Annotated in this window: 51 protein-coding genes and 1 pseudogene; 26 read left to right on the top strand and 26 right to left on the bottom strand. The window is 62.8% G+C overall.

Translation table 11 applies throughout. The features are described 5' to 3' along the window. Positions 1 to 86, bottom strand: a pseudogene (locus DIE03_RS35570) (3-hydroxybutyrate dehydrogenase); the annotation flags it as partial. A gap of 52 nt (positions 87 to 138) precedes the next feature. After that, a complete protein-coding gene (locus DIE03_RS35565) occupies positions 139 to 879 on the bottom strand; it encodes an acetoacetate decarboxylase (protein WP_124456771.1) in 741 nt (246 codons plus the stop codon). Between the two features lie 425 nt (positions 880 to 1,304). On the opposite strand from DIE03_RS35565, the gene DIE03_RS35555 reads away from it, so the two are divergent. Further along, positions 1,305 to 1,886: an undecaprenyl-diphosphatase gene (locus tag DIE03_RS35555; RefSeq protein WP_124456770.1), complete on the top strand. Its 582-nt coding sequence runs from the start codon at positions 1,305 to 1,307 to the stop codon at positions 1,884 to 1,886. Positions 1,887 to 1,912: 26 nt separating this feature from the next. On the opposite strand, the gene DIE03_RS35550 is transcribed toward DIE03_RS35555, so the two are convergent. The 3 genes from DIE03_RS35550 to DIE03_RS35540 all read right to left on the bottom strand — a co-directional run bounded on the left by DIE03_RS35550 (position 1,913) and on the right by DIE03_RS35540 (position 3,889). Continuing rightward, positions 1,913 to 2,137 (bottom strand): hypothetical protein, encoded by a 225-nt coding sequence (locus DIE03_RS35550; RefSeq protein ID WP_124456769.1) that lies wholly within the window; start codon positions 2,135 to 2,137, stop codon positions 1,913 to 1,915. Between the two features lie 181 nt (positions 2,138 to 2,318). Next, positions 2,319 to 3,140: a siderophore-interacting protein gene (locus DIE03_RS35545; RefSeq protein WP_124456768.1), complete on the bottom strand. Its 822-nt coding sequence runs from the start codon at positions 3,138 to 3,140 to the stop codon at positions 2,319 to 2,321. A 38-nt stretch (positions 3,141 to 3,178) separates the two neighbouring features. Next, positions 3,179 to 3,889, bottom strand: a complete 711-nt coding sequence (locus DIE03_RS35540) for a PadR family transcriptional regulator (RefSeq protein ID WP_124456767.1) — start codon at positions 3,887 to 3,889, stop codon at positions 3,179 to 3,181. A 289-nt stretch (positions 3,890 to 4,178) separates the two neighbouring features. Here DIE03_RS35540 and DIE03_RS35535 point away from each other — a divergent pair, with 289 nt between their 5' ends. Beyond that, positions 4,179 to 4,382 carry a hypothetical protein gene (locus tag DIE03_RS35535; RefSeq protein ID WP_124456766.1) on the top strand — a complete coding sequence of 68 codons (204 nt, stop codon included), beginning with the start codon at positions 4,179 to 4,181 and terminating at the stop codon, positions 4,380 to 4,382. 13 nt (positions 4,383 to 4,395) lie between these two features. Beyond that, positions 4,396 to 4,884: a hypothetical protein gene (locus tag DIE03_RS35530; RefSeq protein WP_124456765.1), complete on the top strand. Its 489-nt coding sequence runs from the start codon at positions 4,396 to 4,398 to the stop codon at positions 4,882 to 4,884. A gap of 48 nt (positions 4,885 to 4,932) precedes the next feature. On the opposite strand, the gene DIE03_RS35525 is transcribed toward DIE03_RS35530, so the two are convergent. The 6 genes from DIE03_RS35525 to DIE03_RS35500 all read right to left on the bottom strand — a co-directional run bounded on the left by DIE03_RS35525 (position 4,933) and on the right by DIE03_RS35500 (position 10,634). Continuing rightward, complete coding sequence (locus DIE03_RS35525) at positions 4,933 to 5,472, bottom strand: cytochrome b (RefSeq protein ID WP_124456764.1); 540 nt, start codon at positions 5,470 to 5,472, stop codon at positions 4,933 to 4,935. A gap of 208 nt (positions 5,473 to 5,680) precedes the next feature. Continuing rightward, positions 5,681 to 6,775 carry a porin gene (locus DIE03_RS35520; RefSeq protein ID WP_124456763.1) on the bottom strand — a complete coding sequence of 365 codons (1,095 nt, stop codon included), beginning with the start codon at positions 6,773 to 6,775 and terminating at the stop codon, positions 5,681 to 5,683. Positions 6,776 to 6,951: 176 nt separating this feature from the next. Beyond that, entirely contained in the window at positions 6,952 to 7,674 is a 723-nt protein-coding gene (locus DIE03_RS35515; RefSeq protein WP_124456762.1) for an SDR family NAD(P)-dependent oxidoreductase, read from the bottom strand. Continuing rightward, entirely contained in the window at positions 7,652 to 8,773 is a 1,122-nt protein-coding gene (locus DIE03_RS35510; RefSeq protein WP_124456761.1) for a 2,3-butanediol dehydrogenase, read from the bottom strand. Before DIE03_RS35510 ends, DIE03_RS35515 begins: the two co-directional genes overlap by 23 nt. Before the next feature lies 1 nt (position 8,774). Beyond that, a complete protein-coding gene (locus DIE03_RS35505; protein ID WP_124456760.1) occupies positions 8,775 to 10,082 on the bottom strand; it encodes an MFS transporter in 1,308 nt (435 codons plus the stop codon). 18 nt (positions 10,083 to 10,100) lie between these two features. Continuing rightward, positions 10,101 to 10,634 carry a 2,4'-dihydroxyacetophenone dioxygenase family protein gene (locus DIE03_RS35500; RefSeq protein ID WP_124456759.1) on the bottom strand — a complete coding sequence of 178 codons (534 nt, stop codon included), beginning with the start codon at positions 10,632 to 10,634 and terminating at the stop codon, positions 10,101 to 10,103. A 176-nt stretch (positions 10,635 to 10,810) separates the two neighbouring features. Here DIE03_RS35500 and DIE03_RS35495 point away from each other — a divergent pair, with 176 nt between their 5' ends. Further along, the gene (locus tag DIE03_RS35495) at positions 10,811 to 11,791 is read left to right on the top strand and encodes a helix-turn-helix domain-containing protein (protein WP_124456758.1); all 981 of its coding nucleotides are present in this window, start codon (positions 10,811 to 10,813) and stop codon (positions 11,789 to 11,791) included. Positions 11,792 to 11,877: 86 nt separating this feature from the next. Here the strand turns inward: DIE03_RS35495 and DIE03_RS35490 are convergent, their stop codons facing one another. The 6 genes from DIE03_RS35490 to DIE03_RS35470 all read right to left on the bottom strand — a co-directional run bounded on the left by DIE03_RS35490 (position 11,878) and on the right by DIE03_RS35470 (position 17,656). Continuing rightward, positions 11,878 to 13,443: a GMC family oxidoreductase gene (locus DIE03_RS35490; RefSeq protein ID WP_124456757.1), complete on the bottom strand. Its 1,566-nt coding sequence runs from the start codon at positions 13,441 to 13,443 to the stop codon at positions 11,878 to 11,880. 149 nt (positions 13,444 to 13,592) lie between these two features. Next, entirely contained in the window at positions 13,593 to 14,561 is a 969-nt protein-coding gene (locus DIE03_RS35485) for a helix-turn-helix domain-containing protein (protein WP_124456756.1), read from the bottom strand. Between the two features lie 142 nt (positions 14,562 to 14,703). Further along, a complete protein-coding gene (locus tag DIE03_RS38925) occupies positions 14,704 to 15,276 on the bottom strand; it encodes a hypothetical protein (protein WP_260435002.1) in 573 nt (190 codons plus the stop codon). Positions 15,277 to 15,354: 78 nt separating this feature from the next. Then, positions 15,355 to 15,552 carry a hypothetical protein gene (locus DIE03_RS38920; protein WP_260435001.1) on the bottom strand — a complete coding sequence of 66 codons (198 nt, stop codon included), beginning with the start codon at positions 15,550 to 15,552 and terminating at the stop codon, positions 15,355 to 15,357. Between the two features lie 182 nt (positions 15,553 to 15,734). Beyond that, positions 15,735 to 16,682: an aldo/keto reductase gene (locus DIE03_RS35475; protein ID WP_124456755.1), complete on the bottom strand. Its 948-nt coding sequence runs from the start codon at positions 16,680 to 16,682 to the stop codon at positions 15,735 to 15,737. A 353-nt stretch (positions 16,683 to 17,035) separates the two neighbouring features. Then, on the bottom strand, positions 17,036 to 17,656 hold the full coding sequence (locus tag DIE03_RS35470; RefSeq protein WP_124456754.1) for a LysE/ArgO family amino acid transporter: 621 nt from the start codon (positions 17,654 to 17,656) through the stop codon (positions 17,036 to 17,038). 110 nt (positions 17,657 to 17,766) lie between these two features. Between DIE03_RS35470 and DIE03_RS35465 the strand changes: the two genes are divergently transcribed. Continuing rightward, positions 17,767 to 18,660 carry a LysR family transcriptional regulator ArgP gene (locus tag DIE03_RS35465; protein ID WP_085038216.1) on the top strand — a complete coding sequence of 298 codons (894 nt, stop codon included), beginning with the start codon at positions 17,767 to 17,769 and terminating at the stop codon, positions 18,658 to 18,660. 48 nt (positions 18,661 to 18,708) lie between these two features. Here the strand turns inward: DIE03_RS35465 and fnr are convergent, their stop codons facing one another. The 3 genes from fnr to DIE03_RS35450 form a co-directional block, all read right to left on the bottom strand. Beyond that, complete coding sequence (gene fnr / locus DIE03_RS35460) at positions 18,709 to 19,455, bottom strand: fumarate/nitrate reduction transcriptional regulator Fnr (protein WP_124456753.1); 747 nt, start codon at positions 19,453 to 19,455, stop codon at positions 18,709 to 18,711. 102 nt (positions 19,456 to 19,557) lie between these two features. Next, complete coding sequence (locus DIE03_RS35455) at positions 19,558 to 20,025, bottom strand: universal stress protein (protein WP_124456752.1); 468 nt, start codon at positions 20,023 to 20,025, stop codon at positions 19,558 to 19,560. A 454-nt stretch (positions 20,026 to 20,479) separates the two neighbouring features. Then, on the bottom strand, positions 20,480 to 20,887 hold the full coding sequence (locus DIE03_RS35450; RefSeq protein WP_124456751.1) for a DUF3005 domain-containing protein: 408 nt from the start codon (positions 20,885 to 20,887) through the stop codon (positions 20,480 to 20,482). Between the two features lie 281 nt (positions 20,888 to 21,168). On the opposite strand from DIE03_RS35450, the gene DIE03_RS35445 reads away from it, so the two are divergent. Together DIE03_RS35445 and epsC are read left to right on the top strand one after the other, a co-directional pair. Further along, the gene (locus DIE03_RS35445; RefSeq protein WP_034189753.1) at positions 21,169 to 21,402 is read left to right on the top strand and encodes a hypothetical protein; all 234 of its coding nucleotides are present in this window, start codon (positions 21,169 to 21,171) and stop codon (positions 21,400 to 21,402) included. A gap of 137 nt (positions 21,403 to 21,539) precedes the next feature. After that, complete coding sequence (gene epsC / locus DIE03_RS35440; RefSeq protein WP_124456750.1) at positions 21,540 to 22,460, top strand: serine O-acetyltransferase EpsC; 921 nt, start codon at positions 21,540 to 21,542, stop codon at positions 22,458 to 22,460. A gap of 49 nt (positions 22,461 to 22,509) precedes the next feature. Here the strand turns inward: epsC and DIE03_RS35435 are convergent, their stop codons facing one another. From DIE03_RS35435 to DIE03_RS35425, 3 genes are all read right to left on the bottom strand, one after another. Next, entirely contained in the window at positions 22,510 to 23,313 is an 804-nt protein-coding gene (locus tag DIE03_RS35435; RefSeq protein WP_124456749.1) for an SDR family oxidoreductase, read from the bottom strand. Next, on the bottom strand, positions 23,313 to 23,948 hold the full coding sequence (gene folE / locus DIE03_RS35430) for a GTP cyclohydrolase I FolE (RefSeq protein WP_124456748.1): 636 nt from the start codon (positions 23,946 to 23,948) through the stop codon (positions 23,313 to 23,315). Before folE ends, DIE03_RS35435 begins: the two co-directional genes overlap by 1 nt. Positions 23,949 to 24,044: 96 nt before the next feature. Continuing rightward, complete coding sequence (locus DIE03_RS35425) at positions 24,045 to 24,971, bottom strand: LysR family transcriptional regulator (RefSeq protein WP_124456747.1); 927 nt, start codon at positions 24,969 to 24,971, stop codon at positions 24,045 to 24,047. A gap of 116 nt (positions 24,972 to 25,087) precedes the next feature. On the opposite strand from DIE03_RS35425, the gene pobA reads away from it, so the two are divergent. The 7 genes from pobA (at position 25,088) to DIE03_RS35390 (ending at position 32,055) form a co-directional block, all read left to right on the top strand. Continuing rightward, a complete protein-coding gene (pobA, locus tag DIE03_RS35420; RefSeq protein WP_124456746.1) occupies positions 25,088 to 26,320 on the top strand; it encodes a 4-hydroxybenzoate 3-monooxygenase in 1,233 nt (410 codons plus the stop codon). 144 nt (positions 26,321 to 26,464) lie between these two features. After that, positions 26,465 to 27,181: a 3-oxoacid CoA-transferase subunit A gene (locus DIE03_RS35415; RefSeq protein ID WP_124456745.1), complete on the top strand. Its 717-nt coding sequence runs from the start codon at positions 26,465 to 26,467 to the stop codon at positions 27,179 to 27,181. A 19-nt stretch (positions 27,182 to 27,200) separates the two neighbouring features. Beyond that, positions 27,201 to 27,857: a CoA transferase subunit B gene (locus DIE03_RS35410; RefSeq protein ID WP_124456744.1), complete on the top strand. Its 657-nt coding sequence runs from the start codon at positions 27,201 to 27,203 to the stop codon at positions 27,855 to 27,857. Between the two features lie 88 nt (positions 27,858 to 27,945). Beyond that, the gene (locus DIE03_RS35405) at positions 27,946 to 29,319 is read left to right on the top strand and encodes a 3-carboxy-cis,cis-muconate cycloisomerase (protein ID WP_124456743.1); all 1,374 of its coding nucleotides are present in this window, start codon (positions 27,946 to 27,948) and stop codon (positions 29,317 to 29,319) included. After that, a complete protein-coding gene (pcaD, locus tag DIE03_RS35400; RefSeq protein ID WP_124456742.1) occupies positions 29,319 to 30,104 on the top strand; it encodes a 3-oxoadipate enol-lactonase in 786 nt (261 codons plus the stop codon). Before DIE03_RS35405 ends, pcaD begins: the two co-directional genes overlap by 1 nt. Before the next feature lie 10 nt (positions 30,105 to 30,114). Further along, positions 30,115 to 30,501, top strand: coding sequence for a 4-carboxymuconolactone decarboxylase (pcaC, locus tag DIE03_RS35395; RefSeq protein WP_006480129.1), 387 nt, complete (start codon positions 30,115 to 30,117; stop codon positions 30,499 to 30,501). Between the two features lie 195 nt (positions 30,502 to 30,696). Continuing rightward, the gene (locus DIE03_RS35390) at positions 30,697 to 32,055 is read left to right on the top strand and encodes an MFS transporter (protein ID WP_124456741.1); all 1,359 of its coding nucleotides are present in this window, start codon (positions 30,697 to 30,699) and stop codon (positions 32,053 to 32,055) included. Between the two features lie 57 nt (positions 32,056 to 32,112). On the opposite strand, the gene DIE03_RS35385 is transcribed toward DIE03_RS35390, so the two are convergent. Both DIE03_RS35385 and DIE03_RS35380 read right to left on the bottom strand, forming a co-directional pair. Next, the gene (locus DIE03_RS35385; RefSeq protein WP_124456740.1) at positions 32,113 to 32,361 is read right to left on the bottom strand and encodes a hypothetical protein; all 249 of its coding nucleotides are present in this window, start codon (positions 32,359 to 32,361) and stop codon (positions 32,113 to 32,115) included. 110 nt (positions 32,362 to 32,471) lie between these two features. After that, a complete protein-coding gene (locus DIE03_RS35380; RefSeq protein ID WP_124456739.1) occupies positions 32,472 to 33,089 on the bottom strand; it encodes a LysE family translocator in 618 nt (205 codons plus the stop codon). A 600-nt stretch (positions 33,090 to 33,689) separates the two neighbouring features. On the opposite strand from DIE03_RS35380, the gene DIE03_RS35375 reads away from it, so the two are divergent. From DIE03_RS35375 to DIE03_RS35350, 6 genes are all read left to right on the top strand, one after another. Further along, positions 33,690 to 34,388 carry a DNA adenine methylase gene (locus DIE03_RS35375; protein WP_124456738.1) on the top strand — a complete coding sequence of 233 codons (699 nt, stop codon included), beginning with the start codon at positions 33,690 to 33,692 and terminating at the stop codon, positions 34,386 to 34,388. Between the two features lie 14 nt (positions 34,389 to 34,402). Then, positions 34,403 to 35,434, top strand: coding sequence for a DNA adenine methylase (locus DIE03_RS35370; RefSeq protein ID WP_185658297.1), 1,032 nt, complete (start codon positions 34,403 to 34,405; stop codon positions 35,432 to 35,434). 40 nt (positions 35,435 to 35,474) lie between these two features. Beyond that, positions 35,475 to 36,329, top strand: a complete 855-nt coding sequence (locus DIE03_RS35365) for an HAD hydrolase family protein (RefSeq protein ID WP_185658296.1) — start codon at positions 35,475 to 35,477, stop codon at positions 36,327 to 36,329. Beyond that, positions 36,322 to 38,883: a diguanylate cyclase gene (locus DIE03_RS35360; RefSeq protein ID WP_185658295.1), complete on the top strand. Its 2,562-nt coding sequence runs from the start codon at positions 36,322 to 36,324 to the stop codon at positions 38,881 to 38,883. The genes DIE03_RS35365 and DIE03_RS35360 overlap by 8 nt, the downstream gene beginning before the upstream one ends. Next, the gene (locus tag DIE03_RS35355) at positions 38,876 to 39,622 is read left to right on the top strand and encodes a class I SAM-dependent methyltransferase (RefSeq protein ID WP_185658294.1); all 747 of its coding nucleotides are present in this window, start codon (positions 38,876 to 38,878) and stop codon (positions 39,620 to 39,622) included. The genes DIE03_RS35360 and DIE03_RS35355 overlap by 8 nt, the downstream gene beginning before the upstream one ends. 113 nt (positions 39,623 to 39,735) lie before the next feature. After that, positions 39,736 to 41,346, top strand: coding sequence for a DNA adenine methylase (locus DIE03_RS35350; RefSeq protein WP_185658293.1), 1,611 nt, complete (start codon positions 39,736 to 39,738; stop codon positions 41,344 to 41,346). 215 nt (positions 41,347 to 41,561) lie between these two features. Here the strand turns inward: DIE03_RS35350 and DIE03_RS35345 are convergent, their stop codons facing one another. Beyond that, positions 41,562 to 44,912 (bottom strand): DEAD/DEAH box helicase, encoded by a 3,351-nt coding sequence (locus DIE03_RS35345; protein WP_124456732.1) that lies wholly within the window; start codon positions 44,910 to 44,912, stop codon positions 41,562 to 41,564. A 683-nt stretch (positions 44,913 to 45,595) separates the two neighbouring features. Here DIE03_RS35345 and DIE03_RS35340 point away from each other — a divergent pair. The 6 genes from DIE03_RS35340 to DIE03_RS39120 all read left to right on the top strand — a co-directional run bounded on the left by DIE03_RS35340 (position 45,596) and on the right by DIE03_RS39120 (position 51,773). Next, positions 45,596 to 45,952 carry a helix-turn-helix domain-containing protein gene (locus DIE03_RS35340; protein ID WP_124456731.1) on the top strand — a complete coding sequence of 119 codons (357 nt, stop codon included), beginning with the start codon at positions 45,596 to 45,598 and terminating at the stop codon, positions 45,950 to 45,952. A gap of 285 nt (positions 45,953 to 46,237) precedes the next feature. Then, positions 46,238 to 46,873, top strand: a complete 636-nt coding sequence (locus DIE03_RS38915; protein WP_260435000.1) for a hypothetical protein — start codon at positions 46,238 to 46,240, stop codon at positions 46,871 to 46,873. Further along, a complete protein-coding gene (locus DIE03_RS35330) occupies positions 46,854 to 48,803 on the top strand; it encodes a Mu transposase C-terminal domain-containing protein (RefSeq protein WP_124456730.1) in 1,950 nt (649 codons plus the stop codon). The genes DIE03_RS38915 and DIE03_RS35330 overlap by 20 nt, the downstream gene beginning before the upstream one ends. 10 nt (positions 48,804 to 48,813) lie before the next feature. Beyond that, the gene (locus tag DIE03_RS35325; protein WP_124456729.1) at positions 48,814 to 49,722 is read left to right on the top strand and encodes a TniB family NTP-binding protein; all 909 of its coding nucleotides are present in this window, start codon (positions 48,814 to 48,816) and stop codon (positions 49,720 to 49,722) included. Next, positions 49,719 to 50,687, top strand: a complete 969-nt coding sequence (locus tag DIE03_RS35320) for a TniQ family protein (RefSeq protein WP_124456728.1) — start codon at positions 49,719 to 49,721, stop codon at positions 50,685 to 50,687. The genes DIE03_RS35325 and DIE03_RS35320 overlap by 4 nt, the downstream gene beginning before the upstream one ends. A gap of 399 nt (positions 50,688 to 51,086) precedes the next feature. Continuing rightward, complete coding sequence (locus DIE03_RS39120; RefSeq protein WP_124456726.1) at positions 51,087 to 51,773, top strand: TniQ family protein; 687 nt, start codon at positions 51,087 to 51,089, stop codon at positions 51,771 to 51,773. Positions 51,774 to 51,839: the final 66 nt, after the last annotated feature.

Here is a 51,839-nt window from a genome sequence, read left to right as displayed (position 1 = left end):
GCCTTGGCGAGCTCGAGTGCGATTTCCTTGCCGATGCCGCTCGCGGCGCCCGTGACGACTGCGGTCTTGCCATTCAGGTTGCTCATGTTCGAATTCCCGTGGTGAAAGGATTGACAGGGAGAAAGGACAGCGGACGTGTTATTGAGCCAGATAATCGTAGACGACTTCGCCGAGGCCCAGCGTCAAATCTGCGACCAGGTGCCGGGCTTCGACGATTTCGAGCACGGGCAGGTCGGCCACCGGCGCCAGTGCGTGCGGCGCCAGTTCGAGCGACGCCGGGCCCGTCCACGCGCCCTTCATCTTGATGTCCTGCATGTAATAGCGCACCAGTTCGCACACGCGCGCGGTGCCGTCGACGTGCGGGATGATCTTCAGCAGGAAATTGGGGCCGGCGAGACGCTTCGTCTGCTCGTCGATGTCGAGCTCCTTGTGCTTGTAGCCCATCGTGCCGGTGGCGACGCGCACCTTGCCGTAGTCGAGCGTGCCGAGGATGTGATCGGTGTTCACGTGCAGCGTGGGCGACGCGAGCTTCTTCGGGAAGCCCCACAGCTCGCGGCCGCCGGCGATCGGCGGGTGATCGTCGAGATACATCGCGAGCGTATAGCCGCCCGGCTGGCCGTTGTATTCGACGGGGATGACCTGGCCGCTTTCGGTGTAGTCGCCGAAGCCGGTCGAATCGGCCATGCGAATGAATTCGTAATGCACGAGCGGCTCGGTGACCTGCAGCGGCTCGGGGACAATTTCACGGAGACGATCCGGATCGGTGCGATACGTGATGATCAGAAACTCACGATCGACGAAACGGTACGGGCCCATCGGGAAGGCAGGGCTGGTCAACGGCATCGCAAACGCTTTCGATCGGACATCGCTGGCTTTCATGCGGACTCCTTGTTGTTGATCGCTTCGTGGATGAGTGCTCGTAATCGTATGCCTGTGCGTTGCCGTTGTGCGATGCCGCATATGGAATTAATTGTTGCCGATTTCGAATAATTTGCGGCGTAAATATTGAGATGAACGATGCAAACGGCACGGAGGGCGCCCGGCGGCCCGATGGTCGCACGCGTCGATGACGCCACGATGTGAAAAAGGTGAGTCTTTACGGGAGACAGTCGCGCGGGAATATGACAATTGTGTGAACTTGTGTTGCAGTGCAGGCTCTAAGTGCGTTCGCCGCAGCGGGCTTCGCCGGCCGCGGCGGCGGCTGCCACCGCCGTATTAAGCATCGCTTAAGCGGGCGCGCCCTAGCATCGTTCGTATCAGGCCGGGCAACCGGTCGATTTTTTACGCCCCACGCAACCGGATTCATGCAGAACCTCAATCTCACCCTCTTTTCCGCCATCAACGCCGGGGTTGCGCCGCAGCCGGGCGTCGCCCGACTCGCCATCTTCGCCGCCGACTGGCTCGTCTATGCACTGCCGGCGATGCTGCTGCTGACCTGGATCTTCGGTGCGCGCCCGACACGACGCCAGGCGATCGAAGCCGGCGTCGGCGTATGCGTGGCGCTCGTGCTCGCGCAAGTGATCGGGCATTTCTGGTTCTCGCCGCGGCCGTTCATGGCCGGCGTCGGCACGCAACTGATTCCGCACGCGCCGGACAGCTCGTTTCCGAGCGATCACATGACGTTCGCGTGGAGCATGGCGGTCGGCCTGATGCTCGGCGGCACGACTCGCGTGACCGGGTTCGTGATGGCCGCGCTGGCCGTGGCGATTGCGTGGGGGCGCATCTATGCGGGCGTGCACTGGCCGTTCGACATGGCGGGCGGCGTGCTGGTCGGCACGGCCGGCGCGCTGGCCGCGCACCTGTACGGGCAACGCGTGATCGTGCTGCTCGAACGGATCGGCGATTCGGTGCACGCGGTCGTGATGGGGCGCCGGCACGCGCCCTGAGTGAAAGGCAATCGGGCAGGACGCCGTCAGCCGGGTGTCTTGGCCGATTCGGCCGATGCGGACGGGCCGCCGCCCGCATCGTGCAGTTCAGCCGTATCGGTCGGGTGCTGAGCGGCATCGCGATCGAGGGCGCTTTCCTTCAGGATCGCGCACATCGCGACGAACAGTGCGAGTACCACCGCGGCGAGGCCGCAATAGCCGACGATCTTCAGGTTGCGAAGGAAAGGCGAAGCGTGGCTTTCTTTTGTCATGACCGGGCGCTCCTGGGCGGGCTGCGGCGGCTGTCGCCCGACAGCGGCGTCGCACACACAGATATATACCAGCCGCGATGCCGATGCCAAGCCCGCTGGTGCGCGGACGCCACGATTGTGTCATCCGCCGGTCGACCGGGCGCCCGTTGCCGGGCACGCCTATATCGGGCGTCCGTATCCGTCAGTCTTCCAGCGTTTCGTGCACGGCCGCCGCGCCGCGCTTCCAGTAGGCCGCCGCGCGGATGCGCGATTTGTCGACGCCGCGCTCGCCGGTCAGGTGCTGGCGGACCGCACGCATCGACAGCGCTTCGCCGGCCGCCCACACGTAGCCGTCGCCGGACGGCGGCAACGGCAGGTCGCGGACGGCATTCAGCAGCGCATCGCCCTCTGCCGCGTCGGCTTCGGCGCGGAAGCGCCAGACTTCATGCACGTCGGCGCGCGTGTCGAACGCGATCTGCGCGGCACGATCGGCCACTTCCAGCACGACGGCCGCACGCGCACCGGCCGGCAACTCCTCGAGACGCCGCGCGACGGCCGGTAGCGCCGTATCGTCGCCGATCAGCAGATGCCAGTCGAAACCGGTCGGGACGACGAACGAACCGCGCGGGCCGCCGATGCCGAGCCATTGGCCGACCCGTGCCTGTGCCGCCCACTGCGACGCGGGGCCCGGATGGTTCAGCACGAATTCCAGATCGAGTTCGCAGGCGGCGCGGTCGAAGCGGCGCGGCGTGAAGTCGCGCGCGACCGGCTTCGGCTCGCCTTCCGGAAACTCGGGGCCGTTCGCGCCGAGCGTCGGCATCGCGGGCCGTTCGGTGCCGGGCGGCGGGAAAAACACCTTCACGTGATCGTCGAACGACGCGGATTCGAAATCCGCGAGATCGGGGCCGCCGAGCGTGACGCGCAGCAGGTGCGGTGTCACGGCATGCACACGCAGGACCTGCAGCAGGCGGAACTTGAGGGTATGGCGCACGCGGGTCACGGTGCGCTCGGATGTGTTCTGCATCGATCCGTTCTCCTTGAGGTTTGACGGGGCCGCGCGAATCACGCGCCGGAGCCGCCTTCGATTTCGGCCGTCGCGCGGCGCATGATGGCCGCGATGCGGCGTTGTTCGTCGGCATCGGCGGCGCTCTTGTGCAGCAGCGCGCGCTTGAGCGCGACGCGCGCCTCGACGAACTCCGGCAGCCAGCCGGCCTGCGATTCGTCCGGTGCTTCGTTGCCTGCCGATTCCCCGGCGAACGCGCGGCGCATGAACTCCATCTTGCGGGCGAGGTGCGTGAGGCGGGCGAACAGCGTGTCGACGCGTTCGCGCTGCGCATCGAGATGCGCGCGGCCGGCGTCGGTCAGCGCATAGCGCTTGCGGTTGCCTTCCGCCTGCGACGCGACGAAGCCGACTTCTTCCAGATACGTGAGTGCCGGATACACCATGCCGGGGCTCGGGCTGTAGAAACCGTTCGAACGCGTGTCGAGCGCCTTGATCAGCTCGTAGCCGTGGCTCGGCTGCTCGGCGACCAGCGCGAGCAGCAGCAACTGGAGATCGTCGGAGCTGAACTGGCGGCCGCGCGGCATGCCGTCGTCGCCGAAATCGCCAAAGCCGCCGCGCCCGCCCCGGCCGCCGAACGGGCCGCCACCGAACATGTCGTGGCCGCGACGGTGGCGGCCGATCGCGTGCCAGAGACCGGCGAACCAGTCGGGGCGGGCATGCGCACCATGACCGTCGCAACGGTCATGGCCGCGGAAGTGATTGTGTCGCATGATCCTGTCCTATATGTCGAAAAACATATCTAAAGATATATATCGAAAGATAGGGCGTCAAGGGGATTTATTTGGGGTTGGATGGGGGTGGGATGGGCGATGCCGTGCATCGCGCGATGACCTCGCGCGTCGCAGCCCATGTCAACAATGGTCAATTTCCCTGCCGGCGTGTTGTGGTCCGCGCACGCAGTGGCGACAATCGGCCCGCTCGCCCGGGCGAGCGCGCTTCAGAGGCGGTTCGAAAAGCCGCTGGACGCGGCTCTCGTTTTTCGCGCCTTGGAAAATTCGAATGACGTTCATCCTGCCGCACAATCCCCGCCAAGACCGGCGTCAACGCGCCGATGCGCTGCTTCTCGAAGCGACGACGGATGACGGATTCGTCCGCGAATCGCTGCGTATCGTCGCCGAGGCCCGGCAACGCATCGAGGATTCGCGCGGATTGACAACCGATGCTGAACGGCTTGACATGCACGATGTCGCCGATATCGCGTAAGAGGTCACCGACCATGGGATCCAAAGCCGCGCGCCGTACATGGAAGGTCGCACTGGCGCTGGTCGCGCTGACGGGCGTCGCATTGTTCGCGCTCGGCGCGCGCATTCATTTCGGCTACTACGCCGACAACCGGCAGGCCGCGCTTCGGGCGGAAGCGTTGGCCGTGCAACGCTTCAACACGCAGGCGTTCGACGCGATCTACGACGATGCGGCTGACGCGATGCACGCCACCGTGTCACGAACGCAGGCTGTCGACGCGATGCGTGCGACGCTGAAAGCGTACGGGACCATCGTCGAGGACAACGAAGGCGCGACGACCTGCTTCCCGGATCAGGTCCGCATGGTGCGCTGGCTGAAGTCGTCGAACGGCATCGACCTGACGCAGATAAGCCTGTGGTCGACACCGGGCGGCGAGGCGAAACTGGTGATGATGCGGATTTCGCCTGGGCATGCGAGCTTCGACCCCGAGATCGTCCGCCGGAATCGCTGCGGTTCGCGGTGAGTGGCCGATGAAGGACGCGCCGCGTACCGGCGCGTGTTCCCGTTTCCTTCAGATCCCCATCCGTTCCGCCACGCCGTCGCGATCGACGAACTTGTGCTTCACTGCGGCGCCGACGTGCAGGGCCAGCAGCAGGCCGAGCGTCAGCACCAGCGCGCGATGCAGCGTATCCGTCAGGAGTCGCAACGGTTCGTCGCGACCGACGAGCACCGGCAGTTCCGTGAGGCCGAAGAAGCTGACCGCGTGTGCGCCTGCGAGGCGATGCACGTAGCCGGTCAGCGGCACGAGAAACAGCAGCAGGTACAGCACGCCGTGCAACGCGCCGGCGATCCGCGCCTGCCAGGCCGGAACGCTGTCCGGCAGCGGCGGCGGCGTGTGCGTCGCGCGCCAGACGAGGCGCGGCACGGTCAGCATGAAGATCAGGCTGCCGATCGACGCGTGATAGAACAGGATGCCGTTGAACTGCGACGAGTTGTGCGGATACGTATCCATGTAGAGCCCAATCGACAGGTTCAACAGGATCAGGATCGCGATCGACCAATGCATGGCGATCGCGAAGCGTGCGTAGGCGGTGTGGTTGGGCTGTGACATGAGCGATCTCGCTGATTCGGGTGGGGTGCCGCGCACCCGCGCGTCCGGTGCGGCGAACGGCGTGGCGACACCTGATGTACCGGTGCCGCGCCGGATTTATTCCCGATGCATGCGCCGCTTCGACGATCTCGCGAAGGCGCTGCGCCGCGTCCCGCGTATCGACGCCGGCATCGGCCGCGATACCGCGGCCGGCGCCTGTTTTTCGCCGTCAGAACCGCGTACTGAACCCGATCCGCGCAATCGACTGCAGTGCGCCGCTCGATGCACCGTTCGCGTCCATCACGCCGTTGATCTGCGCGTTGCTGCCGTGGCCGGTGCGCTGATGCACGCCGGCGACGTACACCATCGTGCGTTTCGACAGCCAGTACTCGACTGCGGCCAGGAATTGATGCGCATGCGCGTTGTCGAGCGCGTCATTACCCAACATGTACGTGTAGCTCGCGCCGATTACCCATACCGGCGACGGCCGCCACGTCGCACCGGCTTCGGCCGACCACGCACCCGCGCCGTTCCGCGCGTTGCGTACGGTCGTGAAAAGCGCCTTCCCCGTGACCGTGCCGACCGTGTAGTGCACGCCCGCGCCCCAGTTGCGCACGCTGGTCGGCGGCAATCCGCCGGCCGCGCCGTATTTCTGGTTCGTATAGGCCGCGCCTGCGCCGAACGGGCCGTTGTCGTAGCTCGCGCCGACGCTGACCGTGTTGTTCGCGCCGACCGACCCGGCGACGTTGCCGAAGCCGTACAGCGCGCCGAAGGTGAGGCCCGACAGCGACGGGCTCGTGTACTTGACCGAATTCGCGACGCGATTGCTGCCGGCGACGCGGTCCCAGTCGAATGCGCCGGTCGGGTTGTTCGGCAGCGCGAGCTTGTCGAACGGCCCGTTGCGAAAGCCGTACAGGCCGACGAGATCCTGTGCGATCTCGTTGCCGCTCGCGGCCAGCGAATCGACCATGAACTCGTACTGGTTGCCGAGCGTCAGCGTGCCGTACCGGTCGTTCTGCAGCCCGACGTAGGCCGTGCGCGCGAACAACCCGCCGCCGATGATCGAGCCGTTGCCGAGCGAGTACTGGTTCACGAGCCGGAAGATCGCGCGCGTGCCCGCGCCGAGATCTTCCTTGGCCTCGAAGCCGAGCAGGTTCGGAAAGAAGATGTTGTCGTCGAATTTCGCGGCGCCGTGGCCGCTCTGGTTGCTGACATAGCTGATGCCGGCATCCATCAGCCCGAACATCGTCACGCTGCTCTGTGCAAACGCCGCAGCCGGAATCGTGCAGGCCGCCGCAAGTACCAGTAGGGTCTTTTTCGTCATCTCCAAAGTGCTCCTCACATGTTTCCGATCGGATCGGATATTTTTGATTGGACTACTGATTGATATGAATAAATCAGAACCGGGGAATCGTGGTTCAGGGGCAGCAGAAAGGGACCGGGCCGCGCAACGGGCATCGGCGGGTGTCGTGAACCTGCCGATGCCGTGCGCGCCGTGGGCTAGACCGTCGAGTACCCGCCGTCCACCGGCACGACCGCGCCCGTCACGAACGACGCGCCGGGCGAGCACAGGAACAGGATCACGTCCGCGACCTCGTCGGCCGAGCCCCAGCGCCCGAGCGGCGTGCGATCGAGGATGCGGCGCGACGCCAGCGCGTCGGCCATCAGCCCGGTACTGAGCGGCGTGTCGATCCAGCCGGGCGCGACCGCGTTCACGCGGATGCCGCGATCGGCCCATGCCTGTGCGAGCGAGCGCGTGAGCTGCGCGATGCCGCCCTTGCTCGCGCTGTAGGCGGGCCGGTCCTTGCTGCCGAAGTACGTGTACATCGACGCGACATTGACGATGCTGCCGCCGTGTGCCGACAGCGCCGGCCGTGCGGCATCGGACGCGCGCATCACCGACGTCAGGTTCACGTTCAGCACGAGCTCGAACTGGTCCATCCGGTATTCGTCCGCGTGCCGGCTGATGCCGACGCCGTTGACGAGCACGTCGAGCCGCGGCAGCGCCGCGATCGTGCGCGTCAGCGCGTCGCTGTCGGTCACGTCGAGCTCCACGCAGCGGATGCCCGCATGTACGGGCGCGTGTGGGCCGGCGGCGTCGAGCCCGAGCGCGACGACCGACGCGCCCGCTTCCGCGAACCGCAGCGCGGTGCGCGCGCCGATGCCCGACGTGCCGCCCGTCACGACGACGGACTTGCGTTCAAACGCCCACTGACGACTCATGCTCGACACTCCCGGTGGTTGGTGCGCGACGGGCCGGCCGCTGCGCGGGTGAAACGAGGATCTTGATCTGCGTGCGGTCGGCGAGCAGCGCGTCGAAGCCGTCGGCGACGGCGTCTTCAAGCGACACGGTGCGCGTGACGATCGACGTGAGGTCGAGCGCGCCCGACGCGACGATCCGCAGCAGGTCTTCGTAGGCATGCCGGTAGCCGACGCTCGCCGTGAACGTCAGCTCGTCGTTGACCGCGCGAAACGCATCGAAGCCCGCATGCGGCATCAGGCCGACCATCACGAGGCGGCCGCCCTTGCGCAGTGCCCGCATCGCCGATTCGAACGTGGCCTGCAATCCGGCCGCTTCGAAGCTCGTATCGACGCCGAGCCCGCCCGTGGCCGCGCGAATTGCGTCCTGCAACGTGGACGCATCGAGCCCGCGCGCGTCGAACGCGTGCGTCGCGCCGAAACGCGTGGCCGCCGCGAGCCGTTCGGGTGATACGTCGACCGCTACGATCGTCGTCGCGCCCTGCAGTTTCGCGAGCATGATCAGCAGTAGACCGATCGGGCCGAGCCCGAACACCGCACAGGTCTCGCCGAGCCGCAGTTCGCCGCGCCGCAGCGCGTGCAGCGCGACGGCGGCCGGCTCCATCACCGCGGCCTGTTCGAGGCTTACGCCGTCGGGCAGGCGATGCAGCATGTAGGCCGGCACGACCGCGAAGTCGGCCATCCCGCCGTCGCCCATCAGCCCGGCGAAGCCCATCGACACGCACAGGTTGTACGACCCGGCGCGGCAGTATGCGCACTGGCTGCAGCGGTATTCGGGCTCGACCGCGACGCGGTCGCCCGCGCGCAGCGCCGTCACGCCTTCGCCGACTTCGACGACGGTGCCGCAGAATTCGTGGCCGAGCGTCAGCGGAGCGGTGCGGCGCGACAGCGGGTGCGGCGTGTCGACCGGAATCGCATGCGGGCCGTCCGCATATTCATGCAGGTCGCTGCCGCAGATCCCGCAATACGCGACGGCGATGCGCACGTCGCCGGGGCCGACGCGCGGCGTGTCGATTTCGACAAGACGGACGTCGCGCGGGCCATGCCATTGAAGTGCCCGCATGTCAGCGTCCTCCGAGGTTTTGCGTATCGAGGCGGCCGGCGGCAGCACCGGCGAGCGCGCGCTTGCGCAGCACGGCGGGCGCGGTTTCGACGAGGCCGAACGACAGCACGCACGCGAGGATCGCGCCGGCGGTCGACGTCCACATCGCGAACTGCAGGCCGTACTTGTCGGCCGCGAAGCCGGCGACGGTCGGCGCGACGAAGCCGCCGATCAGCTCGCCCGCGCCCATGATCAGCCCGAGCGCGCTGGCGATCGCGCGCGGCGGCACGGTTTCGGCCGGGATCGTCGCCATGAACAGCGTGAAGCAGCCGAGTCCCGTGTAGGTGGCGAACACGAGCGCGCCGAGTGCCCAGACCGAGCCGACGTGGATCAGCACGACCGGGCACGCGGCCGCGATCAGCGCGAACACGATCATCGTCGGCTTGCGGCCGATCCGGTCGGAGATCGCCGGCACCGCGAAGCCCCAGAACACCCACGCGGCACCGAGGCAGGTCATCACGACGCCCATGCCGGACGGCGACAGGTGACGGCTTTCCACGAGGAACACCGGCGCGAACGAGATGATCACGACGAACCACGTGAGGAAGAAGCAACTGATCAGCACGCACAGCAGGATGTTGCGTTCCTTCAGCAGCGCCCAGCGGTTGACCTCGGCGCCGCCGCTTGCGGCCGGTACCGCGGCGGTATCGGCCTGCGCGTGCCGCACGCCGCCGGGCGGCACTTCGCGCACCCAGCGCCAGATGCAGAACGCGATCAGAAAGCCCGGGATGCACGAGACGTAGAACGCCTCGCGCCAGCCGTACGTGGTCGCGATGCCGATCACGACCGGCGGCCCGATCATCGCGCCGAGCAGGCCGGCGGCCGAGCCTTGCAGCAGGCCCATGTTCAATCCGCGACGGCTCGGTGTCGAGCTTTCGACCATCAGCGATTGCGACAGCGGCAGCACGGGGCCTTCGGCGATGCCCATCAGCGCGCGGAATGCGATCAGGCTCGCGAAGCCGCCGACGAGCCCGGACAATGCCGAGCACACGGAAAACCCGAGCACGGCCGCGATCAGCAGCGGCTTGCGCGTGCCGCGCGCATCGGACCATGCGCCGGTCGCAGCACCCGACAGCGCCCACGTGAGCGCGAGCGCGGACGACACCATGCCGAGCTGCGTGTTCGTCAGGTGCAGCTCGGCCGACATGAACGGGAACAGGAACGACAGCGCGAGGCGGTCGAAGAACACGAAGCCGAACGTCATGAACAGGATCAGCAGCAGCCTGTTCTCGTACGTCCAGGCGGATCCGGATGAGGAGGGGGATGTCATGGGAGGCCTCGCCGTGCGTCAGCGGAACAGCTTCTCGATCGCTTGCGCGCCGAGGCCGACCTTCTCGTAATGCGCCTTGCACATCGCGATGTACGAGTGCACGTCGAAGTAGCCGTCGGGGTTGCCTGCTTCGTCGAGCCAGATCAGCGGCCCCTTGACGATGAAGAACGCGCGCATCGGCTCGGGATGATCGAACGCGACCAGCGTGTGGCCTTCGCCGGGCGTCTCGTACACGAAATCGCCGCGCGTCGCGGTCCATTCATGCTCCAGGTAGCCCCATTTTCCCGACAGCGTGTACGCGAACACCTCGTGCGGGTGATAGTGCCGGTTCACGAGCCCGGCTTCCTTCGCCATCAGGATGTCGCACCACTTGTTCTGCGACGGCGAGATCCACAGCGGTCGAGACGAAACCGTTTCGGTGAACGGAACGTAATAGCGCTCGTCGTCGGTGGCCGCGTTCGGGATGTACGCTTCGGGCAGCGCATCGGGCTTGAACGGATTGGCAATCGCCGGGATGTCTTGCCAGAATTCGGATACGGCTTTGTCGACCACGGCTTGTCTCCTTGTGTGGGTTGTCGTGGGCTCGACTTTAGCCAGCCGGTGGGCGCCGCTCTTGACTGGGCTGGACGAATTGCTTGACCGCGCCGGACATTGCACCGCACCAAAATCCAGATGAACCATCCCCCAATCCGTGCCGCTCCGCACGACAGGCGCCCGCAGGAGGTGACGTGACGAATTCGACCGTTCTTTCATGCACGCGAGGCTCGACGGCCGACGTGCCGGCGCGCGACAGGATGGCGTACTGGGATGCGTTCAATGCGGCGACGCTGGTCGGGCTGCGCTGCTCGTCGCTGTCGCCGGCCGGGCTCGAGGTCGAGAAGACCGACATCGCGCTGCCGGGCCTCGGCATCGCCGACATCAGCGGCCAGGATCACGTGATCGAACGCGGCCCCGCACTGGTGCGCCAGCTGCCGAAGGAGTCGCTGTTTGCGTGCCAGATCGTGAGCGGGCGCGCGTATTTCATCCAGCGCGACCGGTGCCTGCTCGCGGAGGCCGGCGATGTGGTCGTCTACGACACGCGCGTGCCTTATCTGTTCGGATTCCTGACGCCGATGCGGCAGCTGCTGATCGACATTCCGGTCACGTCGTTCGACGACCGGCTCGATGCGGAGCTGGCTGCGCTGCCGCTGCGGATCGCGCCGAAGCCGGGCGCGGGCGCGATGCTCGGCGCGACGTTGCGCGCGAGCGTCGAGCGGTTCATGAAGGATCCGGTCGAGCGCGACGCCGCGCGGTTTGCCGAACACACGCGCACGCTGATCGCGGAACTCATCGACACGGAAGTGAACGGCGCGGGTGCGTCGCGCGCGTCGCTGTCGTACCTGCTGACCGCGAAGCAGTACATTGCGACGCATCTCGGCGAGCCGGAGCTCGCGCCGCAGGCCGTCGCCAATGCGGTCGGGCTGTCGCTGCGGCATCTGGGCCGGCTCTTCGCGGCCGAAGGCGAGTCGATCACGCAGCACATCTGGTCGGAGCGGCTGTCGCATGCGCATCGCGAGCTGACCGATGCGCGGCTGCGCAAGACGAGCATCGGCGAGATCGCGTTTCGCTGGGGGTTCTCGAGCCAGGCGCACTTCAGCCGCGCGATTCGTGAGCGCTACGGTGCGTCGCCGATGGCGCTGCGCGATGCGGCGCGTGTGGGCGGGAGCTGACGCAGGTTTTCCGATGGTTCGGCGGCGCGTGTGTCACGCGCCGTTTTCGTTTCCATGGCGCGCCAGGCCGTAATACGTGCGCCGCGTCACTCCGCCAGCATGAACTCCGCGCAGCGCTCCGCGATCATGATCGTCGGCGCGTTCGTGTTGCCGGACACGATGCGCGGCATTACCGATGCGTCGCAGATCCGCAATCCGTCGACGCCTTGCACGTCGAGGCGCGGCGTGACGACTGCTTCCGCATCGTTGCCCATGCGGCACGTGCCGGCCGGGTGATAGACGGTTTTCGCGCGGTGCCGCACGTAATCGGCGAGTGTCGCGTCGGTCAACGTCTCCGCTTCGCGGACGATGCGCGCGAGCGATGGCGCGCGGATGATCTGCCGCGCGAGCGCGACGCCGCGCACGAGGCCGTCGACGTCGGCCGGATCGGACAGCGCGCCGCTGTCGAACAGGATCGGCGCGGCCGGATCCTTGCCGCGCAGTTGCACGGAGCCGCGTGAGCGCGGCCTGAGCAGGCACGGGTTGATCGACAGGCCGTGGCCGGGCAGCGGCGCGCGATCGACGTCGCCGACGAGCGTCGGCAGCACGTGGAACTGGATGTCCGGGCGGCCGCTGCCCGTTGTATCGACGAACGCGCCCGATTCGACGACGTTCGACGTCAGCAGGCCCGTGCGGCACAGCATCCACTGCAGCCCGTGCCGCAGCGCCTTCAGCCCGCGATCCTCACCGAGCAGGCTGACCGGCGCGTGGCTGCGGCCGTAGATCGATACCTCGAGATGGTCCTGGTAGTTCGCGCCGACTTCACGGCTGTCGTGCAGCACGTCGATGCCGTGCGCATGCAGGTGCGCGCCCGGCCCGATGCCCGACAGCATCAGCAGCTTCGGCGTGCTCAGCGCGCCGGCCGCGAGCACGACGTCACCGCGCGCGGCGGCCGACCCCGTTGCGCCGCTTTCGCTGCGCCAGTCGACGCCCGTTGCACGCCGCCCGTCGAACCGGATGCGCGTCACGCGGCAGCCGGTCAGCACGCGCAGGTTCGGATGGGCAATCGCGTCGGCCAGATAGGTGGCTGCGGTGCTGCCGCGCTGCCCGTCGAAGATCGTCGTGTGATAGAAGCCGACGCCGTGCTGCGCGGCGCCGTTGAAGTCGTCGTTGTACGCGATGCCGGCTTCCTGCGCGGCCTTCACGAACGCGAGGCTCAGCGGATGCCGGAAGCGCGTGTCGCCGACCTTCAACGGCCCGTCGGTGCCGTGGAACGGCTCGGACAGCCGCAGGTGCGATTCGGCGCGCTTGAACACCGGCAGCACGTCGTCCCAGCCCCAGCCCGTGCAGCCGAGCGCGGCCCAGTCGTCATAGTCGTCGCGCGTGCCGCGCACGTACAGCATCGCGTTGACCGAACTGCCGCCGCCGAGCGTGCGGCCCTGCGGCACGTAGGTCTTGCGGCCCGCCGCACCGGGCTGCGGCTCGCTCTCGAACGTGACCGTGCGCTGCGTGCCGAGCACCCGGATGAACGTCGCCGGAATCCGGACGAACAGGCTGTCGTCCTTCGGACCGTCCTCGAGCAGCAGTACACGCCTGCCGGCTTTCACCAGCCGATGTGCGACCGTACAGCCGGCCGAACCGCCACCGACGACGATATGGTCGTACGTCTCCATCCCGCTTCTCCTCCTTGCTGTCGGGCGGCGAAACGAGTGCCGCCGCACAGGAAGCCAGCTTAGCGAGCGGGTTGCGGCCCCTTTTGACCGGGACGGACGCCGTGCTTGTCTCGCCGGGACACGGCGACGGATGGCGGTGCGAACAGGCCCTAGCGCGTGTCGGCCGGCACGCGCGTGTCGCTTGGCGTCTCGCCGAACCGCGCGCGATAGCTGCGGCTGAAGTGCGCACTGTTGTTGAAGCCCCAGCGGAACGCGATTTCGCTGACTGTCAGGTGCTTGAGCGACCGGTCGCGCAAGTCGGCGCGGCAGCGTTCGAGCCGCCGCGCGAGGATGTAGCGCGTGAGCGGCATCCCCTCGATCTCGAACACGCGCGCGAGCTGGCGCGGCGACAGGTTGATCGCGCGGCTCACCGACTGGCTGTCGAGATCGTCGTCGGCGAGATGGCTGTCGATGAACGCTTTCGCGCGCGACAGTGTGTGGACTGTCGACTTCGTCGGCGACGCATCGCCGTCACGCAGCCGCAGCATCGACTGCACGAGATCGAGGATCGCGGCGGCGCGCCGTTCGCGCGCGTCGGGCGTCGGTTCCTGCGGCGCGGCGAGCAGTGCGTACACCTGCCGCACGGCCCACGACGTCACGCCGTCGTCGCGATCGATCTTGACGAGGCTGCGGTAGCGCCACGGGCCGACGCGCGCTTCGAACACGTCGCGCGGCACGTCGAGCACGGTCATCGCCATGTCGGCCGGAAAGCCATGACCGTACGGCATCGACGTGTCGTACAGCACGAGGTCGCCCGGCGCGTGCTGCATGCAGTCGACGTCCTGGAACGTATAGCCGCGCCCCTCGTGCATCAGGCAGATGAACACGGCGTCGCGCTGGTCCGCGTGAATGTTGTGCGGCGTGCGTACGACCGCGTGCCGGTTCGCGACGATGTCGCATGCGCTGAATAGCCCGAGATCGCGCTTGCGCATCGATGCGTCGATCCCTTCGGACGACTTGCCGCTGCATTCGATACGAACGAGCGTGCGCGCGACATGGTCGACCCAGAACTCGACGCGCTCGGCGCCGCGTACGGCGCGCGTCGAGACCGTGGCGATCTCCGTGCTGGTGTCCGGCATGACGTTCTCCCAATGGCCGCCTGAGCGGCGCAGTCTCGGGCACGTCGAATGGCGCGGTCAATCCGTGAAAGACCCGGGGCCGGCGTGTGACGCGCTTGCCACGGGGCGCTGCGGGCGGACGCGCGATCGATGTCCGGCCGAGTCAACGAAAGCGGCCGTGCGAGTCAAAACTTCGGCGCGATTTTCGGATAGGCGATACGTGTTTACTTGGACGAAGACGATGGCGGCCCGAGCGACACGTCCTGCTCGTAACCCATCTTGCCGTCACGGACTCGACGCTCACGTAGCCGGCCCGCCGTGCGTCGGCGACGTTCGCGTAGATCGCCGTCATCACCATCCCCGCGTCGCAACCCAGCGTGATCGTGCGATCGACGCGGCCTGTCGCGATGTTCACGGCGCGCAGCGACTGCATCGCGATACCGCACTTGTCGGATAGCGCATAGGTGCCGACCAGCATGTGCGTCTTCGTGCGGTACCACATCGGAATATCGACGGTGCCGTCGAGCTGGAAGTGACCCTGGTCGTTGTCGTTCAGTCGCCCGACTTCGTTCAGCGTGATCGGGAGCGTGTTGCGGCCGTCGTCCCAGGTGCCGGTTGCCGTTTTACCGACGACCGTCAGTGCAATCGGGCAAGGCTTCGGCCGTGCTGGCGATGCAGCCGGCACGACCGGCGAATCGGCGTTCGATGCGGGCGATGAGGCTTCGCACAGCGTCATGCGGCCGTCGGGCTCGCGATGGCCCCGCAACGGGATCGGCTTGCGATGCGCGTCGTAGTAATAGTTGCCGTCGACGCGTCAGCGGCCCGCGTCGTTGCGGTTGATTGCGTCGTAGGTCTGCAGCGACACGTGAACGGGGGCATTGCCGATCGTGCCGGTGTAGTTCGCGATTTCGTACCAGCCAGCGAAGGACGCGGCCGGCGCGCAGGCGAGCAGTGCGGCAATCGTTGCGGAGAACAGGCGGGAGAATCGGGCGCGGCGCGTGATTCGGGTCATCGGCGGTCGTGTGCGTGGGTGGGATCGGGCGCGAAGGATGCTCGCATTGTATCCATCCGTCATTTCCGAACTTTCCGCCTCCGCACACACGGCGAAACCGAAGCACCTATGACACAGGCCGGTCGCGAAACCGCGCGGATTGCGCGACTCCACCGACCGCCCTGCTGCCGCCGCTGCGATTGTCAAGTCGCGCTGGCCTCGTCGATCTGGCGAATGTCGTCCTGATCGAGCTGAATGCGGATCGCTTCGCCGAGCAGCTCGAGCTGCGCGAGCGACGTCGCGCTGGCGATCGGCGCGGTGATCGTCGGCCGCGCGATCTGCCACGCGAGCGCGATCGCGGCCGGCTGCGTGTGGTGCTTCGCCGACACGGCGTCGAGTGCCGCGAGGATGCGCAGCCCGCGTTCGTTGAGATAGCCGGCGACGCGGTCGCCGCGCACGCTCTTCTTCAGGTCGGCCTCGCTGCGGTACTTGCCCGACAGGAAGCCGCTCGCGAGCGCGTAGTAGTTGACGACGCCGAGCTTCAGGTCGCGCACGACCGGCTCGAGATCGCGCTCGTAGCCGGCGCGGTCGACCAGGTTGTACTCGGGCTGGATGACCTGGTACGCGGGCAGCCCGTCGCGCTGGCTGATGGCGGCGGCTTCGCGCAGGCGCGCACCGCTGTAGTTCGACGCGCCGATGATGCGCACCTTGCCGGCTTCGATCAGCGTCTGATACGCACCGAGCGTTTCTTCGAGCGGGGCCGTGTCGGCGAGATCGCGGTGCGAGAAATACAGGTCGATGTAGTCGGTCTGCAGGCGGCCGAGCGACTCGTCGACGGCCTTCAGGATGTTGTCCTTCGTCAGCCCCGCGCGTGCGCCCAGCAGGCCGACCTTGGTCGCGATCACGACCTGCTCGCGCTTGCCGGAGCGCTTGAGCCACTTGCCGATGATCGTTTCCGATTCGCCGCCGCTGTTGCCGGGTACCCAGGCCGAATAGACGTCGGCCGTGTCGATGAAGTTGATGCCGGTGTCGGCGAGTGCGTCGAGCAGCGAAAACGACGCGTTCTCGTCGACGGTCCAGCCGAAGACGTTGCCGCCGAACGCGAGCGGCGAAACCTGGATGGTCGATGTGCCGAGTGTGCGATGTGCCATGTTCCTCTCCGATAACTGCGGGTAACGGGATTGAACTGCGGGATGGGGCGATGCGAATGCGGCGGGACGGTGCGGTGCGCGGTGCGCGGTGCGCATCCGCCGTTGTCGCGGGACACAGGACATTCTCGCCGATCGCTTCGGTTCGTGCAGCCGGCGCGTGGCCGCGATGACGCGTGACTAGCAGCAGATGGCGGACGCTTCGTCCGTTACGTGAGTGTTTCGTATGGCTGCGTTCGATCGGGTGCGATTTTATGCAGCGGGGAGCGCGAAGAGGAGCGGCGGCCTGCCCGGCGTTGCGCCGGCGCGGAAGGGGACGCGGGCGGCAGTCGGCCGCCCGTGCGAGAGGGAGTCGGTCAGCGCAACTGTACAGCCGCGAGAAACAGCACCATGCTGCCGATCGCGCCATCCAGCACGCGCCACGCGACGGCCTTGCGGAACCACGGCGCCAGCAGTCGCGCGCCGTAACCGAGCCCGAGGAACCACACGACGCTGACGGTCATCGCGCCGATCGCGAACGCGAGCCGCGCGCCTTCCGGCTCGCGTGCGCCGGCCGTGCCGATCAGCAGGAACGTGTCGAGATACACGTGCGGATTGAGCCATGTGAACGCAAGCGTCATCAGCACGATCGAGAGTGCGCCTTGCGATGGCGGCGCGACCGCGTCGCCGCGCACGTCGAGCGTTGCGTGACCCGGCTTGAACGCGCGGCGCAGCGCGTTGATGCCGAACCAGGCGAGATACGCGAGGCCGACGTACAGCACCGCATGAACGAAGGTCGGATAGCGTTCGACGAGCACCGACGCGCCACCGACGCCCGCGCCGATCAGGATCATGTCGGACACCGCGCACAGCAGCACGATCTTGCCGACATGCGCGCGCATGATGCCTTGGCGGAGGACGAACGCGTTCTGCGCGCCGATGGTGACGATGAGCGAACCGCACAGGGCGGCGCCGTGGGAAAAAGCGAGCCAGTTCATGATGATGGGCAGCGGTGGAAGCAGTAGACGAATGAATCGGGTAGCGCTAGTCTGCGGTCAGCATGAAAATAAGAGAAGCTAATTCACCTAATGCGGATTAAGGAAATCTAATGCTCGACTACGCGTTGCTCGATGCCCTCGCGGCCGTGATCCGGCACGGTTCGTTCGAGCGGGCGGCCAAGGAGCTGAATGTCACGCCGTCGGCCGTGTCGCAGCGCGTGAAGCTGCTGGAGGAGCGCGTCGGCAGCGTGCTCGTCAAGCGCGGGCAGCCGTGCGTCGCGACAACGTCGGGTGCGCTGCTGTGCCGGCATACCGAGCGCGTGCAGTTGCTCGAAGCCGAACTGGGCGGCCGGATGCCGGCGCTGCCGGGCCAGATCGCGAGCGCGTGGCCGACGTTGCGCGTGGCCGTCAACGACGACAGCGTCGCGACGTGGTTCATCGACGCGGTCGGGCCGTTCTGCACGGAGCGCGAGACGTTGCTCGACCTCGTGATCGACGACCAGGATTACACGGCGTCGCGCATTCGCGACGGCAGCGTGCAGGGCGCCGTGACCGCGCAGGCCGAACCGATCCAGGGATGCCGCTCCGAGCGGCTCGGGCGCATCCGCTATCGCGCGGTGTGCTCGCCGGTGTTTTACGAACGCTATTTCGGTGCGGGCATCACGCGCGACGCGCTGCGCCGCGCGCCGTGCGTGATGTTCAATCCGAAGGACGGGCTGCAGGCGCGTTTCATCCGGCGCGTGACACGCGCGGATCTCGATCCGCCGCAGCACTGGATACCGCACGTCGCAGGCTACCTGCGCGCATGCGAAACGGGATTGGGATGGGGGATGTGCCCGGACCGGATGGTCGATCGCCAACTGGCGGCGGGCGAACTGGTGGACATGTCGCGCGGGCGGACCGTCGACATCGATCTCTACTGGCAGAGCTGGCGTCTGTCGATCGGCTGGCTCGACGACTTCAGCGCGGCGCTGAAGGCGCGCGCTGCGCTGTTTCTCGATTGATTCGGGGTGCGATGCAGGCGGCGCGCGAGCCGTGCGCGCCGCGCGGGATCAGACGTGCTGCAGGCCGTCGAAGTCGACGATCTGCACGTGGCGGCCCTGCATTTCGATCAGGCCACGCTTCTGGAACTTCGACAGCGTGCGGCTGACCGTTTCGAGCGTCATGCCGAGATAGCTGCCGATGTCTTCGCGCGTCATCCGCAGGTTGAATTCCGAGGGCGAGTAACCGCGCTTCAGGTAGCGCGACGACACGTCGAGCAGGAAAGCGGCGACGCGCTCCTCGGCATTCAGCGAACCGAGCAGCATCGTTTGCGACGTTTCGCGCACGATCTGTTCGCTCATCAGCTTGTGCATGCGCAACTGCATCGAGCCGGCTTCGGAGCACAAGGTTTTCAGCGCGCTGTACGGGATCACGCAGACGGAGCTGTCTTCCAGCGCGACTGCGGTGCGCGGGTGGGTATCGTCGCAGATGCCGTCGAGGCCGAGCGCTTCACCGGCGAGATGCAGGCCCGTGACCTGTTCGCGGCCGTCATGGCGCGTCGCGACGGTTTTCAGCGAACCCGAGCGCACGGCGTACAGGTTGTCGAATGCGTCGCCTTCGCGGAACAGCGCTTCGCCGCGCTTGACGGGGCGAGCCGCGCAGATGACCGACTCGAGGCGGCTGAGTGCTTCGGGTGCCAGGCCCTGCGGCATGCACAGGTGCCGCATTGCGCATGACGAGCAGTGCGCGGCCTGGCGAGGCGCCCAGCTACCGGCATGAGGCGTGGCGGCGGGACGTGTGGCGACGGGCGTCAGCATGATCGTTTACTCCGGCGTTGAATCGACGGAATCATTGTCCCACCGCAAGTTGCCGCTGTCGGGTGACAAAACGTCGCGACCGGCGGCGCATGCCGGATGCCGTCAGGCGGCGGGTTCGTCGACGTTCGCGGCCGCCGGAATCAGCAGCACGGGCAGCGTGGCGTGCCGCACGCATTGCTCGGCGATGCTGCCGAGCACGAGGCGGCGGAACCCGCGGCGGCCGTGCGTGCCGAGCACGAGCAGATCGGCGCCGAACGCCTTCGCGCCGTCGAGGATCAGCGACGACACATCGTTGATCGACGTCGCTTCGTTCAGCCGCGTTTCGCCTTTCACGCCGGCGGCCTGCATCCGCTTCGTGAAATCCTGCGCGAGTTCGTTGCCCTGCGCGACGAGCTGATCGCGCAGCACGGACGGATCGTAGCCGGGCACGTTGTAGTAGATCGCGGCGTTCTCGACGACGTAGAACGGCTGCAGCTCGGCGCCGTGCGCTTTCGCGAGCGCCAGCGCGGCATCGAACGCGTGACGGGACGTGTCGCTGCCGTCGACGGCAACCAGAATACGCTTGTACATAGTGTCTCCGAGTGGCGAGTTGAAACGAAGTCGGCCGGATGGCCGATCAGGCTGGGCAATGCGCGATGCTGCGAGGCAGAGTAAACCAACGGCAGGGACTTTGCAGTGAGGTGCTCGTCGGGGCGCGTGGCTGCACCGCGCGACGTGCGGTGCGTGGCTCGGTCATCGTCGCTGTTCGCATCGGTGGCGGGAACGCATGAGCAGGCAGCGGCGTGACGCGTTGCGTGGGTAACGCGCATCGATGCACCGCACGTATCGCCATTCAATCGCAATCGCGCCGTTTCGGCATGACTTCGATCAACGCATGTGCATCGGCACGATTCGCGGCGTGCATAAAGCCGCGGATGCGTGAAATCGTTCACTCGAGCGTCGTCGATCGCGCGCCGATCCATCGGCATCGGTCGCCGGCCGGTGCCGGCACGCGAACGAACGATCGATTCAAACGCCGCGCCGGCTACCTCGGCACGGCGGTCAGCTCGATGATGCGTTCCGGCCGCCGTCCGTGGCCGGGCCAGTACGTGCTGCCGTACATCCGGTGAACGGGACCGAACAGCGCGTCGCCCGGCGCCGGCGCGTCGAAGCCTTTCTCGATCACCATGTAGCCCGCGCGCAGCGCGAACGCCGGATGGTTGCCGCCGGGTCGGCTGTCGAAACCGGCGAAGCCGTCGCCGGTTTCCGGCACCGCATTGACGAGCGACGCATTGCTGCGCGTGATCTGGTCGGGCGAGATCGGCCCGCCGCCGGCGAGGCGCGACGCCTCGCGATTCTTGCCGTCGGTGTCGACCGTGCTGTCGTGCGTGTCGTCGTTGTCGAGCTCGACGCTGCGCGGATGCACGCGACCCGTTTGACCGGATGGTTCCATCGCGGCTCTCCTAGAGGCGAAAACGCTCCGGATCGAAGCAAATCCCGTTCCGGGCACGACGGGAAAAAGGCGCGCGGGCGATCGCCGCGGTCGCGCGACGCGCACTGATTTGTCATGATTTATTTCAGCTAGAAGACGCGTTTTCTACAGAGTATGATTCTTTTCCTGCGAAGCGGCGACAGGGGATGCAGTCTCGCCGCCTCTGCCCGCGCCGGGGGCGCCGCAGCACCCTTAAAGACGGGTAGTGAACAACAAAGCAAGGGACTAGAGGTGGCGGATTCATGCAAGCGACTACTGCCTTCACGCACCGCGGTTATCTGTTGAACTGCGCGCCCGCGCGCGCCAGCGATGGTTCGTTCAAGCCCTACGTCGTGATCTCCCGATCGAGCGACGGGGAGCTCGTTGCGAACCGTTTTTTTCCGATCGAGCTCCAGTTCAACGACGAAGGCGACGCGATCGCGCACGCGCGCGACTGGGCCGTGCGATGGATCGACGCGAGCAGCGTCACGATGTGACGCCGCCGCGCTCGCGCCGCGCCGGCCGTCCGGCCGATCCCCGGTGTACCGCCCGCGGGCAAAAAACGCGGTAATCTTGTGGAACCCGTCACTTTATTAGCGGCCGTGCGACCGAGCGCGGCCGCCCGCATTGGCATATGTCGACATCACCCGCCCGTCAGTGGGGCCTCGAAGAAATCGTCGCCGGCTTGCGCGAGTCGCGCGAGGAACTCCATCGCACGCGCCATCCGCGCGGCATCCGTGAGCTGCCGTCGCGCGATGCGATCTGCAAGATTGTGACCGGCCTGCGCGCGTCGATGTTTCCGACGCACTACGGCGCGCCGGACCTGACGGACGAAAGCGTCGACTACTACGTCGGCCACACGCTCGAAAGCACGCTGCGCATCCTGTCCGAGCAGATTCGCCGTGCGCTGCCGTTCCTGCCCGAGCATGCCGATACGCCGTTCGCCGAACTCGACGAACGCGCGTTCGAGATCGCGCGCGAATTCGGCCGGCAGTTGCCGGCGGTGCGCGCTCTGCTCGTCAGCGACATCCAGGCCGCGTACGCGGGCGATCCGGCCGCGCAACACATCACCGAGATCCTGCTCTGCTACCCCGGCGTGCTGGCGATGATGCACCATCGGCTCGCCCATGCGCTGCACCGGCTCGGTGTGCCGCTGCTCGCGCGATTCATCAATGAGATCGCCCACTCGGCCACCGGCATCGACATCCACCCGGGCGCGCAGATCGGCCCGAGCTTCTTCATCGACCACGGCACCGGTGTCGTGATCGGCGAAACCGCGATCATCGGCGAGCGCGTGCGCGTGTACCAGGCCGTCACGCTCGGTGCGAAGAGTTTCCCGGCGGATGGCGAAGGCGCGCTGGTCAAGGGCAATGCGCGCCACCCGATCGTCGAGGACGACGTGGTGATCTACGCGGGTGCGACGATTCTCGGCCGCGTGACGATCGGGCGCGGCTCGGTGATCGGGGGCAACGTGTGGCTCACGCACAGCGTGCCGCCGGGCACGAGCGTCGCGCAGGGCAAGGTGCGCGAAGGCGGGAGCGCCGAGAAGCCGTAACGCGGCGGGCGGCGGCGCGCCCCGTTCGCACGGGCGCGCGCCGTGCGCGTCAGTGCTTGCCGTCCGGCGAGCGGTGCTTGTACAGCACGTCCTGGTCGACGCGGATCAGGTTCTGCCCCGCATCGACGACGAAATCCACGCCGTTGTACGCATTGCCGGTCAGCAGCAGGATTGCGCTCGCGACGTCGTCGGGGCCGGCGATGCGCGCGAGCGGCGTCGACGCGCGGCTCGCGTGTTCGAAGTCGGCCTGCGTCTGGTCGTCGCTCGGCAGCATCAGCCCGGGGAACACGGCATTCACGCGCAGCACCGGCGCGGACGACAGCGCGAGCATCTGCGTGAGGTTGCCGAGCGCGGCCTTGGCGACCGTGTAGCTGAAATGGTCGCGGTGAAAGTTTTCCTTGATCTTCTGGTCGACCACGTTCACGACGACGCCCTGCGTGCCGGCCGCACGCGCCCGTTCGTAGAACGCGCGCGTGAGCAGGATCGGCGCGCGGCAGTTGACGGCCCACGCCTGGTCGAACGCCGCGAGGTCGAAGCTCGGGAAATGGTCCTGCCAGAACACCGACGCGTTGTTGACCAGCACGTCGAGGCGCCCGAAGCGCGCATACACCTGGTCGATCAGCGCGGTGATCTGTGCGGCATCCGACAGGTCGGCCTGCAGCGCCGCCGAATCGTGCCCGCGCTCGGCGATCGCACGGGCAGCCGCCTGCGCGGCATCGGCCGAACGGTCGTAGTGCACCGCGGTGCGATAGCCATGCTTCGCGAAATACTCGGCGAACGCGCGCCCGGCCCGGCGCGCGGCGCCGGTCACGAGCACGACGGGTGCGTGCGCCGTTTGCTTCGTCTGCTCCATCAGGTATTCGTCAGGTTGACTGAAGAAGGATTGGCGACGATCGACAGGAATTCGCGCCGCGTCGACGGATCGGTGCGGAACGTGCCGAGCATGCGCGACGTGACCATCTCGACGCCCGGCTTGTGCACGCCGCGCGTCGAGATGCACTGGTGCGCGGCTTCGAGGATCACGCCGACGCCCTTCGGCTGCAGCACGTCGAACAGCGTGTCGGCGATCTGCACGGTCATCTTTTCCTGGATCTGCAGGCGCTTCGCGAATGCGTCGACGAGGCGCGCGAGCTTCGAGATGCCGACCACGCGATGATTCGGCAGATACGCGACGTGCGCGCGGCCGATGATCGGCACCATGTGGTGCTCGCAGTAGCTCTCGAAGCGGATGTCCTTCAGCACGATCATCTCGTCGTAGCCGTCGACTTCGCTGAACGTGCGCGCGAGGATGTCGCGCGGCTCCAGCGCATAGCCGGCGAAGAACTGCTCGTACGCGCGCACGACGCGGGCGGGCGTATCGATCAGCCCTTCGCGTGCGGGATCGTCGCCGGCCCAGCGCAACAGCACGCGGACGGCGTCTTCCGCTTCTTCACGGCTCGGCCGGGACGCGGCCGGCTCGGGCCGCGCGGTTTTCTTTCCTTTACCCATGTAGTGGCTCCATCGAAGGCCGTCAGCGGCGGCCGATATCCGGCCATTGTTTCATGCTTTCGCGGGTCGTGCGTGCGGCCTGCCGCTCGTGCTTCGTCACTTCGGCCATTCGTCCTGCTCGTCGTTGAACAGCGATGCGACGACGCTGCGCAGCCACGCGGTGCGCGGATCGTTGTGGTACTTGCGGTGCCAGTGCTGCTTCAGGTCGAAGCGCGGCAGTGCGAGCGGCGGCTCGACCGGCACGATGAACGCGTGCTCGGCCGCATACGCATAGCCGATCGCGTGCGGCACCGTCGCGATCAGGTCGGTGCGGCTCAGGATGAACGGCAGGCTCATGAAGTGCGGCGTCTCGAGCACCGCGCGGCGCTGCATGCGCTGCTTCGCGAGATATTTCTCGAGCACCTCCTGGCTGCGGCCTTCAGCGCGCACCACCGCGTGACCGCACGCGAGGAACTGCTCGACCGTGAACGGCGCTGCCTGCTCGAACGGATGGCCGCGCCGCATCAGGCAGACGAACCGGTGCGTGAACAACCGCTGCTGGAAGAAATTGTTGCCGTCGAGGTCGGGGAAGTAGCCGACCGCGAGATCGATCGACCCGGCTTCGAGGCCGCGCCCGACTTCGTCGTGCGCGAGCGAGACCGAGCGCAGGTTCGCGTGCGGCGCGCGCGTCGCGAACGCCTGCAGCAGCTTCGGCAGGAACACGATCTCGCCGACGTCCGACAGCGCGATCGAGAACGTATGCGCGCTCGCGGCCGGGTCGAAGTCGTGCGGCGCGACGAGGCCGCGCTCGATCTGCGCGAGTGCATCGCGGGCGGCCGGCAGCAGCGCGAGCGCGCGCGGCGTCGGCTCCATCCCGCGCGACGTGCGCACGAACAGCGGATCGCCGAAGTACTCGCGCAGCCGGCCGAGCGCGGTACTCACGCGTGGCTGGCTCACGCCGAGCAGGTCGCCCGCACGGCTAACGTTGCGCGTGTCGTCGAGCGCGACGAGGTAGGGAATCAGGTTCAGATCGAGCGTTTCCATCGCCGGGCCGATATCTCCAAAACGTATACAACATATCTCCTGAATCGCGTTGCCGCATAGTCGGGAAAGCGCTCAAATGTGTTCCACGATTCGAATTAATGTTCTGGAGACGAACAATGCGCACCCAAGTCGCGATCATCGGCGCCGGTCCGTCCGGCCTTCTGCTTTCCCATCTGCTGCGCCTGCAAGGCGTCGATTCCATCCTCGTCGAAGCGCGTTCGCGTGAATACTGCGAGAACCGCATCCGCGCCGGCGTGCTGGAGCAGGGCACGGTCGACACGCTGAACGAAGCCGGCCTCGGCGACCGGATGCGCCGCGAAGGGCTCGAACATCACGGCATCGAGCTGCTGTTCCACGGCCAGCGCCACCGTATCGACCTGTCGGAACTGACCGGCGGGCGTGCGATTACCGTCTACAGCCAGCACGAAGTCGTGCGCGACCTGATCGCGGCCGGCGTCGAGCACGGCCACCAGATGCATTTCGAAGTCAGCGACGTCGCGCTGCACGACGTCGAAAGCGAGCACCCGTTCGTCACGTTCAAGCACGCGGACGGCCGCGCGGACCGCATCGACTGCGACTACATCGCCGGCTGCGACGGCTTCCACGGCATCGCGCGGCAGACGATTCCCGCCGAGCGGCTGAACACGTTCGAGCGCGTCTACCCGTTCGCGTGGCTCGGCATCCTCGCCGACGCGGCGCCGTCGCTCGACGAACTCGTCTACGCGCACCACGACAACGGTTTCGCGCTGTTCTCGATGCGTTCGCCGACGGTCACGCGCCTGTACCTGCAGTGCAAGCCCGACGAAGACCTCGCCGAATGGTCCGACACGCGGATCTGGGACGAGCTGCACACGCGCTTCTCGAACGACACCGGCTGGACGCCGACCGAGGGCCGGATCACGCAGAAGAGCGTGACGCCGATGCGCAGCTTCGTGTCGGAGACGATGCAGCACGGTCGCCTGTTCCTCGCCGGCGACGCCGCGCACATCGTGCCGCCCACCGGCGCGAAGGGGATGAACCTCGCGGTGGCCGACGTCCGCGCGCTGTCCCGCGCGCTCGGCGCACGCTACCGGACGGGCGACGCGACGCCGCTCGACACCTATTCGGCGACCTGCCTCGAACGCGTGTGGCGCGCCGAGCACTTCTCGTACTTCATGACGAACATGCTGCATTCGTCGCCGGATGACTCGCCGTTCGTCAATCGCCTGAAGTTTGCCGAGCTTAAATACGTGACGCGCTCGCGCGCCGCCGCGCAGTCGCTCGCCGAAAACTATGTCGGCTTGCCGTTCGACGATGCGACGGCCCCCGAGGGAACCCGCCTTGACAACGCGCTGTGCGCGACTCTATGATCGGCCCATCGTTCGCTAATCGAATCTGGGTTCGAATAGCGAACAAAAGCCGAGGGTCGACGAAGGCCTCCGGCGTGGCACGCGGCACGCGCGTGTCCCCTCGACAGGCCGCGCACGAGCCGCGGGTTCGCATCAGGAAGAGACATGGTCAACAAGATTTTCGAATCGCTTCAGTCGGCGGTTGCCGACATCCACGATGGCGCGACAATCATGATCGGCGGCTTCGGCACGGCCGGCATGCCGTCCGAGCTGATCGACGCGCTGATCGAACAGGGCGCGCGCGACCTGACGATCGTCAACAACAACGCGGGCAACGGCGAGACGGGCCTCGCGGCGCTGCTGAAGGCGAAGCAGGTGCGCAAGATCATCTGCTCGTTCCCGCGCCAGAGCGATTCGCAGGTGTTCGACGGGCTGTACCGCGCGGGCGAGATCGAGCTGGAGCTCGTGCCCCAGGGCAACCTCGCGGAGCGCATCCGCGCGGCGGGCGCCGGCATCGGCGGCTTCTTCACGCCGACGGGCTACGGCACCAAGCTTGCGGAAGGCAAGGAAACGCGCGTGATCGACGGCAAGCAGTATGTGTTCGAGACGCCGATTCACGCCGATTTCGCGCTCGTGAAGGCATACAAGGGCGATCGCTGGGGCAACCTCGTGTATCGCAAGACCGCGCGCAACTTCGGGCCGATCATGGCCAGCGCCGCGAAGGTCGCGATCGTGCAGGTGTCGGAAGTCGTGCCGCTCGGCGCGTTGAACCCGGAACACATCGTGACGCCGGGCATTTTCGTCCAGCGCGTCGTCGAGGTGCCGCAGGCCGCGCATGCGGCCGAGCTGGCCGCCGAACACGCTGCATCGCAAGCCGCCTGACCGCCTGAGGAGACCCGACATGAAACGACTGACCCGCGATGAAATGGCCAAGCGCGTCGCCCAGGACATCCCCGAAGGCGCGTACGTGAACCTCGGCATCGGTGTGCCGACGCTGGTGGCGAACCACCTCGACCCGAGCAAGGAGATCTTCCTGCACAGCGAGAACGGCCTGCTCGGCATGGGCCCGGCGCCCGCGCCCGGCGAGGAGGACGACGAACTGATCAACGCCGGCAAGCAGCACGTGACGCTGCTCACCGGCGGCGCGTATTTCCACCACTCCGATTCGTTCGCGATGATGCGCGGCGGCCATCTCGACTACTGCGTGCTCGGCGCGTTCCAGGTGTCGGCGACCGGCGACCTCGCGAACTGGCATACGGGCGCGCCCGACGCGATTCCGGCAGTCGGCGGCGCGATGGATCTCGCGATCGGCGCGAAGCAGGTGTTCGTGATGATGGAGCACCTGACGAAGCAGGGCGAAAGCAAGATCGTCGCGCAGTGCTCGTACCCCGTCACCGGCGTGCAATGCGTGAGCCGCATCTATACGGATCTCGCGGTGCTCGACGTGACGGCCGACGGCCTCGCGGTGAGCGAGATCTTCACCGACCTGTCGTTCGACGAACTGCAGAAGCTGACCGGCGTGCCGCTGATCGACGCGACGCAGAAGGCCGCTGCCTGAACCGCAGGCGTGCCGGCGCGTGCGCTCGCGCGCAGGCCGGCGCGCTTGGGTGGACAATAGGCGCACGCCGTTTCCCCTATCTGATGCCATGCTCGAAGACAGCGCCCGCCTGACCTCCCTCATCTGCGGCACCGAGCCGCTCAACCGGATCTGGTCGCCCCGCGCGACGATCCAGCGGATGCTCGACGTCGAGGCCGCGCTCGCGCGCGCGCTCGCCGCGCGGCAGGTGATTCCCGCCGCTGCAGTCGCGCCGATCGAGCGCGCATGCGACGCCGGCCGGCTCGACGCCGACGCGCTCGCGCACGGCGCGGCGCTCGGCGGCAATCTCGCGATTCCGCTCGTCAAGCAGCTCACCGCGCAGGTGAAGGCCGACGACCCCGAGGCCGCGAAGTTCGTGCACTGGGGCGCGACGAGCCAGGACATCATCGATACCGCGACCGTGCTGCAGCTGCGCGATACGCTCGACGTGCTGGAGCCGATGCTCGACGAAGCCTGCGCGTCGCTCGCGGCGCTCGCGCGCACGCATCGCGCGACGCCGATGATCGGCCGCACGTGGCTGCAGCAGGCGCTGCCGATCACGCTCGGCCTGAAATTCGCCCAATGGCTCGATGCGCTGCTGCGCCATCGCGCGCGCTTCGCCGAATTGCGCGAGCGTGCGCTGGTGCTGCAGTTCGGCGGTGCGGCCGGCACGCTCGCGAGCCTGCGCGAGCAGGCGGCGGGCGTCACGGCCGCGCTCGCGGCCGACCTGAAGCTCGCGGTGCCGGCGGTGCCGTGGCACACGCAGCGCGACCGCATCGCGGAAGCCGCGTCCTGCTTCGGCATGCTGACGGGGACGCTCGGCAAGATCGCGCGCGACGTGTCGCTGCAGATGCAGACCGAAGTCGGCGAGCTCGGCGAACCGGTCGCCGCCGGCAAGGGTGGCTCGTCGACGATGCCGCACAAGCGCAACCCGGTCGGCTGCGCGGCCGTGCTGACCGCTGCGGTGCGCGCGCCGAACCTCGTCGCGACCGTGTTCGCGGGGATGGTGCAGGAACACGAGCGCGCGCTCGGCGGCTGGCAGGCCGAATGGGATGCGCTGCCCGACCTCGCACGCCTGACGGGCGGCGCGCTCGCGCAGATCGCCCAGATCGTCGCGGGCCTCGACGTCAATACCGAACGCCTCGCCGCAAACCTCGACCTGACGCATGGGCTGATTCTCGGCGAAGCCGTGATGCTCGCGCTCGGCGACCGCATCGGCCGGCTCGATGCGCACCATGTCGTCGAGCACGCGTCGAAGGAAGCCGTTCGCACCGGCGCGACGCTGTTCGACGTGCTCGCCGCCGATGCGACCGTGTCGGCCCACCTGTCGCGCGACGCACTCGCGCGGCTGCTCGATCCCGCACATTACGTCGGCGAGGCGCAGGCCTACGTCGACGCCGTGCTCGCGCTGCATGCGGGCACGATCCAACCAGGAGAACATTGATGCCTTTCGCCACTGTCAACGGCGTGAAACTGCAATTCCGGATCGACCGTGCCGCGCGCGCCGACGCGCCGTGGCTCGTCTTCTCGAACTCGCTCGGCGCCGACCTGCAGATGTGGGCGCCGCAGATTCGTCCGCTCACGCCGCACTTCAACATCCTGCGCTACGACACGCGCGGCCACGGCCATTCCGACGCGCCGGCCGGTTCGTACACGATCGAGCAGCTCGCGGGCGACGTGATCGGCCTGCTCGACCACGTCGGCATCGATTGCGCGCATTTTTGCGGGATCTCGATGGGCGGGCTGACGGGCGCGGCACTCGCCGCGCGCCACCCGTCGCGCATCGTACGTGCGGTGCTGTCGAATACCGCCGCGAAGATCGGCTCGCCGGAAGTGTGGGTGCCGCGTGCGCAGAAGGCGCGCGCCGAAGGGATGGCCGCGCTCGCCGACGCCGTGCTGCCGCGCTGGTTCACGGACGCGTTCGTCGAACGCGAGCCGCGCCTGTTCGACGCGATCCGCGACACCTTCGTGCATACCGACAAGGACGGCTACGCGGCGAACTGCGACGCGCTGAACGCGGCCGACCTGCGCGAGGAAGTGAAGGGCATCACGCTGCCGGTGCTCGTCGTGACCGGCGCGAAGGACATGTCGACGCCGCCCGACCAGGGCCGCGCGCTCGCTGCCGCGATTCCCGGTGCGCTGCACGTCGAATTCGACGCCGCGCACATTTCGAACATCGAGTGCACCGACGGCTTCAACCGTGCGCTGCTCGATTTCCTGAACGCGTGAGGCAATGGCGATGGACGACCAGGAACGTTACGAAGCAGGGATGAAGGTGCGCCGCGCGGTGCTTGGCGACGCGCACGTCGACCGTTCGATCGAGAACCGCACCGAAGTGACCGATGAATTCCAGAACCTGATCACGCGCTATGCATGGGGCGAGATCTGGACGCGCGACGGCCTGCCGCGCCATACGCGCAGCCTGCTGACCATCGCGATGATGGTCGCGCTGAACCGTGGCGAGGAACTGGCGCTGCACCTGCGTGCCGCGCGCAACAACGGCGTGACGCGCGACGAGATCAAGGAAGTACTGCTGCAAACCGCGATCTATTGCGGCGTGCCGGCTGCGAATTCCGCGTTCCATCTCGCGGACAAGATTTTCAAGGAACAGGATGCGGCCGGTTAAGCGCCGGCGGTGATCCGATCGCGCGGCCCGCTGATACTGGCGGGCGGTTGACGATGAACGAGCGCGCCGGCAGCGAATCGGTGCGTGAACGAAGGAAAGGCGCGGCCACGAGGCCGCGCTTGTTGCATATATCAATGTTGGATACGACCGGAACCCGCGCTGAAGCGCCCGTTTCGGCCGACAAGGAGACTAGCGATGAATCGCACACCCGTGGTCGACGTCCAGACCTTCATCAACGAGCAGCCGTTCGGCGGCTTTCAATGGCTCGTGTTCCTCATGTGTTTCGTGATCGTGCTGCTCGACGGCTTCGATACGGCCGCGATCGGCTTCATCGCGCCGTCGCTGCTCGGCGAATGGAACCTGACCAAGCCCGATCTCGCGCCGGTACTCAGCGCCGCGCTGTTCGGCCTCGCGTGCGGCGCGCTCGTGTCGGGCCCGCTGTCCGACCGGCTCGGCCGCCGTTCGCTGCTGCTCGGCTCGGTGTTCCTGTTCGGCGTCGCATGCCTGATGTCCGCCTTCTCGAACACCATCGGACACCTGACGATCCTGCGCTTCATCACCGGCGTCGGGCTCGGCGCGGCCATGCCGAACGCGGTCACGATGATGGGCGAGTTCTGCCCGGACAAGCGCCGTGCGACCGTTATCAACCTGATGTTCTGCGGCTTCCCGCTCGGCGCCGCGTTCGGCGGTTTCCTGGCCGCGTGGATGATTCCGCATTTCGGCTGGCGCAGCGTGCTGATGCTCGGCGGCGTGACGCCGCTGCTGCTCGGCGTGCTGTTGCTGCTGAAGATGCCGGAATCGGTACGGTTCATGGTCGCGAGCGGCCAGCAGGTCGACAAGATCCGCGCCACGCTCGCGCGCATCTCGCGCGACGCGCTGAACGCCGGCTCGTTCGCGATGACCGAAGCCGCGCCGCAGACCGGCAGCAAGGGCCTCGGCGTCGTGCTGTCGCGCTCGTACATCGTCGGCTCGGTGATGCTGTGGCTCGCGTACTTCATGGGCCTCGTGATCTTCTACGCGTCGATCAACTGGATGCCGATCCTGCTGAAGGATGCGGGGCTGACGCCGAAGAGCGCGACGCTGATCTCGGCGCTGTTCCCGCTCGGCGGCGTGGGCGCGGTGTTGTGCGGCGTGCTGATGGATCGCTTCAACGCGAACCGCGTGATCGCCGTGTGCTACGCGCTGACGGCGGTGAGCGTGTATGCGATCGGGCAGGCGGCCGGCAACGTCGGGCTGCTCGTGCTGGTCGTGTTCGTGGCCGGCGTGCTGATGAATACCGCGCAATCGTCGATGCCGGCGCTGGCCGCCGCGTTCTATCCGACCGAAGGGCGCGGCACGGGCGTCGCGTGGATGCTCGGCGTCGGCCGCTTCGGCGGGATCGCGGGGTCGTTCCTCGTTGCCGAACTGACGCGCCGGCACTTCACGTTCGCTGGCGTGTTCGCGACGATCGCCGTCGCGGGCGTGCTCGCGTGCATCGCATTGCTGATCAAGCAGATGGCGCGGCCGCATGGCGTCGCGCAGCCGGCAGGCAAGATCGAGTCGCTCGGGCATTGAGCGACGTGCGGGCCGGTGCGCTGCACCGGTCCGTTGTGAGCGGCGTCGTTCGGGCCGCTATTCTTCCGCGTCGTGTTCCTTGACGAAGTTGCGCAGATACGCGCGCAGCGCGGCTTCCCGGCCGCGATGATCGGCGAGGTTCGCGGCGCCCATCCCTTCCTCGTCGCCGAACAGCGTCGGCGGCGCGCAGTAAGTGCCGACTTCGATGTTCTCGCGCAGCACGCGGATGTCGTGCGTGAGCGGGTGATACTCGGCGATCCAGTGCATGCCTTCGATGTGCTCGCCCGCTCTCAGCATTGGCTTCATCAGCAACCTCCATGCAGAGCAGCGGTGCAACCGCCGAAGCGGTTGCACGCGCCCGTACCGAAAGGGTACGCCTGCATCACGTGAAGCTCAACGGGCGCGCTTGTGAGCGCTTACTGCGGCAGCAGATGCGCGACGAGCGGGTACAGCGACAGGATCAGCAGCACGGCCATCGTCACGTTGAAGATGCGCAGCGCGCGCGGATTCGACAGGAAGCGGCGCAGGCCGAGGCCGAACGCGGCCCACAGGCAGATGCACGGGAAGCCGATCAGGATGAACACGACGGACATCCACGCGGCGTTCATCCCGTAGTCGGCGGACAGGCGGACCGTCGTCGCGGCGGTCAGCACCATCATCCACGCCTTCGGGTTGACCCACTGGAACGCGGCGGCTTCGACGAACGTCATCGGCCGCGGCTTGGCGCCGTGCGCCTTCACTTCGCCCGACGTGCCGATGCGCCACGCGAGGTACAGCAGGTACACGACGCTTGCGGTTTCGAGGATCGTGTACAGCAACGGCAGGCGCTTGAACGCCTCGCCGAGGCCGAAGCCGACGCACAGCATCAGGATCGCGACGCCGATGCTGATGCCGAACAGGTGCGGCATCGTGCGGCGGAAACCGAAGTTGACGCCGGACGCGAGCAGCATCGTGTTGTTCGGGCCGGGGGTGATCGACGTGACGAGTGCGAACAGCATGCCGGCAGGCAATGCGCTGAGGGTCAGGAATTCCATCGCGGATTCTCCGTTCAATTCTAGGCTGGAATGGAGATCAGTTTAGCGACGGTTTTCTGTACAGTACCGGTACAGTTGGTTTGACGAATGCCGGTACGGGGGAGGAGGTGAGGTTCGCTCGCCTGGCTAACTGTTGTTGTCTCTCAGAAAAGATGTCCGCAGTCTCAATATGTTGTCTTTGAATATTTGACGCGTAAATCTGAAAATAAGGCTTATTGAACCTTGATTTTGAAAAACATGCAAATAAATTGACTTTTTATTTTGCATTGTTGGAATTTTACGCCTCCAGCAGATTCTTCTCCATGAGCACAGCCACAACCTTGTGCCTGCTCACATGACGACCATCCGCTAGATGTTGGCCAGCGGCCGAGCTTGCGAAGTAAGCCACGCACTTGCACGCGATGCAGGAAATCGACCGAGTGGAGAGGGGACAAAGGTCTAGACGCGGGGAATGGTAACCAAAATAGTTTCATTTTCAGATGCTAACGTCCCCGTGCTGGTTCTGCGTTTAACGCGACTGCGTTCGGGCTGCGTCAAGTCCAAAGTAGGGGAGCATGTAGGCCACTTGACACCATCGTCAATTCCGACGATGCTACTTGCATGACATATCCCGGTGGCAAAGGCCAATTATTTCGTCGCTTGATCAATCTCATTCCGGATCACGAGACGTACATCGAAGCGTATCTCGGCATGGGAGCCGTGCTACGGAACAAGCTTCCCGCATCCGTAAGCATCGGCATTGAGTCGGATCCGGAGGTGATGGCCCAGTGGCGCGGCGACGAAGTTCCGAACTTGCGCCTTGTTCAACATGACGCGTTAGAGTTTTTGCGGACTTTTGAGTTTAAAGGAACCGAGTTCCTCTATTTGGACCCTCCGTATCTACCTGCTACGCGTCGCCGCCCGACTATCTACCGTCACGAGTACACGTCGTTGGATCATGAAGCTTTGCTTGATGTGCTCGTCAACGTTCCATGCCGCGTAATGATCTCGGGGTATGGTAGTGATCTCTACAGCGAGCGTCTTCGTGATTGGCGTGAGCTCTCATTCAACATGGGGAGCCACGGCTGCGCGCGAGAGGAACGCGTTTGGCTCAATTACGATCCGCCAACCGTTCCTGCAGATCTGCAATGGGTGGGCAAATCGTACCGTGATCGACAACGTATTCGGCGTAAGCAGGACCGGCTCCGCGCAAAAATAGTTGGTCTGCCGGATGTGGAGCGTGCGTTGCTATTGAACTGGATGCGAGACACATTTGCTGATCAGATTGGCGTACACGTTGAGCCGTACGCGTCATCATAGAGAGGGGCGATTCTGTGCGCTATTTTGGCTCGAAATCCTCGACGCTCGAGGCGGTAATCGGTCTGGCCCTTGATGGAATGCCAATCCAGACGGCGGCCGATGCTTTCGGGGGGCTTGGAACTATTGGTGCTGCACTGCGGCGGCGCAATGTTCGCGTTACTACTTGCGATATTTTGTCGATGCCGCATGCTTTCCAACATACCCGGGTGGTTTGCTCGAGTGTGCCAAGATATTTGCATGTCCGTCGCAATTTGAATCTCGGCTCGCGAGAAGCAGTCCTTGACCATTTGGTTCAACAGCGCAACACACGGTCATGGATCGTCAACGAGTTTGCCAGACAGAGAATGTTTTTCACCGTGGAAAACGCGATTCGCATTGCAGGTGTTTGGGACGAGATGTGCCGATGGAATGAGAACGGGTGGCTATCGACCTCGGAACGCGCACACCTAGTCTCCTCATTTGTTGACGCGATGGATGCGTGCGCCAACACGGCCGGCACCTACTATGCCTACCTCAAACAGTGGGATCGCAAGGCTTTGCGCCCCTTCACCCTTTCATTCTTGCCGATACCGTCGGGTTTTCCCCCTGGACAGGCCCTCCGTGGCGATGCGTTGGAAACCTTACGAGGCCGCAACTTCGACCTGCTTTACCTCGATCCCCCGTACAACGATCGAGACTATGCCCGTTACTATCATCTGCCAGAATCTTTAGCGCAGCTGAGCCGGCCCCGAACAAACCCAGACAGCCTCGCAGGGCTACCCCAAAAAATTGGTGTGGAGAGTACTCAGTTCCGGCAAGCAATGAGACTCGATTACCTGCAGAAATTGTTGGGTGAAGTTGGCTGGAAGCGCGTTGTCGTGCAGTATTGCGAGGACGCTTTTATCCCTTTGCCCGATCTCAGAGCCTGTCTTAGTGCGCGGGGTACGATGACAGAATATGAGGTCAACGCATTGGGCTACACCACAACAAGCCGGAAACGGCGCTCTAGGCATCATGTGTTCATCGTCGATCGGCCGACCGGCTCTCCTACCAAACGCCCTGTCTGATGTTCAGGACCTCAAGCCCTTTGCTCAGGTCGAACTCGTCGTGCTCGACCTGGACGGCACGCTGCTAACAAGTTCCGATGACCTGCCGACCAAAACCGAGTGGGGTAAGCGATCTCACTTAGTGAATCGTCTGAAATCCCGTGGCGTTCCGCTGACGCTTGCTACTGGCCGGGCGCTTGCCGGGGCTCGGCCAGCAATCGAAGCAGTATCTCGACATAAAGACACTCCGGTCATTCTCTACAACGGTAGCGTCGTGATGACGGCCGCTGGTGTACTGTTGGCGCAACGCGTTCTGAGTACTGAGTCGATTGACGCGCTGACGGCCGTGGTAACAAGCGTAGGGGGGAGTGCCCTACTGTATTGGTTGCATGCGGATCTCGCCGGCCGGTTGGACGGCGAATGGGCAACATTCGTTGGGCAAGGTAATCCCCCCGAGCGGGAATTCAACGGGCTTCCGGTATCTCTGATGGAGTCAGTGCCGTTAGACTCCAATTGCGTTGCGGCATTGCTTTGGTCGGAGGACGCTACCGTGCGGACGCAACTCGCGGCTGCGCTCGAGCACATTCCGGGCATTTCGCCGACAGTCAGTGGATCACGCTATATTGAGGTGCGGCCTTTCGGGTCGAGCAAGGCGGTAGGCTTGGAGTCCCTCCTGGGTTATTTGCGGATTCCTCCAAGTCATGTCATGGCAATAGGCGATAACGACAACGATGTCGAACTGCTTCAGGCTGTTGGTGTGAGCGTTTGTGTCGCGAATGCGTCTACTCAAGCGCAATCGTCTAGTCGTTTTCAAACAACATATCCATCTACGAACGGTGTGATCGAAGCACTTCAACTGGTCACCCAGGCTCGCAGATTATTAACGGGGAAAATAACGCGACATGGGAATGACTAGCAGTGAAGCGAAGGCCGGCCTAGAGCAGCTGATCGAGGAGACTAACTGGCAGTTTCTTTCGCCTCAGGAGGTGACGCATCGCCTTGATGAGATTGCGGGATCAATGTTTGCACGCCGGCTTAGGGTGCAAATCGAACAACTCGACCAGAAATACGTTTGGGGGGCGATTGGAGACGATGTGCCTTCCCATGTATTGCAGAAGGGTGCGCTAAGTGCCGATGTGAAGTTCACGGTATTCGGTGATCGCTTTCCTGAGACGGCGGAAGAGCAAGAGATCCTTCCACGACTGAAGGATCTAGCGAAGGCACTGTGGGGCGAGGATATGCGACCTGCCGGAGGCCTGGCTTGGAAACGGGAGTCTGTGCGCGTTCGTCTGCCGAAGTCAGTGGAGCGCTTGAGGGAATTGTCACCCGACAAGGGATCCATCGCGATTCTGTTTGCTGATCTGGACAAGTTCAAAAACCTGAACGACCAAGCAGGCCATGATAAAGGCGATGAAGCAATTCGCATGGTCAACCGTGAACTGCACGATCTTTGCTTGCGTCATGGAGGGTTGCCATTTCACCCGAGCGGTGACGAGTACTACCTGATCTTGCCTGACGTGGGCCTGCTTCCCATGATGAAGGCGCTCTACGATCTCCGCCAGCGAATCCAACAACACGCATTTCAAGGTGATGACGGTCGCTCTCATAATATCGACTTGACTCTTGGGCTGCAGTTCCTGCATGACGAGGTGACGTTCGAGCATATCGAGCAGACAATCGGTCAGGCAGAAGAGGCGACAAAATCACCGGTGATCGACGGTGAAGACACTGCACCGGTCAAGGAGTCGAACAGCGAGAATCGTGACAAGGCTAAGCGTCGTGGACGACTTTCTATTGCCAGCGTCGTTGGCGTTCCAGGTGTAAGCACGACTGCACGTAATTTTGCTCGCTTTGGCACTGTATTGGTTCGACGCCGAGCGTGCCTGTCCCGTCCTACATTCCCTGATCCGAGATTGGGGATGGTGGAGCTGGCCGCGCAGAATCACAAGGCGGATGGTGCGACGACTCTGGACGACGCAGTAGAACATCTGCGTAGGTGGCTTGATATCGAGACGACCGCGACATGCTCAATGGGTAGCTTGCTGAAGGAGCAACCCGCGGAAGCGGTGCCTCAAATTGCATTGGCACTTGCAGTTGCAAGCGGAGTTCTGCGTGCTCAATATTTTACCAATCAGACGCTGCCCAACGATTTGCGCGTTGCATTTACGTCTGACGGCTCTCGCGCACAAGTATTGGTTGACGGCAATGTGAAGTGGGGTGGCAGCCTTGATGGTTGTGAGAGCGTCGAACAGGTAGAAATCTTAACTCGTGAACGCGAGCGCGGATCAATACCCTTGATTGGATTGCAGGTCGGTCTGTCAGACCGACCCACCTTTGAGGGTGGAGATGTATTGCCGCGAGACTTACTTTCTCATGTCGTTGTGATCGACGACCGGCCGAATTCAGGCGGGGGTCTGCCGGATTTCTGGCAGGTGGCGGTAGCACAAGTATGTCAGTCGGCAGCACGCGGTGGTGGTGCCTTGTACATCTTCGGGTGGGGAAGAGCATGTGATAGTAGCGAAACAGTTCGTCGTTTGAAGCAGGAAATCGATTGGTCTATTGATGAAATCGCTTCACTTGCTGATATCACGTCCGACGAGGTTCGCGTTCTGAGGCCTGTACTGACGCAGAATCTCAAAATCGTGAAGACTGCGGAGGAACTGGTCGAGTCACTCTACGAGAATGCTCCAGTGGAGATCGCGGAGGAGTCTTATCAAGCAGGAGAAGCTAATCCGACATTGGACGTCTTGGCGCGCAAGATGCTGGAATCGCAATCGCTCGAGTCGATCGATGGAGTTCGATGCCGTACCGCGGCACAGGCGTATCCGGTCATCATAGACGTACTTCGCCGGGCAGCGATTCGACGGTCGGCAGATGATGCATTTCAGACACTGAAAGAACTGATCGCGTTTAAGCTCGTGCTCGAGGCTCCTCAGCAAGACCCGATCCCCGCCTATCTTCGTGACGAGGGCGGGGATCTGAGACGCTATGCCTCCGAGGTGTTGATCGGACCTCAGAGTCGTATTGGGAAAATCTTGGCGGAAGGTGGGCAGGTAGAGGCGTTTAGACGGGAGCTTGAATCCTGCTACAGCACGGGTGCTCAACATCGTTCTACGCGTCGCGCGTTGCTGGTTGTGCCACATGCCCCCAGGCCTGATGGTTCACCTTCGCCGGAAGGTCTTGTTTCGGTATGGGCCTCACCCAGAGTCGGCGATGAGGCCGAGGAGAATATTGTTGACTGGGTGTTTGTATGGCGCACTGTGGAAGCCTTCATTGGCTTGCCCTACAGTTTGTACGGTTCGATTCAGCTCGCCCAATCGCTCTTGGCGGAGGGCGTGCCTACGGGTGCGCCAACGCCAACCCAACTTCGAATGGGGCAACTCACGTATGTCGCTTTGAGTCTGCACATGCGTGTCGACGGTGTCCATCGTCGAATTGCTAAACGAATTGTGGATTTGTCCAGTGACTAATGCTGATCGCCTGATTCTTCCAGCCGATGACGCGTTGATTGGTACGTTGCTGCGTGAGCCGAATGTCACGGTGACGTATCGCTCCCCAAGCTTGGCTGTTTTAGTCTGCACCTGTCCGGCGCCCGGTGCCGTGTGGCGTAACGGACGCTCTGGCTGGGTACGTGTTTTCGAGCATACTTACATGGCCCCAGTGTCGGACGATATCGCACGCAGTCATCTGGTTGCAGAGTTCTTCAATTGGCTAGGAGATCGCTACGAACTTGAGATTGACCCGGCGAGAAACAAAGCGTGTTATGAGTTCCTGTTTGATCACGCACAAGAACATAGGAACCGTTCCTCATGCGCGACGTTGCTTGACGTCGGATGCGGACCAGGGACTATCTTGGGGACAGCGTTGCCAGTGCAGGTGCCAACGATTAGAGGCTTCGATATTGGTGAAGAGGTCCGACTGGCGGCGCACAATGCCGGTCTTCCTGTCATGACTGAAGACGAATTTCATTCCGGAAAGCAAGATATTCAAGTCGTATTGAGTGCATATGTGATGCACTACGCGTGCGATATGGATCAGACGCTGACATCCGTCGCACGCCATTTAGTGCCAGGGGGTGTTTGGGTCATGAATTTTCACAAGGGAATGAATTCCTCTCTATTCATGGAGCGGCTTCCAGGCACTGGGCTGCGCTTGGCAAATGATCCGCATGACTCTCCCTTTGGCCTTGTCATTGCGGTGGAAACTTGATAAAGATAACTGATACCGTGCCGCTAATTCGATTGTTTGACGAGTCCGATCCAACGCACGCACAGTGGAAGCGGATTGGAATGCTTCCGACAATCACGGGACCGGACAATCAGATGTGGGTATCTCAAGGTCAGTTCGAGCGGCTGTCTAACCTCACGTCCTCTGCGTTCGATTGGGGCACCGAACCGCAGCTCACTGACGACCTTTTTGCTCCAGTAATCGTTACTCCTCTCGGTTCCCATACATGTGTGACGGCGGGAGCCACCGCAGTCCGATCTTCGGCGGAAGAGTTGTGGATGCAGCTTTTGCCGCTTTGGGTCGACAGTAAGACGGGTAATCTCTGTAAGCAAGTCTCCTCATGGCAAGAGCTGGATTTGCGCGAGTATCGGGCGTACACCTTGGATGTGTCGCTGATGGAACGCGCGGCCCAGAGCAGGTTGCGGCACCAACAGCTCGCTGCAAGTCGTAGCGGGCTATTTGCCAGATCTGCGAATTACATGGGCTCAAAAGCTGCATTAGCGGGCCAAATACTGGATGTAGTGGATGCAGTTGCATCAGACGGAACCACGTTAGTGGACTTAATGTGCGGCTCCGGTGCCATGGCGGGCGCTTTTTCGCGTCACTACCCGACCATTGCATCGGATGCACAGATTTTTTGTAGATACCTTGGTCTGGTTCAAGGCGGAGGAATGACCCTCTCAACCGCAACTGTGATTGCGGAGACTGTGATACGGGGTGCGAGATCTCGCTACGAGTCGCTTTCCGATGGGCATCGCGAGCGGATTGATGAAGAGGACCGGTTGTTGAATTCGGAGCTGTCACCAACGGTTCAGGACTCAGTTGCCGCGAGCCTTCTGCGTCGCACGCTTGCCTGGGAGCAGGAGCACCGGGGCGGCATCGACGCTGTGACAGACGCTTGGCGCAATGGTCGTCTTCTGTCGCACCTTTACGCAGGACTTTACTTCGGCGAGCGTCAAGGGGCGGAACTAGATTGCCTGCGTCAAGCTATCGACGATTTGCCTGAGGAGCGTGATCGGAGGTGGGCGCTTGGTGCTCTTGTATGCGCAGCGAGTGCCTGTGCGTATACATACGGAGGGCACTTTGCGCAACCCAAACTTGATATCGCTCCAGATGGTAAGCGACGTGGCGACTTGTCAGAGGCCTTAAAGCAGCGATCATTGTCAGTGTCACACGAATTCTTCGTTCGTCTAACGAGATTAGCGGAGGAGAGTGAGCACGTTAAGTATCCTGTCGAAGTGATGCCTGGACCTTGGGAGGTTGCGCTGCAGGCTCTGAAACCGAATGTAGGTCGGCGACCAGTGTGCGTGTACGTCGATCCACCTTATACCCGAGACGAGTACAGTCGTTACTACCACGTGCTGGAAGCGATCGTTCAATACCAACCGCATTCCGTGTCCGGAAAGGGGCGGCTGCCTCAGCGCGGTAGCAAAGTTCGATTTGCATCGTCATTCAGCGAACGCCGTCCAGAATTAATCGAGCGGGAAATCGCTAAGGTTTTACACGCTTGCCTTGCGAATGGGTGGTCTTGCCTGTGGAGTTATTCCAATTCCGGCACGGCTTCTATAAAGGGGACGCTCAAGCATCTGAACGACGTTGCTCATAGCGTCGAAATTTTCCAGATGAATCACGTATATAAAGCGCAAGGAAAGCGTAACGCCAAGCCGGTGACGGAATATGCAATTTACCTGCGGCCTCGCCCGTAACATCTATGTGGGAAATTTCGGCGAAGCGAAGGTGGCTACATGAGACGACGAGCACGACGTTGCATCGCGGTGCGGTCTGGTAGGCGGGAGGCGAGCGCGGCGACATTAATTTGGCTACGCGCGGCCTGTGTCTTTCACCAGACCGGTTTCTTGGGAGCAATGAGCAGTACAACAATGAGCGTGCAGTCGCCACGGCTGGCGACTTGCCAATGTCTTCATCTTGAACAAAACAACTTCAGTCGAGTATTCGCTCTTGCGCAGGCCGTTTGCATTGCGTCCCAATGCATCAGAAATTGCCGCAATCGATTGTCTTGTGGCTGCCGCTCAAGACCATCGGCGAGCGCCTGACGTCGCGCCATCTTTGAACCAACGATCCAGATTTCCCTATCGAACGATGGATTGCTGCTGGCGTAGTGAAGTGCATCATTCAATTGATCGATCGTCATTCCCGCCACTCCGCGAAACAAACGGTCGCGCCCCGTTAGAGTTACCGTATTCGCCTGGACGTCATTTTCCCAGCGCTCTGGAGTCCAGATCGGCGACGGCTGCCCCCGAGATATGAAACCTAGGCTGGCAAGTGCCTGACGACCAACGATTTGCAGGCCATCGACATTGAATCCTCGACCACGAGGACCTTGATCTCCGATCTTGGCATGGACGAAAACGATTCTCTTCGTAGTGAGATCGAGTCCGATAAAGTCCGCCACTTCCCGATTATCATCGTCGCATAACCAGATTGGTATTGAATCAATTGCTCTGGTCAGATCGTCCTCTTCGATATCGTTTGCGCCGAGTTGACCATCACAGGTTGCTGAGAACAGGCCGAACACGGATTTCCGATACCAATCTCGCCGATCTACTGGAAAATATTCTTCTCCCTTTTCGGAGTCTACCGGTTCGAGTGCGAGGGATTCGTAGACATAGTCGAGAACCGGCTTGCTGCCGTCCTCGAGGCACCAGCGCATCCGAGGTTCATAAAAACTACCTTCCGAATAAACCACTCCGGTGCGTCGTGTAAGAATCCGAAACGCTTGGCGCTGGTTCAAGCGCTGAGTGAGTGTTTGACGTTGGCGTCGCTCACCTCGTTCCGCTGGCGGGAATTTCTGATTCAGCCGATCGCTGGAAAGATGGTATTTGCCCGTTGCAGGAATATATTCCACTGCACATGGAACCTCTTCATCTCCAATGGTGATAATAAACGCTCCGTTGTCGGGATCGACGTCAGAGCAAAGGTCGAAATAGTCGACGTCCTCGTGGAGCACAAAGGCCGTGACGCCCTGATCGTCGTCACGTATCTCATCCAGAGACGGGTCCAGAAGAATCGAAACGGGTTGTGCGTCGGCGGCATTGACGTCTTCAACGACAACCGCATAACGACCAAAGATATGATTACGTGCGCGATTTGGGGCGCGTAGCTCCGCGATGATCTCGGAAGTCCAGGCAATGTAATCGGAAATTGGAACATGGGATTCCGATGCATCCCTTAGTCGCGCTCGTGCAAAGCCGACGTAGCGTGCGTTACCGTTGACAAATCCGGCAGCTGTCGCTGGTACGAGGGAGGGATCGAGAAGGTCGGTGAAGACATCGGCGAAGGAGCGCGTACGTAGCGCCATGCCTCGAATCGCGTGCTGAGACATGTCGAGGGAGGAGAAGGACATGCGCGAAACGCGGGAAGTATCCTCACCGTCTTGCTCGGGGAATGCCTTTTCCAGGACAGCCCGTGAGGCGCGTCGCAGTTTCAGGTTCGCCACATCGACGACCAGTCCCTCTGTGTCGTGCATGCACACGAACTCATCCTGTTGAACTGCGACGAATATCCCGAGTGTCCATTCCGAGAAGAAGCGATCGACGAGATAGGGCGAATTGCGCCACGCATAGTAGCTAAACCCAATCGTGTTCTCCGGCAGGTCTGCAATTGGCACAATTTTGAACCGGTCCCGGTCCGCAATGGCGTCCTCAATCAGGATACCTAGATTGTGAATGCTGGGCAGAGGTTCAACAGTCCGTAGAATCGTCGCAGTTCGTGGAAGTTGGACATCACTCGCGGCCAGTGGCCGCTCGAACTCAAAGCGACCTCGGAATTCCCCATCGATGTACTGGTACTCGGCCATATACTCCAACAGACGATCAGGTAACGTGACTTCGTTTGAGACCATGTAGCCGGTATTTCGTGCCGCATAGTCCTCGTACCGCTTGTAGCGCTCCCACGCATCGCGAATACGGAAAGCGTTCGCGGGTGAGCCAAGGATCCATGCAGTTTGGCGTTCGCGATGGCCGCCTCTTGCGTAGCGTGTTGTCCGTCCGATCTGTTGTACCAGCTGTCTGGCATTGCTCATGAGGTCAAAAATGCCAACGGCAACGAATGTTGGATCATCAATTCCCTCCATAAGTTTGTTCTGATGTATCCAGAATGTGGCGGTTGGTTGTGCGCGTCGCGCAGCGGAAACGCTTGTGAAGCGGAGCGGATTATCCGGCGTACTTTTCGCCCGATCATGAATGAGAACGGACTGCGTGTCGAAAACGCGGTCTACCTCCGACTGGAGGAGGTAGAGAGTCTCGAGATCGTCTCCGCGTACCATCACCTTTGGTTGCTCGTCATCGCGGAACCAGCGTGCCGATCTCGTCAGTCGAGCCGGCAGTTCTCGATGCAATATATCGACGAATTGAGCAATGGCTGGTTCATGCCCATCTACCGGATCCACTTCGGGAACGATAACTTCAGCTGAGCGGATAATCCGGTCATCGACTGCCTGTTGATACGGAAGATTAAAGAGATATCGCCCGCGCACGCGGAATGACTTGTAGTCATTGCGATACGGCGTGGCACTCAGGAGCACTGTTGCGAGATTGAAGTCCCGTACTCCACGTGACCACGCGATCGCGGGCTCGTAGTGGCCTTCGTCAACGATTACTAGGTCGAAGTTCTCGCCAATGTGATCCAGGAGGGTTTGGCAGTTTGCGGAATCGTCAGCGGCGGGATTGAACGCTCGCTTTCGAATATCGCCCAGTGCTTGATGGGTACCGACCAAAATCACCCTATCTGTGCCGCCGTCCCGAAGGCTTCGCAGAATCATGTCGACGTTGATGGGCAGTAAATGTTCAACAAATGCGCCCTCTAACTCTTTGCCCATGGTTTCAGCGTTTGCGACAAAAGGATCGGTGTCGTTTACCTCATAGCCCAGATATTTCCAGAATCGATAGCAGATGTCCGACATGAGCTGCTCTGTCAGCGCGGTACGGGGTGTGAGCACAAGAACGCGTCGGACACGCGGTAAGCAGCGAGAAATCACGGCAATGATCCCCGACTTGCCGGTGCCCGTAGGCAACTTGAGGAGTGCCGCCTCCTGGTGTTCAGGATGCTCAGGGATCGTCTTTTCTCCACAAAGGTATGCAACCACAGTTGCAATGGCCGCTTGTTGATGTTCCCAAAGGCGAGGTGTTCCCTCCTGACCGTCCCAGAAACTGTAGCCTCTGAGGTGTCTTAGATTACGTGAAAAGAGCCTCGCGTCTACTGCGCCGCTCTCAATCGAGGTCCTTCGATCAGCGACAAGTTCTCTTAAATTCATTTTGTAATTGATATTTCTAATGTGCTTCTAATCGTGCCCTCGCCATGATGGTTACATGGCCCGCGTACTTGTCAATCATGAAGCATAGCGTGAGTGCCCCGCGATTGGGAGAATGATCGTCACTGAGGACATTTGGCTCTAGTAAGGACGCGGCGTTTCGAGGAGGTTGGAGTGCGTAGCCTCTAGCGCACGCCGAGCAGACTTGAAGGTCCTCCACCCAGCAATCTTCTTTCTTTGCGAAAAAAATAATCTCGTCACGCCGATGCCTGACGTCGGTCACACTTGGCGACCGTGGATCAATGATGCAGTTGGAACTTGCACTGTTTGTGTAACTTTCACGCAACGGTTGGTCGTTGGTCGCAAGGCATGGCACATCCATCACCGAAAATATGCATGCCGCTTGAACACCTATTGATCAATTTGCCTCGATTTCGCCCAGCACTCCGTTCAGAAGTTTGACGAATGAATTGACCCTACTCGGGAAACGTACGAGCCGGGACTTGTACAAAAAGGGAAATTATTTTCTTCTCCTTTTCAGCGGTTTCATAACGTGTCCCCCTATTTTTTTGATTCACATGAGGGTTCTTCGGCCTTTTTTGTCACGCAGAAAAAGAAAAAATTACTTGTCCGCCGGCAGGGTCACCACATACATTGCGAGATAGGAAACGTGTAGGCGCAAGGCGATGACTCCATTCTCAAACGCATTGGTGTACTACCGAAAGCGAGCTGGTCTCAGTCAGACGAACGTGGCCAGGGAGCTTGGGGTCGCGATCCAATATGTCTGGAAGCTTGAGCGTGCGGTTAAGCCGCCGCCATCGAGCGAACAAATTGAGCGGATTGCCGCGGTACTCGGCATGACCGATGCCGATGTTGCTTCATTGCTCGAGGCCGCTCTGGACTCGCAAAAGAAACTGCGGCTGCCCGACGACCTGCACTCAGATACGTTGCGTCTGGTCAATCGCCTGGTGCGAGCGTCGACACGTCTGAACAGTGACGAAGTCACCTTGCTTGATGAACTGGTGACGAGGCTGGATCGGTAGCGTCATCCGGAAAATGTCTTTCCCCATCAACTTATTGAATTAGGAATACTGCCTATTCGACAGAAAAGAAAAAACCAACCCTTTACGACGGATTGGTTCTTTCGACCCGGATGAGCGGGGGCAATGCTGAGGCCTGAACAACTTCAGTATAGCTCCCTCCTCTTCGGCGTCAAGGTCCAACTCGTCTCCTCGTTGCGTGGAAATGACATCCGCGCGGCCGGCGCTCGTCCATTCGGACTCGCGTCCCCACATCCACGTGCCCGAAAGGGCGCAGGAGACATCATCATGCCTTCGTACGATACCCGCAGTGGCGGAAATTTTCGAGGTTTCACGCCCTCTGTCAAAAACGCTTGCTCGATGCCTTGGTATTCCCTGGCGGAAGAGGCGACGACCCTCTTGCTCGAGTTCAGCCCTGAGGTACTGCGCTTTCGTAGCGCTCAAGATAGAACATTTGTTCTCCGTGAGGCCGGCCAGCTTTTCCGGTACACGCCGGATTACGAGATTGTGCGGCGCGACAGTTCGACTGTCTTCGTCGAAGCCAAGCCAGCAAAGGATTTGCAGAAGCCTTCAGTGCAGGCACGCGTGGCGCGTGCGAGAGCCGTCCTTGCGGAGCATGGACACGCCCTCTTCATTTGGGATGAACGTACCTACATCTCCGGCACCCGTCACGAGACTCTGCGGCTCTTGCGGTCGTGGCTGGGGCGAATTTCGCCCGAACGGATCCGGGAAGCACAGTGGCTCGTTGAAAAGAAGTATCCGAAAACTTTCCGAAACCTCGTGCATCTGGCCCGTTCGCGCGACGTTGCGTTGACCTGGATCGCCAATGGCGCCGCGGGTATCGATCTCGATGTGCCGCTGACCTCCGACGCAGCCATTTACGTCGCTCCTTCGGAGGTGCGTCATGCAAAAATTTTTGCTTAAGCGTGGCGTCGAGTTCCGTGAGGGCGAGTATGTCTGGCGCGTTCAGACTGCGCTGCCCGACGGTCGAATCGAGCTCAGCTCCGACTACAGCTCGCCAATACGCCTGCACGAAACTGAAATATGGGCACGCCACGGTAATGGGACATGGTCCGTCAGTATCGAATCGCTACGTGAGACGGCTGCGTCACCGATTGTTGTTGCTCGACGTGATGTCACCACCTTCAAAGAAGAAGATCTTGTCGTGATGCGTGCGCGACTCGTCTACCTAAGAGCCGTGGAGGAGGCGAAGTGCTCGCGCGTGCGCGAAGTCGAGACCGTCATCAACCGGGTGGCGTGTGAGGTCGGTGCAACGATACCGCCAACCTATCGATCCTTCTGCCGGTGGAGAAAACGCTACCAACCGTCACGTGATGCCATGGACGTGGTGCCGCGCCATGAAAACAAGGGACGACGCGAAATCCTCGATGGTCCTCTGCTCACGCTGGTGGAAGATGTCATCGAAACGCACTATCTCAATGGCCAGAAACTGAACGTGGCGAGATTGTACGATCAAGTAGAGGATGCCATTGACGCTCATAACGAACGTGACCTGGAAAATCCGTTACCTACGATTAGTAGAGCGACGCTTTACCGTCATGTCGGGAAACTGAACAGCTATCTCGTCACCGCGGCCCGGGAGGGCCGCATCGAAGCACTTAAGCAGTATCGACCGGTGTTCCGTCGGCTCAAGACAAAACGACTCAACGAGCGGTGGGAGATTGACCACACGCCGGTGAACTTGCTGTGCGTCTGTGAGCGCACCCGTATGGTCATCGTCCGTCCCGTACTGACGCTCATCATTGACGCGCACACTCGCATGGTGATGGGGTTTCATATCGGGGCGCGCTCACCTGGTCAGGAGGAGGTCGGATGGGCAATGCAAATGGCCATGCTCAGCAAGCGCGATTTACTGAACCGATTAGGCCTGGGGCATCTTGAATGGTTGGCGCGAGGTGTAGCCGAGATGATCTTCGGTGACAACGCGTGGGAATTCCACGGCGGCGCCACACGAGCTGGCTGCGACGAGTTGGGGATTTCACTCGCGTACTGCCCGAGCCGTGCACCATGGTTCAAAGGCCGTGTGGAGCGGTTTATGCGCACGATAGCAGAACAACTCTTCCATTTGATTCCGGGAACGACTTGGTCGAATACCAAAGATCGTGGAGAGTACCCGTCCGAGAAGCTTGCGTGTGTGACCCTCGAACAGCTAACGGTGTTTGTCGTGCGCTGGATTGTGGAGTGTTACCAGCACGCGCCACATCGTGGCTTGAAGGGCAAGACACCGTTTCAGGCATGGCGGGAAAGTGCGCGGCTGACCCCTATCTACATGCCGGCCGATCCCGATCAGCTTTCCGTCGCGTTCTCGGACACCATCATGCGTCCGATCACGAACAGTGGCGTGACGTTTGATCACCTGTCGTACAACTCCAGTGCGTTGCAACTGCTTCGTCACAGCATCTCGGGCGACGAAAAAGTCAAGGTTCGGTATTTCAACGAGCAGACCAGCTTTGTCTACGTCTACGACCCAAGGCAGAAGGAATACCTTCGCGTTGATTGCACCGATCCAGATTACACGAAGGATTTGACCAGATGGATGCACAACGAAGTCACCGGCGCCATGCGAGACAGCAGTATCGATATCAACCCTGTCTCGCTTCGAAAAGCGCGTATCCGTCTCGCAGACGACATTGCCAAGGCGGAGCTTGATCAGAAACTCAAGAAGCGCAAATGGGTTGCGCAGATCAAGGGGAAGTCGAGCAAGGATCTTTTGCTTGGAACCGCCGGCGGGAACGCAGTTGACGACTCCGTCCAGCCGGACCAAGTGGATCCCATGATCGTCAGATTCGACAGCGTTCCTGAATTTTCAGTTACGAAGCGTACCGAACGGTAAGGAGATCATCATGAAACGATTTAATGTCCGTAAAAGCATCGTCGAACATCCCGATTTCGTTGTTGCGCTCAAGAGCATCGAGGAGATCCATCAATGGCTGCGGGAATCCGGTGAAGCAGGGTGTCTGGCGACGATCGGGGCGTCCGGAGCCGGAAAATCGACCGTGCTCGAATGCTATCGTGCCCAATTCCCGGTGCGAGAGGAGGTGTTGCGCCGGCACGTGCCGGTTCTCTATGTCATCGTGCCTGCAGTACCGACTGTCAGATCGTTGGCTGAAGCTATGTTGATTGCCTTGGGTGAAATTGCGCAAGCTGGTCAATCGAGTGCGCGCCTGACAGAGCAGATTGTCAAACTGGTACACGGCTGTGGCGTGGAGATCATCATGCTCGACGAGTTTCAGCACTTCGTCGAGGGCGATCGCCGTTCGCTGAGACAGGTTGCGAACTGGTTGAAGGTGCTGCTGGACCGGCTCCCAGCTGCTGTTGTGCTCGCGGGGCTGCCGTCGCTGCTGGGTGTGCTGCGGGTCAATGGGCAATTGCGGCGCCGGTTTTCTCGCGTGACGGAGATGCGTCCGTTCAATGTGAACACCAACGAAGGCGCCAAAACGTTCATTGGCGTGATGCAGGCGCTCGCCAAAGATATGCCATTGCCGATGACCGATATTGTCGACAAGCGTGTCGTGATGAAGTTGTACTACGCAACTGCAGGACTGGTGGACTACATGTGCAAGTTGTTGAACGGTGCTTACCAGGTTGCCGAGCGACGCGGTGGGAAAAGTGTCACGCTGAACGATTTTGCCGCGGCGTTTCGCGTTCATATCTGGAAGGATGCACCGCCTTCTCGCGATCCCTTCGATTCGAAGTTTAATGGCGTTCCGCTTGACCAACCGGGTGAACCGTTTGCGGAGGACGTGCAATGACGACCCCTCTTCTCCTTGGCGTTGCTCCGCATCGCGGAGAGTCGCTTTCGTCGTTGCTGCATCGCGTTGCCGAGATCAACGGGTTGGGTGGACCGGGGATGGTCCTGCGCCGCGCCGGCGTGGCTGCTGCTCGGCCGCGCTTTGCCTCGGAGGTCGATGCGCTTGCCCGTGTTTGCCGGCTCTCCCCGAAATTGGTCCGGGCGATGACACCGTTGACCGTGGGCGCGATTGACCGTAGCGGGACGAAGCACGCGAAGATCAGCTTGTATGGCCACTGGGTCGAACCCGATGCAATCCTTGTCGGCGCCAACGAGCGCATATGTCCGCTGTGTATCGCTGAGCATCAACACGTGCTGGGTGTGAATGCTTACGTATTCGCGACGTGCTGTGCTGTCCACGGCGTCCAGCTGCTCGATCGCTGTCCGGGTTGTCGACGCGAAGTGTCGTCCACGCGGCCGGGCGTGGCGCGTTGTCAGTGCGGGACGGATCTCGGGTCGGCTGCATGTCAACCCGCGAAGACGGACGATCTGATGATCACTCGGCTCATCGATCGACGCTGGCGCATGAGTTTTGAGCATGATGTGCCGGACTGTCCGCCAGGCGTCCCACCGGATTTCGCCGCGCTTGACCTTGGGGAGTTGCTGCGTGTGCTTTCGTTTTTATATCGTGTCAGTGGTGCAACGAGCGGGTCGACAGACAAGGGGCTGCGCTCGAAGGCCATTTCCGAACTGACGCCGCGCATGCAAAAAATCGGACGGATCATGTCGGACTGGCCTCGGGGATTCAAGGAACTGGTCGACGCGGAACGGCGATACCGACCTCGGTCGGGGGCGATCCTGAGTTCGGCCCGAAGCGTTGAGCACATCTCTATGCGTTTGTTCACGGAGTTGCCGGAGCCACCGTTCGCGTTCCTCCATCGTGCATTGGTCGACGCAATAGGAGGCCAAGTGGTGCAGACCGTGTGAAGCGGTGTTCTCAATAAACCGTGGCGATCCGATTCGAATCGGATCGCCACGGGTTCCGACGTGGGACTTCGAATCTGGGTGAGGTGAACATCATGAAAACGTGCCGTTGCGACACATGGCGATCCGAATGCATGGTCGAGCACTTGCCTGAACCGGTTTGGAACAGGCTCGTGAATCTTGTGCGGAAAATGGGTGACGAGTCAGGCGAGCCGGCAGGATTTGATGCGAAAAAGTGGTTGTGTACGTGGTTACACGAAGAGGTTCCGTCACTCGGGTGGAAGAAGCCGGCAACATATCTCGATACCGTCGAAGGAGAGGAACTGGAGGCCCGGACGCTGCTGAGCATGCAGACAGGCGCTTACCGCTAGGAACGAGCACTGCATCGATCTGGAGTCCGATATGGGAAATCGAAGTTGGGTGTCGTGTTCCGTCAGGCCGACGAATGCGATGTTACGGCTACCGCTTGCGCTTCGCGTCGAACCCTATCCTGACGAGTCGTTGTCGTCGGTGCTTATGCGCTTGGTGGATGCCAACGGCCTGAGAAGCGTTGGAGCATTGCTGCGTGAAGCCGGTTGCGTTGCGTTCGGTCCGTTGGTTTCCGCCGAGGTTGCGGAATTGTCTCGTGTTTGCGGGATCGGGCAATCGACCATAAGATCGATGTGCCCGGTCGAAGTCGGTGGGCGAGCACGAGGGGCCGCATTCGGTTATGCGATTGGTCATCATATGATTGAGGCTAGGCACCTCCTTGTTCGTGAGCGGGAGCGAATTTGTCCTCTGTGCATCCTTGAGAGCGGATCCATGCTTGCCGCACATCGCCTGACATGGATGACGGCATGTCCCATGCATGCTGTTCAATTGCTTGATGTCTGTCCGCAGTGTGATAAGCCGATCATGACCACGCGGCTAAACATGACGCGATGCCGATGTGGCTTCGATTTTTTGCACATTTCGCCAGTGGTATGCGAACTGGAGGAGGTCGAGGCTGCACGTCGCCTGTACCGGTGTTGGTGTTTGCCTACGGCTACCGGAATCGGACTATCGGAAGGGCTTGTCGCGGTCGAGAAGCAAATTGACCGTAAGCGGTAAATTCAGCACACCGAATGGAGAATCATTTGCAACTGTTGGGCGAGCATAGCCGCATCGCGACGGCCG

The organism is Burkholderia sp. Bp8992 (assembly GCF_003853705.1).
Lineage (GTDB): Bacteria > Pseudomonadota > Gammaproteobacteria > Burkholderiales > Burkholderiaceae > Burkholderia.
The sequence above is the reverse complement of the archived record's forward strand: the minus strand, read 5'-3'. Positions and strand labels throughout refer to the sequence as shown.

What these genes read in the sequence shown, in the direction of transcription:
- DIE03_RS35565 (WP_124456771.1), bottom strand. Translation starts at nt 879, where the DNA reads ATGAAAGCCAGCGATGTCCGATCGAAAGCGTTTGCGATGCCGTTGACC.
- DIE03_RS35555 (WP_124456770.1), top strand. Translation starts at nt 1,305, where the DNA reads ATGCAGAACCTCAATCTCACCCTCTTTTCCGCCATCAACGCCGGGGTT.
- DIE03_RS35550 (WP_124456769.1), bottom strand. Translation starts at nt 2,137, where the DNA reads ATGACAAAAGAAAGCCACGCTTCGCCTTTCCTTCGCAACCTGAAGATC.
- DIE03_RS35545 (WP_124456768.1), bottom strand. Translation starts at nt 3,140, where the DNA reads ATGCAGAACACATCCGAGCGCACCGTGACCCGCGTGCGCCATACCCTC.
- DIE03_RS35540 (WP_124456767.1), bottom strand. Translation starts at nt 3,889, where the DNA reads ATGCGACACAATCACTTCCGCGGCCATGACCGTTGCGACGGTCATGGT.
- DIE03_RS35535 (WP_124456766.1), top strand. Translation starts at nt 4,179, where the DNA reads ATGACGTTCATCCTGCCGCACAATCCCCGCCAAGACCGGCGTCAACGC.
- DIE03_RS35530 (WP_124456765.1), top strand. Translation starts at nt 4,396, where the DNA reads ATGGGATCCAAAGCCGCGCGCCGTACATGGAAGGTCGCACTGGCGCTG.
- DIE03_RS35525 (WP_124456764.1), bottom strand. Translation starts at nt 5,472, where the DNA reads ATGTCACAGCCCAACCACACCGCCTACGCACGCTTCGCGATCGCCATG.
- DIE03_RS35520 (WP_124456763.1), bottom strand. Translation starts at nt 6,775, where the DNA reads ATGACGAAAAAGACCCTACTGGTACTTGCGGCGGCCTGCACGATTCCG.
- DIE03_RS35515 (WP_124456762.1), bottom strand. Translation starts at nt 7,674, where the DNA reads ATGAGTCGTCAGTGGGCGTTTGAACGCAAGTCCGTCGTCGTGACGGGC.
- DIE03_RS35510 (WP_124456761.1), bottom strand. Translation starts at nt 8,773, where the DNA reads ATGCGGGCACTTCAATGGCATGGCCCGCGCGACGTCCGTCTTGTCGAA.
- DIE03_RS35505 (WP_124456760.1), bottom strand. Translation starts at nt 10,082, where the DNA reads ATGACATCCCCCTCCTCATCCGGATCCGCCTGGACGTACGAGAACAGG.
- DIE03_RS35490 (WP_124456757.1), bottom strand. Translation starts at nt 13,443, where the DNA reads ATGGAGACGTACGACCATATCGTCGTCGGTGGCGGTTCGGCCGGCTGT.
- DIE03_RS35485 (WP_124456756.1), bottom strand. Translation starts at nt 14,561, where the DNA reads ATGCCGGACACCAGCACGGAGATCGCCACGGTCTCGACGCGCGCCGTA.
- DIE03_RS38925 (WP_260435002.1), bottom strand. Translation starts at nt 15,276, where the DNA reads ATGACGCTGTGCGAAGCCTCATCGCCCGCATCGAACGCCGATTCGCCG.
- DIE03_RS38920 (WP_260435001.1), bottom strand. Translation starts at nt 15,552, where the DNA reads ATGACCCGAATCACGCGCCGCGCCCGATTCTCCCGCCTGTTCTCCGCA.
- DIE03_RS35475 (WP_124456755.1), bottom strand. Translation starts at nt 16,682, where the DNA reads ATGGCACATCGCACACTCGGCACATCGACCATCCAGGTTTCGCCGCTC.
- DIE03_RS35470 (WP_124456754.1), bottom strand. Translation starts at nt 17,656, where the DNA reads ATGAACTGGCTCGCTTTTTCCCACGGCGCCGCCCTGTGCGGTTCGCTC.
- DIE03_RS35465 (WP_085038216.1), top strand. Translation starts at nt 17,767, where the DNA reads ATGCTCGACTACGCGTTGCTCGATGCCCTCGCGGCCGTGATCCGGCAC.
- fnr (WP_124456753.1), bottom strand. Translation starts at nt 19,455, where the DNA reads ATGCTGACGCCCGTCGCCACACGTCCCGCCGCCACGCCTCATGCCGGT.
- DIE03_RS35455 (WP_124456752.1), bottom strand. Translation starts at nt 20,025, where the DNA reads ATGTACAAGCGTATTCTGGTTGCCGTCGACGGCAGCGACACGTCCCGT.
- DIE03_RS35450 (WP_124456751.1), bottom strand. Translation starts at nt 20,887, where the DNA reads ATGGAACCATCCGGTCAAACGGGTCGCGTGCATCCGCGCAGCGTCGAG.
- DIE03_RS35445 (WP_034189753.1), top strand. Translation starts at nt 21,169, where the DNA reads ATGCAAGCGACTACTGCCTTCACGCACCGCGGTTATCTGTTGAACTGC.
- epsC (WP_124456750.1), top strand. Translation starts at nt 21,540, where the DNA reads ATGTCGACATCACCCGCCCGTCAGTGGGGCCTCGAAGAAATCGTCGCC.
- DIE03_RS35435 (WP_124456749.1), bottom strand. Translation starts at nt 23,313, where the DNA reads ATGGAGCAGACGAAGCAAACGGCGCACGCACCCGTCGTGCTCGTGACC.
- folE (WP_124456748.1), bottom strand. Translation starts at nt 23,948, where the DNA reads ATGGGTAAAGGAAAGAAAACCGCGCGGCCCGAGCCGGCCGCGTCCCGG.
- DIE03_RS35425 (WP_124456747.1), bottom strand. Translation starts at nt 24,971, where the DNA reads ATGGAAACGCTCGATCTGAACCTGATTCCCTACCTCGTCGCGCTCGAC.
- pobA (WP_124456746.1), top strand. Translation starts at nt 25,088, where the DNA reads ATGCGCACCCAAGTCGCGATCATCGGCGCCGGTCCGTCCGGCCTTCTG.
- DIE03_RS35415 (WP_124456745.1), top strand. Translation starts at nt 26,465, where the DNA reads ATGGTCAACAAGATTTTCGAATCGCTTCAGTCGGCGGTTGCCGACATC.
- DIE03_RS35410 (WP_124456744.1), top strand. Translation starts at nt 27,201, where the DNA reads ATGAAACGACTGACCCGCGATGAAATGGCCAAGCGCGTCGCCCAGGAC.
- DIE03_RS35405 (WP_124456743.1), top strand. Translation starts at nt 27,946, where the DNA reads ATGCTCGAAGACAGCGCCCGCCTGACCTCCCTCATCTGCGGCACCGAG.
- pcaD (WP_124456742.1), top strand. Translation starts at nt 29,319, where the DNA reads ATGCCTTTCGCCACTGTCAACGGCGTGAAACTGCAATTCCGGATCGAC.
- pcaC (WP_006480129.1), top strand. Translation starts at nt 30,115, where the DNA reads ATGGACGACCAGGAACGTTACGAAGCAGGGATGAAGGTGCGCCGCGCG.
- DIE03_RS35390 (WP_124456741.1), top strand. Translation starts at nt 30,697, where the DNA reads ATGAATCGCACACCCGTGGTCGACGTCCAGACCTTCATCAACGAGCAG.
- DIE03_RS35385 (WP_124456740.1), bottom strand. Translation starts at nt 32,361, where the DNA reads ATGAAGCCAATGCTGAGAGCGGGCGAGCACATCGAAGGCATGCACTGG.
- DIE03_RS35380 (WP_124456739.1), bottom strand. Translation starts at nt 33,089, where the DNA reads ATGGAATTCCTGACCCTCAGCGCATTGCCTGCCGGCATGCTGTTCGCA.
- DIE03_RS35375 (WP_124456738.1), top strand. Translation starts at nt 33,690, where the DNA reads ATGACATATCCCGGTGGCAAAGGCCAATTATTTCGTCGCTTGATCAAT.
- DIE03_RS35360 (WP_185658295.1), top strand. Translation starts at nt 36,322, where the DNA reads ATGACTAGCAGTGAAGCGAAGGCCGGCCTAGAGCAGCTGATCGAGGAG.
- DIE03_RS35350 (WP_185658293.1), top strand. Translation starts at nt 39,736, where the DNA reads ATGTGGGTATCTCAAGGTCAGTTCGAGCGGCTGTCTAACCTCACGTCC.
- DIE03_RS35345 (WP_124456732.1), bottom strand. Translation starts at nt 44,912, where the DNA reads ATGAATTTAAGAGAACTTGTCGCTGATCGAAGGACCTCGATTGAGAGC.
- DIE03_RS35340 (WP_124456731.1), top strand. Translation starts at nt 45,596, where the DNA reads ATGACTCCATTCTCAAACGCATTGGTGTACTACCGAAAGCGAGCTGGT.
- DIE03_RS38915 (WP_260435000.1), top strand. Translation starts at nt 46,238, where the DNA reads ATGCCTTCGTACGATACCCGCAGTGGCGGAAATTTTCGAGGTTTCACG.
- DIE03_RS35330 (WP_124456730.1), top strand. Translation starts at nt 46,854, where the DNA reads ATGCAAAAATTTTTGCTTAAGCGTGGCGTCGAGTTCCGTGAGGGCGAG.
- DIE03_RS35325 (WP_124456729.1), top strand. Translation starts at nt 48,814, where the DNA reads ATGAAACGATTTAATGTCCGTAAAAGCATCGTCGAACATCCCGATTTC.
- DIE03_RS35320 (WP_124456728.1), top strand. Translation starts at nt 49,719, where the DNA reads ATGACGACCCCTCTTCTCCTTGGCGTTGCTCCGCATCGCGGAGAGTCG.
- DIE03_RS39120 (WP_124456726.1), top strand. Translation starts at nt 51,087, where the DNA reads ATGGGAAATCGAAGTTGGGTGTCGTGTTCCGTCAGGCCGACGAATGCG.